General features: G+C 39.5%; 51 protein-coding genes and 1 other annotated feature (2 of these 52 cut by a window edge). Of the genes, 47 read left to right on the top strand and 4 right to left on the bottom strand.

Going from position 1 to position 57,671, the window contains the following annotated elements; all coding sequences use genetic code 11:
- From CEF19_RS02115 to CEF19_RS02035, 17 genes are all read left to right on the top strand, one after another.
- Positions 1 to 81, top strand: partial view of a YlmH family RNA-binding protein gene (locus CEF19_RS02115; RefSeq protein WP_100404548.1) — the 3' end only. It extends 696 nt beyond the left edge of the window; only the last 81 of its 777 coding nucleotides appear in the window; its start codon lies beyond the left edge, outside the window; it ends in the stop codon at positions 79 to 81.
- Positions 82 to 113: 32 nt separating this feature from the next.
- Entirely contained in the window at positions 114 to 605 is a 492-nt protein-coding gene (locus CEF19_RS02110) for a DivIVA domain-containing protein (RefSeq protein ID WP_100404547.1), read from the top strand.
- Positions 606 to 661: 56 nt separating this feature from the next.
- Positions 662 to 890 (top strand) — a binding site (T-box leader).
- Positions 891 to 968: 78 nt separating this feature from the next.
- Entirely contained in the window at positions 969 to 3,728 is a 2,760-nt protein-coding gene (ileS, locus tag CEF19_RS02105) for an isoleucine--tRNA ligase (RefSeq protein ID WP_100404546.1), read from the top strand.
- A gap of 157 nt (positions 3,729 to 3,885) precedes the next feature.
- The gene (locus CEF19_RS02100; RefSeq protein WP_100404545.1) at positions 3,886 to 4,542 is read left to right on the top strand and encodes a TraR/DksA C4-type zinc finger protein; all 657 of its coding nucleotides are present in this window, start codon (positions 3,886 to 3,888) and stop codon (positions 4,540 to 4,542) included.
- Positions 4,543 to 4,615: 73 nt separating this feature from the next.
- Positions 4,616 to 5,086, top strand: a complete 471-nt coding sequence (gene lspA / locus CEF19_RS02095) for a signal peptidase II (protein WP_100404544.1) — start codon at positions 4,616 to 4,618, stop codon at positions 5,084 to 5,086.
- Entirely contained in the window at positions 5,083 to 5,994 is a 912-nt protein-coding gene (locus CEF19_RS02090) for an RluA family pseudouridine synthase (protein ID WP_100404543.1), read from the top strand. Before lspA ends, CEF19_RS02090 begins: the two co-directional genes overlap by 4 nt.
- Before the next feature lie 204 nt (positions 5,995 to 6,198).
- Positions 6,199 to 6,744, top strand: coding sequence for a bifunctional pyr operon transcriptional regulator/uracil phosphoribosyltransferase PyrR (pyrR, locus tag CEF19_RS02085; RefSeq protein WP_100404542.1), 546 nt, complete (start codon positions 6,199 to 6,201; stop codon positions 6,742 to 6,744).
- A 57-nt stretch (positions 6,745 to 6,801) separates the two neighbouring features.
- Positions 6,802 to 8,100, top strand: coding sequence for a solute carrier family 23 protein (locus tag CEF19_RS02080; RefSeq protein WP_100404541.1), 1,299 nt, complete (start codon positions 6,802 to 6,804; stop codon positions 8,098 to 8,100).
- A 157-nt stretch (positions 8,101 to 8,257) separates the two neighbouring features.
- Complete coding sequence (locus CEF19_RS02075; protein WP_406565332.1) at positions 8,258 to 9,169, top strand: aspartate carbamoyltransferase catalytic subunit; 912 nt, start codon at positions 8,258 to 8,260, stop codon at positions 9,167 to 9,169.
- A gap of 21 nt (positions 9,170 to 9,190) precedes the next feature.
- The gene (locus CEF19_RS02070) at positions 9,191 to 10,471 is read left to right on the top strand and encodes a dihydroorotase (protein WP_100404540.1); all 1,281 of its coding nucleotides are present in this window, start codon (positions 9,191 to 9,193) and stop codon (positions 10,469 to 10,471) included.
- Entirely contained in the window at positions 10,468 to 11,556 is a 1,089-nt protein-coding gene (locus CEF19_RS02065) for a carbamoyl phosphate synthase small subunit (RefSeq protein ID WP_100408173.1), read from the top strand. The genes CEF19_RS02070 and CEF19_RS02065 overlap by 4 nt, the downstream gene beginning before the upstream one ends.
- A 19-nt stretch (positions 11,557 to 11,575) precedes the next feature.
- On the top strand, positions 11,576 to 14,767 hold the full coding sequence (gene carB, locus CEF19_RS02060) for a carbamoyl-phosphate synthase large subunit (protein ID WP_100404539.1): 3,192 nt from the start codon (positions 11,576 to 11,578) through the stop codon (positions 14,765 to 14,767).
- A gap of 15 nt (positions 14,768 to 14,782) precedes the next feature.
- The gene (locus tag CEF19_RS02055; protein ID WP_100404538.1) at positions 14,783 to 15,562 is read left to right on the top strand and encodes a dihydroorotate dehydrogenase electron transfer subunit; all 780 of its coding nucleotides are present in this window, start codon (positions 14,783 to 14,785) and stop codon (positions 15,560 to 15,562) included.
- A complete protein-coding gene (locus tag CEF19_RS02050) occupies positions 15,559 to 16,488 on the top strand; it encodes a dihydroorotate dehydrogenase (protein WP_100404537.1) in 930 nt (309 codons plus the stop codon). Before CEF19_RS02055 ends, CEF19_RS02050 begins: the two co-directional genes overlap by 4 nt.
- Positions 16,473 to 17,186, top strand: a complete 714-nt coding sequence (gene pyrF / locus CEF19_RS02045) for an orotidine-5'-phosphate decarboxylase (RefSeq protein WP_100404536.1) — start codon at positions 16,473 to 16,475, stop codon at positions 17,184 to 17,186. Before CEF19_RS02050 ends, pyrF begins: the two co-directional genes overlap by 16 nt.
- Positions 17,183 to 17,815 carry an orotate phosphoribosyltransferase gene (gene pyrE, locus CEF19_RS02040; protein ID WP_100404535.1) on the top strand — a complete coding sequence of 211 codons (633 nt, stop codon included), beginning with the start codon at positions 17,183 to 17,185 and terminating at the stop codon, positions 17,813 to 17,815. Before pyrF ends, pyrE begins: the two co-directional genes overlap by 4 nt.
- A gap of 1 nt (position 17,816) precedes the next feature.
- Entirely contained in the window at positions 17,817 to 18,485 is a 669-nt protein-coding gene (locus CEF19_RS02035; protein WP_227521894.1) for a class I SAM-dependent methyltransferase, read from the top strand.
- A 25-nt stretch (positions 18,486 to 18,510) separates the two neighbouring features.
- Here CEF19_RS02035 and CEF19_RS02030 read toward each other — a convergent pair whose 3' ends face one another.
- Positions 18,511 to 20,868 carry an FdhF/YdeP family oxidoreductase gene (locus CEF19_RS02030; RefSeq protein WP_100404534.1) on the bottom strand — a complete coding sequence of 786 codons (2,358 nt, stop codon included), beginning with the start codon at positions 20,866 to 20,868 and terminating at the stop codon, positions 18,511 to 18,513.
- A 383-nt stretch (positions 20,869 to 21,251) separates the two neighbouring features.
- Here CEF19_RS02030 and fdhD point away from each other — a divergent pair, with 383 nt between their 5' ends.
- Together fdhD and moaA are read left to right on the top strand one after the other, a co-directional pair.
- Entirely contained in the window at positions 21,252 to 21,989 is a 738-nt protein-coding gene (gene fdhD, locus CEF19_RS02025; RefSeq protein ID WP_227522071.1) for a formate dehydrogenase accessory sulfurtransferase FdhD, read from the top strand.
- Positions 21,990 to 22,015: 26 nt separating this feature from the next.
- On the top strand, positions 22,016 to 23,041 hold the full coding sequence (moaA, locus tag CEF19_RS02020) for a GTP 3',8-cyclase MoaA (RefSeq protein WP_100408171.1): 1,026 nt from the start codon (positions 22,016 to 22,018) through the stop codon (positions 23,039 to 23,041).
- A gap of 59 nt (positions 23,042 to 23,100) precedes the next feature.
- On the opposite strand, the gene CEF19_RS02015 is transcribed toward moaA, so the two are convergent.
- Entirely contained in the window at positions 23,101 to 24,816 is a 1,716-nt protein-coding gene (locus CEF19_RS02015) for an Rqc2 family fibronectin-binding protein (protein WP_100404532.1), read from the bottom strand.
- A gap of 133 nt (positions 24,817 to 24,949) precedes the next feature.
- Here CEF19_RS02015 and CEF19_RS02010 point away from each other — a divergent pair, with 133 nt between their 5' ends.
- From CEF19_RS02010 to spoVM, 15 genes are all read left to right on the top strand, one after another.
- Positions 24,950 to 27,652: a calcium-translocating P-type ATPase, SERCA-type gene (locus tag CEF19_RS02010; RefSeq protein WP_100408170.1), complete on the top strand. Its 2,703-nt coding sequence runs from the start codon at positions 24,950 to 24,952 to the stop codon at positions 27,650 to 27,652.
- A 173-nt stretch (positions 27,653 to 27,825) separates the two neighbouring features.
- Positions 27,826 to 28,707: a YicC/YloC family endoribonuclease gene (locus CEF19_RS02005; RefSeq protein WP_100404531.1), complete on the top strand. Its 882-nt coding sequence runs from the start codon at positions 27,826 to 27,828 to the stop codon at positions 28,705 to 28,707.
- Between the two features lie 94 nt (positions 28,708 to 28,801).
- Positions 28,802 to 29,065, top strand: a complete 264-nt coding sequence (remA, locus tag CEF19_RS02000) for an extracellular matrix/biofilm regulator RemA (RefSeq protein ID WP_088105041.1) — start codon at positions 28,802 to 28,804, stop codon at positions 29,063 to 29,065.
- 54 nt (positions 29,066 to 29,119) lie between these two features.
- Positions 29,120 to 29,734 carry a guanylate kinase gene (gmk, locus tag CEF19_RS01995; protein ID WP_100404530.1) on the top strand — a complete coding sequence of 205 codons (615 nt, stop codon included), beginning with the start codon at positions 29,120 to 29,122 and terminating at the stop codon, positions 29,732 to 29,734.
- Positions 29,734 to 29,955 carry a DNA-directed RNA polymerase subunit omega gene (gene rpoZ, locus CEF19_RS01990; RefSeq protein ID WP_100404529.1) on the top strand — a complete coding sequence of 74 codons (222 nt, stop codon included), beginning with the start codon at positions 29,734 to 29,736 and terminating at the stop codon, positions 29,953 to 29,955. Before gmk ends, rpoZ begins: the two co-directional genes overlap by 1 nt.
- A 74-nt stretch (positions 29,956 to 30,029) precedes the next feature.
- On the top strand, positions 30,030 to 31,241 hold the full coding sequence (gene coaBC / locus CEF19_RS01985) for a bifunctional phosphopantothenoylcysteine decarboxylase/phosphopantothenate--cysteine ligase CoaBC (protein ID WP_100404528.1): 1,212 nt from the start codon (positions 30,030 to 30,032) through the stop codon (positions 31,239 to 31,241).
- Positions 31,238 to 33,643, top strand: a complete 2,406-nt coding sequence (gene priA / locus CEF19_RS01980; protein WP_100404527.1) for a primosomal protein N' — start codon at positions 31,238 to 31,240, stop codon at positions 33,641 to 33,643. Before coaBC ends, priA begins: the two co-directional genes overlap by 4 nt.
- 26 nt (positions 33,644 to 33,669) lie before the next feature.
- Positions 33,670 to 34,617 (top strand): methionyl-tRNA formyltransferase, encoded by a 948-nt coding sequence (fmt, locus tag CEF19_RS01975; RefSeq protein WP_100404526.1) that lies wholly within the window; start codon positions 33,670 to 33,672, stop codon positions 34,615 to 34,617.
- A complete protein-coding gene (gene rsmB, locus CEF19_RS01970; RefSeq protein ID WP_100404525.1) occupies positions 34,610 to 35,959 on the top strand; it encodes a 16S rRNA (cytosine(967)-C(5))-methyltransferase RsmB in 1,350 nt (449 codons plus the stop codon). The genes fmt and rsmB overlap by 8 nt, the downstream gene beginning before the upstream one ends.
- Before the next feature lie 29 nt (positions 35,960 to 35,988).
- Positions 35,989 to 37,068 (top strand): dual-specificity RNA methyltransferase RlmN, encoded by a 1,080-nt coding sequence (gene rlmN / locus CEF19_RS01965; RefSeq protein ID WP_100408169.1) that lies wholly within the window; start codon positions 35,989 to 35,991, stop codon positions 37,066 to 37,068.
- Between the two features lie 7 nt (positions 37,069 to 37,075).
- Entirely contained in the window at positions 37,076 to 37,825 is a 750-nt protein-coding gene (locus CEF19_RS01960) for a Stp1/IreP family PP2C-type Ser/Thr phosphatase (protein WP_100404524.1), read from the top strand.
- 5 nt (positions 37,826 to 37,830) lie between these two features.
- The gene (pknB, locus tag CEF19_RS01955; protein WP_100404523.1) at positions 37,831 to 39,831 is read left to right on the top strand and encodes a Stk1 family PASTA domain-containing Ser/Thr kinase; all 2,001 of its coding nucleotides are present in this window, start codon (positions 37,831 to 37,833) and stop codon (positions 39,829 to 39,831) included.
- 63 nt (positions 39,832 to 39,894) lie between these two features.
- Positions 39,895 to 40,776 carry a ribosome small subunit-dependent GTPase A gene (gene rsgA / locus CEF19_RS01950; RefSeq protein WP_100404522.1) on the top strand — a complete coding sequence of 294 codons (882 nt, stop codon included), beginning with the start codon at positions 39,895 to 39,897 and terminating at the stop codon, positions 40,774 to 40,776.
- A 3-nt stretch (positions 40,777 to 40,779) separates the two neighbouring features.
- On the top strand, positions 40,780 to 41,424 hold the full coding sequence (gene rpe, locus CEF19_RS01945; protein WP_100404521.1) for a ribulose-phosphate 3-epimerase: 645 nt from the start codon (positions 40,780 to 40,782) through the stop codon (positions 41,422 to 41,424).
- Between the two features lie 303 nt (positions 41,425 to 41,727).
- Positions 41,728 to 41,808 carry a stage V sporulation protein SpoVM gene (spoVM, locus tag CEF19_RS01940; protein ID WP_017727263.1) on the top strand — a complete coding sequence of 27 codons (81 nt, stop codon included), beginning with the start codon at positions 41,728 to 41,730 and terminating at the stop codon, positions 41,806 to 41,808.
- Positions 41,809 to 41,860: 52 nt separating this feature from the next.
- Here spoVM and rpmB read toward each other — a convergent pair whose 3' ends face one another.
- Positions 41,861 to 42,049 carry a 50S ribosomal protein L28 gene (gene rpmB / locus CEF19_RS01935; RefSeq protein WP_100404520.1) on the bottom strand — a complete coding sequence of 63 codons (189 nt, stop codon included), beginning with the start codon at positions 42,047 to 42,049 and terminating at the stop codon, positions 41,861 to 41,863.
- 190 nt (positions 42,050 to 42,239) lie between these two features.
- On the opposite strand from rpmB, the gene CEF19_RS01930 reads away from it, so the two are divergent.
- From CEF19_RS01930 to rnc, 10 genes are all read left to right on the top strand, one after another.
- Positions 42,240 to 42,602: an Asp23/Gls24 family envelope stress response protein gene (locus CEF19_RS01930; RefSeq protein ID WP_100404519.1), complete on the top strand. Its 363-nt coding sequence runs from the start codon at positions 42,240 to 42,242 to the stop codon at positions 42,600 to 42,602.
- A gap of 36 nt (positions 42,603 to 42,638) precedes the next feature.
- Positions 42,639 to 44,312, top strand: a complete 1,674-nt coding sequence (locus CEF19_RS01925; RefSeq protein WP_100408168.1) for a DAK2 domain-containing protein — start codon at positions 42,639 to 42,641, stop codon at positions 44,310 to 44,312.
- A gap of 25 nt (positions 44,313 to 44,337) precedes the next feature.
- Entirely contained in the window at positions 44,338 to 45,198 is an 861-nt protein-coding gene (locus CEF19_RS01920; RefSeq protein WP_100404518.1) for a DegV family protein, read from the top strand.
- A gap of 66 nt (positions 45,199 to 45,264) precedes the next feature.
- Positions 45,265 to 47,313 (top strand): ATP-dependent DNA helicase RecG, encoded by a 2,049-nt coding sequence (gene recG / locus CEF19_RS01915; protein ID WP_100404517.1) that lies wholly within the window; start codon positions 45,265 to 45,267, stop codon positions 47,311 to 47,313.
- 217 nt (positions 47,314 to 47,530) lie between these two features.
- Entirely contained in the window at positions 47,531 to 48,103 is a 573-nt protein-coding gene (gene fapR / locus CEF19_RS01910) for a transcription factor FapR (protein ID WP_100404516.1), read from the top strand.
- On the top strand, positions 48,100 to 49,095 hold the full coding sequence (gene plsX, locus CEF19_RS01905) for a phosphate acyltransferase PlsX (RefSeq protein WP_100404515.1): 996 nt from the start codon (positions 48,100 to 48,102) through the stop codon (positions 49,093 to 49,095). Before fapR ends, plsX begins: the two co-directional genes overlap by 4 nt.
- A gap of 21 nt (positions 49,096 to 49,116) precedes the next feature.
- On the top strand, positions 49,117 to 50,064 hold the full coding sequence (gene fabD, locus CEF19_RS01900; RefSeq protein ID WP_100404514.1) for an ACP S-malonyltransferase: 948 nt from the start codon (positions 49,117 to 49,119) through the stop codon (positions 50,062 to 50,064).
- The gene (gene fabG / locus CEF19_RS01895) at positions 50,064 to 50,807 is read left to right on the top strand and encodes a 3-oxoacyl-[acyl-carrier-protein] reductase (protein WP_100404513.1); all 744 of its coding nucleotides are present in this window, start codon (positions 50,064 to 50,066) and stop codon (positions 50,805 to 50,807) included. Before fabD ends, fabG begins: the two co-directional genes overlap by 1 nt.
- 94 nt (positions 50,808 to 50,901) lie before the next feature.
- Positions 50,902 to 51,135, top strand: a complete 234-nt coding sequence (acpP, locus tag CEF19_RS01890) for an acyl carrier protein (RefSeq protein ID WP_100404512.1) — start codon at positions 50,902 to 50,904, stop codon at positions 51,133 to 51,135.
- Between the two features lie 126 nt (positions 51,136 to 51,261).
- Positions 51,262 to 52,053, top strand: coding sequence for a ribonuclease III (gene rnc, locus CEF19_RS01885; protein ID WP_100404511.1), 792 nt, complete (start codon positions 51,262 to 51,264; stop codon positions 52,051 to 52,053).
- A 143-nt stretch (positions 52,054 to 52,196) separates the two neighbouring features.
- On the opposite strand, the gene CEF19_RS01880 is transcribed toward rnc, so the two are convergent.
- Entirely contained in the window at positions 52,197 to 52,418 is a 222-nt protein-coding gene (locus CEF19_RS01880) for a DUF1128 domain-containing protein (RefSeq protein WP_100404510.1), read from the bottom strand.
- Positions 52,419 to 52,584: 166 nt separating this feature from the next.
- On the opposite strand from CEF19_RS01880, the gene smc reads away from it, so the two are divergent.
- The 3 genes from smc to CEF19_RS01865 form a co-directional block, all read left to right on the top strand.
- Positions 52,585 to 56,151 (top strand): chromosome segregation protein SMC, encoded by a 3,567-nt coding sequence (gene smc / locus CEF19_RS01875; RefSeq protein ID WP_100404509.1) that lies wholly within the window; start codon positions 52,585 to 52,587, stop codon positions 56,149 to 56,151.
- A gap of 11 nt (positions 56,152 to 56,162) precedes the next feature.
- On the top strand, positions 56,163 to 57,158 hold the full coding sequence (gene ftsY, locus CEF19_RS01870) for a signal recognition particle-docking protein FtsY (RefSeq protein WP_100404508.1): 996 nt from the start codon (positions 56,163 to 56,165) through the stop codon (positions 57,156 to 57,158).
- 214 nt (positions 57,159 to 57,372) lie between these two features.
- On the top strand, positions 57,373 to 57,671 hold the 5' portion of the coding sequence (locus CEF19_RS01865) for a putative DNA-binding protein (protein WP_406565377.1). The gene runs 10 nt beyond the window's last position; 299 of the gene's 309 nt are visible here — the first part of the coding sequence; the start codon lies at positions 57,373 to 57,375; its stop codon lies beyond the right edge, outside the window.

Here is a 57,671-nt window from a genome sequence, read left to right as displayed (position 1 = left end):
TATGGCCGAAGTAAGGTGATTGTAATTGAAGGAAAAACTAAAAAAGATAAGTTACGTATGCGTTTTGGTCGTATGCGTTAATAACTATACATAATTTGCCGGAGGTGGCCGAGTTGCCTTTAACCCCTTTAGATATTCATAACAAAGAATTTACACGTGGGTTTCGTGGATATGATGAAGATGAAGTAAATGAGTTTTTAGACCAGATCATTAAGGATTATGAAGCAATATTACGTGAGAAAAAAGAATTGTTTGAACGTGTCTCGTTACTTGATGAAAGACTTGAGCACTTTAATAATCTTGAAGGCACATTGAATAAGTCTATATTGATTGCACAGGAATCAGCAGAAGAGGTTCGTCGAAACGCTCAAAAGGAAGCACAGCTAATTGTGAAAGAAGCGGAGAAAAATGCGGATCGAATAATTAACGATTCATTGTCAAAATCACGAAAAATAATGATGGAAATGGAAGAACTTAAAAAGCAAGCATCTGTTTATAAAATGCGGTTTAAAATGTTGATTGAAGCACAGCTTGAGATGCTCCAAACAGATGATTGGGAAAAATTTACCGAAGAAGAGGAAAAATCAGTTTACGAAGAACGTTAGAATGACTTGCGTTTAAGTCAGTGCTATCATATAATAATTATCATTAATTCGATACGAAACAGACCATGAGAGGGACAGTATGATTATATGATTGTGAAAAGCGATTCAGGGTTTGGTGTGAGCCTGAACACAACGATAATCGGAATATCACCCTTTAGTTTTGCCCTGAACGAATTATTTTATTTAGTAGGCGGCAACGGTTCATTCGCGTTATGAATGCTAGAGTGGGTAGATGTAGTATCTATTCATTAGGGTGGTACCACGGGTAGTCTTCTCGTCCCTATTTGGGATGAGAAGGCTTTTTTTTTATGTATAAGTGACTGTTCAACTTGAACATGTCTATAATTTAGGAGGAGTTAAAACATGGAGTATAAAGAAACATTATTAATGCCTAAGACGGAATTCCCAATGCGAGGAAATCTTCCAAATCGTGAGCCAGAGCGACAACAGCAATGGAAAGACGTTAATATCTATGAAAAAGTTCAAAAGAGAACAGAGGGACGACCATTATTCGTCTTGCATGATGGACCTCCATATGCCAATGGAGACATTCATATGGGTCATGCGTTAAATAAAGTATTGAAAGACTTTATCGTTCGATATAAATCAATGTCAGGTTTTCATGCTCCTTATGTTCCTGGGTGGGATACGCATGGTTTACCAATTGAAACAGCGTTAACAAAAAATGGTAAGGTAAATCGTAAAGCAATGGCTGTTGCTGAGTTTCGTAAGCTTTGTGAGAAGTATGCTCTTGAACAAGTGGAACGTCAACGTGAGCAGTTTTTACGCTTAGGTGTGCGAGGCGACTGGTGGAACCCTTATATTACTCTTGATAAACAGTATGAAGCACAACAAATCAAAGTATTTGGTGACATGGCAAAAAAGGGTTATATCTATAAAGGGAAGAAGCCTGTCTATTGGTCTCCATCCTCTGAATCAGCTTTGGCAGAAGCTGAAATTGAGTATCATGATAAACGTTCTCCCTCTATTTATGTAGCATTTGATGTCAAGGATGGTAAAGGGATTCTTGAAGGGGATGAAAAGATTATCATCTGGACGACAACTCCTTGGACAATTCCAGCAAACCTGGGCATCTCTGTACATCCTGACCTCGAATACAGTGTTGTCTCTGTTCAAGAAAAGAAATATATTGTGGCTTCAGGACTTTTAGAATCACTTGTAACCGAATTTGAATGGGCAAACTATGAAGTAGTTAAGACTGTGAAAGGTGCAGAACTTGAATACGTTGTGGCCAAACATCCATTTTATGAAAGAGATTCACTTGTCATTTGTGGCGATCACGTAACACTTGATGCTGGAACTGGTTGTGTGCATACATCACCTGGTCATGGTGAAGAGGATTACATTGTCGGACAAAAATATGGACTTGATGTTTTATGTCCCGTTGATGATAGAGGGAATATGACGGAGGAAGCTCCTGGCTTTGAAGGATTGTTCTATGATAAGGCTAATAAACCGATAACAGAGAAACTTGATGAATTAGGTGCTTTATTAAAATTAACCTTTATCACACACTCCTATGCCCATGACTGGAGAACGAAAAAGCCTGTTATCTACCGTGCTACGGCCCAATGGTTTGCTTCAATTGAAAATTTCCGAACGGAATTATTAAAAGCAATTCAAGAAGTTGAATGGGTTCCGACATGGGGTGAAACCAGACTGTTTAACATGGTTCGTGATCGTGGAGACTGGTGTATTTCTAGACAGCGCGCATGGGGAGTTCCGATTCCTGTTTTCTACGGTGAGAACGGCGAACCAATTATTACGGATGAAACCATTGATCATGTATCATCACTATTTCGAGAGCATGGATCAAATATTTGGTTTGAGTGGGATACAGTTAAACTACTACCAGAAGGCTTCACCTCAAAGCATAGCCCAAATGGAAGCTTTACACGAGAAATGGATATTATGGATGTATGGTTCGACTCAGGATCTTCGCATCAAGCGGTCCTTGAAGAGCGTGATGACTTACAACGTCCAGCAGATTTATACTTAGAAGGTTCTGATCAATACCGAGGGTGGTTTAATTCATCTTTATCGACGAGTGTAGCTGTTACAGGAAAAGCGCCGTATAAAGGTGTCTTAAGTCATGGTTTTGTACTTGATGGTGAAGGACGTAAAATGAGTAAATCACTTGGTAATACGGTTATTCCAAACGATGTAATGAAGCAGCTAGGCGCAGACATTCTAAGACTCTGGGTTGCTTCTGTTGATTATCAAGCGGATGTTCGGGTATCAGATAAAATCTTAAAGCAAGTGTCTGAATCTTATCGAAAAATCCGGAATTCATTCCGATTCCTTCTTGGTAATTTGCATGACTTTAATCCAAGCCAGGACCGTGTAGAGGCAAGCGAGCTAAAAGGGGTAGATTTATTTATTCTCGTTAAGCTTCATGAGGTCATTGAAAAAGTAAAAACAGCTTATGAGCATTATCAATTTTCAACCGTGTATAATACGATTCATAACTTCTTTACAATTGAATTAAGCTCATTCTATATGGATTTAGCGAAGGATACATTATATATTGAGCATGAAAATCACTTAGCGAGAAGAGCCATTCAAACGGTTATGTATGAAGTATTAGTGGCGATGACGAAGCTTGTCTCACCAATTCTTTCTCATACTGCCGATGAAGTATGGGAGCATATTCCTGGTGAGAAAGAAGAGAACGTTCAGTTAACTGATATGCCAGAAGTCGAGTCGTTCGGTGATGTTGAGGAACTTAAGGCAACATGGAATCAATTTATGTCCATTCGTGATGATGTTCTAAAATCACTCGAGCAAGCACGTAACGAGAAAGTTATCGGTAAATCATTAACTGCTTCTATCACATTATATGCAAACGGAGAAATTCGAGATTTATTACAACGTGTGGAACAATTGGAAAAGTTATTTATTGTTTCCCATGTACAGCTTGCTGGAGATATTAGTGAAGCTCCTGAACAGGCCGTAACTTTTGAAAATCTTGCCATTGTCGTTCAAAAAGCAGAAGGGCAAACATGTGAACGTTGTTGGATTGTTTCACCAACTGTTGGTCAGAATGAAGAACACAAAGGTCTTTGTTTATCATGTGCTGAAACAGTTAAAACATATTATTAATTTCATGGAACATCACTGCCCTTGTGGCGGTGATGTTTTTTTGTTGGAAAGTTGACTGACAAATGTTGTGCAGTCTAGTGTTGTTTTAATCGGTAAAGATATAACTAAGCAACAACATCACTAACTTCATGACGTTGTTGTAAGGGGGAGAAAATAAATGGAACAGTATCTGAAGATGAAGGAAGAACTATTAGCGAGAAAAAAAGCTCTTGACACTTTTAATTTATCGGAGTTTGGTGAAGAAAAAGAACTAGCAAGAAGTGCGTCGGATTCAACAGGAGAGCTCTCGCAATATGATAATCATCCTGCGGACACGGCTACAGAGTTTTTTGAACGCGGGAAAGATATTGCAATTAATGAGCATTTAAGAAATGAGTACCATGATATTGAACACGCTTTGGAGAAAATGGCTAATGGAACATACGGAATTTGTGAAGTGACGGGTGAAAAAATTCCGTATCAGAGATTAGAAGCGTATCCTACAGCTCGAACTCTTATTCAGCAAAACAGTCAGGAGATATCTGAACACCGTCCAATTGAGGAGGATGTGTTAGATGGGTTTCGTAAATTCAACTTTGATGGAGATGATACTGAAACAGAGTTTGATGCTGAGGACGCCTATCAATCAGTAGCAGAATTTAATGAACTTCCAATGGTGTTTGAGGATTCTTCTTTAGATGAAAATGGTGAGTTAATTGGCTATGTGGAGGAGATTGAAGGCTTTTTATCAACAGGGATTGAAGGATTTACAGGAGCAGAAGATGTTGCGTTTCAACGAAATGTTCACTATGACCAATACTTGAACGGAAAGTAGGGGGGACATCCCCCTCTTTTTGTGCTACAATGCAAAATGTATGGAATTATGTGGACAGAGCGGAGGAAAGGCATTGTTATACTATCTCATTGCACTCTTAGTCATTATTTTTGATCAGATTACAAAATGGATGGTTGTTCAATCAATGGAGTTAGGGGAACGTATAACCATTATTGAGAATGTGTTGTATTTTACTTCTCACCGTAATACAGGTGCAGCTTTTGGAATATTAGAAGGACAAATGTGGTTCTTTTATATTGTTACAACTGTTGTGATAATCGGTATTATTTATTACATACAGAAGGAAGCTAATAAAAGTCGTTGGTTTGGCATTTCATTAGGCTTACTGCTTGGGGGAGCGATTGGTAATTTTATTGATCGTCTGTTTAGAGGAGAAGTCGTTGATTTTATTGACACATATATTTTCGGTTATGACTTTGCAATTTTTAATGTAGCAGATGCATCTCTTTGCATCGGAGTAGGTCTACTATTTTTGAAAATGATTAGAGATGAATTAAAAGCAAAAAAGGAGAGCAAGGCATGACATCATATGAATGGACTGTGAACTCTGAGCAAAAACAAGAACGTCTAGATAAATTTTTGACTCAGTTAGAAGAAGACTGGTCTCGAACGCAAGTACAAATTTGGATTAAGGAAGGTCATGTGCTTGTTAACGATAAACAGCCAAAAAGTAATTATAAGGTTGAAGAGGGCGATATCGTTATTTTAAATATTCCAGAACCTGAAACATTAGAGGTTGAACCTGAGAATATTCCGCTCGACATCGTCTATGAAGATGAAGATGTAATCGTTGTAAATAAACCAAGAGGGATGGTCGTTCATCCTGCCCCAGGTCATTACTCAGGAACACTTGTTAATGCATTAATGTATCATTGCAAAGACTTATCTGGGATTAACGGTATCATTCGTCCGGGGATTGTCCACCGGATTGATATGGATACGTCGGGTCTTTTAATGGTTGCTAAAAATGATAAAGCACATGAATCATTAGTCAACCAGTTAAAAGCAAAAACTACGAAACGATTGTATAAAGCAATTGTTCATGGTGTTATTCCACACCAACATGGCACGGTTGACGCTCCGATTGGTAGAGATAAGAAAGATCGTCAAAGCATGACGGTGACTGATGGGAATAGTCGAGATGCAGTGACTCATTTTACAGTGATTGAATGCTTTGAAAAATACACGTATGTACAGTGTGAACTTGAAACGGGAAGAACGCATCAAATTCGCGTTCATATGAAATATATTGGCTATCCTTTAGCGGGAGATCCGAAATACGGGCCAAAGAAAAAAACTTTGGATATAAATGGTCAAGCTCTTCATGCCTCTGTTTTAGGATTTAAACACCCACGTACGGATAAGTTTCTAGAATTTGAAGCACCTTTGCCTGAGGATATGAAGATTTTATTGGATCACCTTAGAAAATAATATTGACAGTGTTATCGAATTTTGTCATAATGTTAAAGAATATAACAGTCCTTTAAAGACAGTCCCGAGAGGCTGAGAAGGAAAGCGATCCAATGTTGATTAGCAACATTGTAATTATGGACACGCCACCCTTCTGCCCTTTTGGTAGAAGGGTTTTTTTTATCAATATACTATTTTTAAATTTGGATGTGGAAGGTGGAGCAAATGTCGAGAGTAATTCTAGATGAACAAGCAATTAGAAGAGCAACCACCCGCATTGCACATGAAATTATCGAGCGTAATAAAGGTGTGGATAATTGTATTCTTGTTGGAATTAAGACAAGAGGCATTTATTTGGCGAAACGCTTGGCTGAACGGATTGATCAGATTGAAGGAGTTTCGATTTCAGTTGGTGAAGTTGATATTACGCTATATCGGGATGACTTAACTGAGAAGTCAAAAACAAGAGGTCCTATTATTCAAGGTACTGACATTCCTGTGGATATAAGTAATCGCAAGGTTATCCTTGTAGATGATGTCCTATTTACTGGTAGAACCGTACGTGCTGCTCTTGATGCTTTGATTGACTTAGGTCGGCCTGAACAAATTCAACTTGCTGTGCTCATCGATAGAGGACATCGAGAATTACCGATTCGCCCAGATTATGTTGGGAAAAACGTCCCGACGTCAAAGAGTGAAAAGATTGTTGCGAAATTAATAGAGGCTGATCTTGAGGACGAAGTAATCATTGAACATATTCATAAGAATTGAGGAAAAACTAAGATAAATATTATCACTACGTGAAATTCATCAGAGAGAGGTTTAAATATGGCAAAACAATCGAAAGACATTGGAATTAAAGAAGTTCCACGAATAGATAAATGGCTCCTCCTTAGTATACAGCATTTATTTGCAATGTTCGGGGCAACGATATTAGTTCCTTATCTTGTTGACTTAAGCCCAGCTGTGGCACTCCTTTCAAGTGGCTTAGGAACCCTAGCGTATCTACTTGTAACACGTGGACAAATTCCAGCATATTTAGGCTCATCTTTCGCATTTATTGCTCCGATTATAGCAGCAACTTCTGTAGGAGGACCAGAAGGCGCAATGTTAGGAAGCTTTTTAGCAGGGTTAGTATATGGGATAGTCGCCCTGTTAATAAAGCTAGTAGGCGTGAACTGGATTATGTACGTGCTTCCACCCATTGTTGTCGGGCCGGTAATTATGGTTATCGGACTCGGGCTTGCGAGTGTAGCGATTAATATGGCGATGTATATACCTGGTACAGACCAATACAGTACGACACACTTTATTGTCGCATTAGTTACACTTGCTATTACTGTTTTAGTGTCGATGTTTGCGAAAGGTTTCTTTAGCCTCGTACCAATTATGTTCGGGATTATCGGTGGCTATGTCTTTGCTTTAACTCAAGGATTGATTGACTTTCAACCGGTAAGAGAAGCCAAATGGTTTGTCGCACCAGATGTACTCGTTCCATTTGTGACCTACACTCCTCAATTTTCTCTGGCGATTGCGGTTATTATGGTGCCAGTTGCAGTTGTGACAATTGCGGAGCATATTGGTGACCAAATGGTTTTAAGTAAAATTGTTGGAAAGAACTTTATTCAAAAACCTGGTTTGCATCGGTCAATACTAGGTGATGGAGTTGCAACCATTATTGCCTCTTTCATCGGTGGACCTCCGAATACCACTTATGGTGAAAACATTGGTGTTTTAGCGATTACGCGCGTGTTCAGTGTATTTGTAATCGGGGGCGCAGCTGTACTTGCCATTGTGTTCGCCTTTATTGGTAAAGTTTCTGCATTGATTTCTACGATTCCTGCAGCAGTTATGGGTGGTGTCTCAATTTTGCTATTCGGTATAATTGCTTCTTCCGGTTTGCGGATGCTGATTGATAATGAAATTAAGTTGGGTGTGAAACGAAACTTGATTATTTCATCTGTTATCCTTGTGATTGGTATTGGCGGAGCATTTATTCAACTGACACCTGATGTTCAAATGGCGGGAATGGCTCTTGCTACAATCATCGGTATTATTCTCCATCTTCTTCTTCCTGAAAAAGAAGAAAGCTATGGGAAAAAACAATTATTTGAAGAGCAAAGTTAATCCTTTAAGGAAGTACAGAGAGACTTCGAAGGGAATGTACTAAGAAGAGAAAGGATTATTCCTTGCTTCTTGCATGCCCTGAGAGTCACTCTCAGGGCTTTTATATAGCTGAAAAAGGTTGGCGCATTTTATCGGGATAAAATGAGGGGGAAGCAAAATGATGGATATCACGTTACCGAAAAATTTTACAAAAGGGTTACACACTGTAACCGAGCTATCTAATCATGAAGTAGAAGAGTTGCTTCTAGAAGCTGCAACATTTGCAAATGGCCGAAAATGGCGCATGAATGAGGAATTGTTTGTGGCAAATTTATTTTTTGAGCCAAGCACAAGAACACGTTTTAGTTTTGAAGTAGCCGAAAAAAAACTTGGTCTACATGTGTTAAACTTTGATGGGAGTACATCAAGTGTCCAAAAAGGTGAAACCCTCTATGACACCGTGAAAACATTAGAGGCTATTGGAGCTAACGCGTTAGTCATTCGCCACCCTGAGGACCAATTTTATGAACAAATTGCTAATAACCTTAAAATTCCGATTATTAATGCAGGGGACGGATGTGGTCAACATCCAACTCAGTCTTTACTCGACTTACTAACTATTAAACAGGACTTCTCTTCCTTTCAAGGTTTGAAGATTGTCATTGCAGGTGATTTACATCATAGTCGGGTCGCTCGCTCAAGTGCTGAGGTTCTTACAAGACTTGGTGCGAATGTGATGATAACAGGACCGAGAGTATGGATGCATGGTTATGAGAAGCAATACACTTATGTGACGATGGATGAAGCAATTGAGCAAGCTGATGTACTGATGCTGCTCCGCATTCAGCATGAACGTCACGACGGGGCAATGAACTTGACAAAGGAAGCGTATCACGGAGAATACGGGTTAACGGTTGAACGAGAAAAACGAATGAAACCTCAAGCAATTATTTTGCATCCAGCTCCGGTAAATCGAGATGTTGAAATTGCGAGTGTGCTTGTTGAATGTGAACGTTCGAGAATTTTTAAACAAATGGCAAATGGTGTTTCGATTCGTATGGCAGTTTTAAAACGAGCACTTGGAGTCTAATAAAATGTGGGGGGAATAAATATGGTGACAAAACTTCAAGGTGGATTTGTAGTCGGCGATAGTGGAGAGCTAGAGCAGAAAGATATTTTCATGAGAGAGGGGCGTATCTCTTATGAAGTAACATCAGAGGATGAAATCGAAGTTATTGATGTAACGGGTAAACTCGTTTCAGCGGGGTTTGTTGATGTTCATGTACATTTACGTGAGCCTGGTGGTGAAAAGAAGGAAACCATTGAAACAGGTTCGCTTGCAGCAGCAAGAGGTGGGTATACGACAATCTGCCCAATGCCGAATACAAGACCAGTGCCTGACACGGTGGAACAAATGGAATGGTTACAAAAACGGATTAAAGACACAGCCCATGTTCGTGTTTTACCGTATGCGTCAATTACGACAAGGCAACTAGGAAAAGAACTAACTGATTTTGAAGCGATAAAAGCGGCGGGAGCCTTTGCTTTTACTGACGATGGTGTTGGTGTTCAGTCGGCTGGTATGATGCTTGAAGCAATGAAACAAGCAGCTAAAGTAGATGTGGCCATCGTCGCGCATTGTGAGGAGAATACGCTGATTCAAGGAGGGGCAGTTCACGAGGGAACTTTCTCAGCAAAACATGACTTACCGGGAATACCTTCCGTATGTGAATCGGTCCATATTGCAAGGGATGTGCTGTTAGCTGAGGCGGCTGGGGCTCATTATCATGTGTGCCATGTAAGCACGAAAGAATCAGTTAGAGTAATTCGTGATGCTAAGCGTGCTGGCATTCGTGTAACAGCTGAAGTATCTCCGCATCATTTGTTACTTTGTGATGAAGATATCCCTGGTCTTGATACCAATTTTAAAATGAATCCGCCTCTTCGTGGAAAAGAAGACCGAGAGGCGTTATTTGAAGGATTACTTGATGGAACAATTGATTTTATTGCTACAGACCATGCGCCTCATACTGAAGAGGAAAAAGCACAGGCTATGGAACTCGCTCCTCTGGGGATTGTTGGATTAGAAACTGCCTTTCCTTTACTATATACAAACTTCGTAAAAACGAATAAAGTAACGTTGAAGCAATTAATTGATTGGATGACTGTGATTCCTGCTAAGCGTTTTGGCCTTGAGTTTGGGACGTTACAAGAAGGGGCATATGCAGATATTACGGTTGTTGATTTAGAGCTTGAAGAATCAATAGATAATGAAAACTTTTTATCTAAAGGAAAAAACACACCATTTAATGGCTGGACTTGCCAAGGATGGCCACTTTATACATTCGTAAATGGAGAAAAAGCTTGGGAGAAGGGAAGGGTAACACAATGAAACGACAATTAATCTTAGAAGATGGACAAGTATATGTAGGTGAAGGATTTGGCGCTGATATCGTTATGAGCGGGGAAGTTGTATTTAATACAGGAATGACTGGTTATCAAGAAATTTTATCGGATCCTTCTTATTGCGGTCAGATTGTCATGTTGACGTATCCACTTATTGGAAACTACGGAATTAACCGCGATGATTTTGAGTCTATTAGCCCGGCAATCCACGGTTTAATTGTTAAAGAAGTTGAGCTAGAGCCAAGCCATTGGCGTAGTGAAGAGTCACTTCACAGTCTTTTAGAAGCGAAAGGAATTCCAGGTCTTGCAGGAATTGATACCCGTAAATTAACAAGATCCATTCGTGAACAGGGAACACTGAGAGGACGGATTTGCTCATTAGATGTGAACGTCGATGAGGTTATTGCTGAGCTAAAGGCTTCAACTTGGATGGTTGACCAAGTGGCAAAAGTGTCAACAAAGGACCCGTATCATGCACCTGGAAAAGGACATCGTGTCGTACTTGTGGATTTTGGAATGAAGCACGGTATTTTACAAGAATTGATTGAACGTCATTGTGATGTCGTTGTGGTGCCGTATAATACCCCTGCGGAAGAAGTTATCCGTTTAGGGGCAGATGGGGTAATGTTAAGCAACGGCCCTGGGAACCCAGTCGATGTACCAGAAGCGATTCAAATGATTCAGGATTTACTTGGGAAGGTTCCGGTTTTTGGAATTTGTTTAGGTCATCAACTGCTTGCTTTAGCTTGTGGTGCGAAAACTGACCGTCTTCGTTTTGGTCATCGGGGTTCCAATCATCCTGTCCGTGAGTTAGCTACTGGAAAAATCGATATAACAGCGCAAAACCATGGTTATACAGTTGTGACAGAATCTTTAGAGAATACTCGTTTGGAAGCAACTCATGTAGCCGTTAACGATAGTACGGTTGAAGGGATTAAACATTTGGATTATCCTGCGTTTAGTGTTCAATATCATCCTGAAGCATCACCAGGACCACATGATGCGAACCATTTATTTGATGAATTTATTGAAATGATGGAGATTAAAATAAAGTCTAAAGTACAGGTTTAAAACGATAGGAGAGAGAATGATGGGAAAACGTACAGATATAAACAAAATATTAGTTATTGGGTCTGGACCAATTGTTATCGGACAAGCAGCAGAGTTTGATTATGCGGGTACTCAAGCATGTCAAGCGTTAAAAGAAGAAGGCTATGAAGTCATCCTTATCAACTCAAATCCAGCGACGATTATGACCGATACGACAATGGCCGATCGTGTTTACATTGAGCCAATCACTCTTGAGTTTGTAAGTCGGATTATTCGTCAAGAACGTCCCGATGGAATTCTAGCTACTTTAGGTGGTCAAACAGGCTTAAATATGGCTATGGAATTAGAGGAGTCCGGAATTCTTGATTTATATGAAATTGAACTATTAGGAACAAAATTAGATGCAATTAAACAAGCAGAGGATCGTGAACAATTCCGTTCACTGATGAATGAACTAAATGAGCCTGTCCCCGAAAGTGAAATCGTGCATACCGTAGCAGAAGCTGAAGCGTTTGTAAAAGAGATAGGCTTTCCGGTTATCATTCGTCCTGCCTACACGTTAGGTGGTACGGGTGGTGGAATTGTCCATAACCATGAAGACCTCGTTGAAATCGTCTCAAGCGGTTTGAAATACAGCCCTGTAACTCAATGTCTGGTCGAAAAAAGTATTGCTGGTTTTAAAGAAGTTGAGTACGAGGTTATGCGTGATGGGAAAGACCAAGCGATCGTTGTTTGTAATATGGAAAACTTTGACCCTGTAGGTGTTCATACTGGTGACTCGATTGTGTTTGCTCCGAGTCAAACATTAACAGACCGTGATTATCAAATGCTTCGAAATTCATCACTGAAAATTATTCGGGCACTAGGAATCGAAGGGGGCTGTAACGTACAGTTTGCTCTTGATGCCGATAGCAATGATTACTATATTATAGAGGTGAACCCTCGCGTAAGTCGTTCATCAGCGCTTGCTTCAAAAGCAACAGGCTACCCTATTGCAAAGATTGCTGCGAAAATTGCTGTTGGATATAGTCTAGATGAGTTAAAAAATCCAGTAACCGAAACAACTTATGCAAGTTTTGAACCAGCACTTGATTATGTTGTTTCAAAAATTCCTCGTTGGCCATTTGATAAATTTGAGGCTGCAAATCGCTCATTAGGTACACAAATGAAAGCGACAGGGGAAGTTATGGCGATTGGTCGTAATGCTGAAGAGTCCCTTTTAAAAGCGGTTCGTTCACTTGAGGCAGGATACGATCATGTGTATGATGCAGACGTTTCACTTTTATCAACCGAAGAACTTCATGCAAAAGTTGTGAAGCCAGATGATCAGCGCCTATTTGCGGTCACTGAATTGATTCGTCGAGGTGTAACACCAAAAGAAATTAATGAAACTACAAAGATTGATCGGTTTTTCCTACAAAAGATTGAGCGCATTGTTGCAATCGAAAATGAATTACGCGATGCTCCTAATAATCTTGAAGTCTTAAAAAAGGCGAAGGAACGCGGCTTTTCAGATATTGCAATTGCAGGGTTCTGGAATACAGAGGAATTTAACGTATATGAGCTTCGAATGAATAACGGCATGAGTCCAGTTTACAAAATGGTTGATACTTGTGCAGCTGAATTTGAGTCTGCAACACCATACTTTTATGGCACGTACGAAGATGAAACAGAATCAATTGTCACAGATAAAAAGAGTATTCTCGTACTTGGCTCAGGACCAATTCGAATTGGTCAAGGAATTGAGTTTGACTATGCGACTGTTCATACGGTTTGGGCTATTAAAGAGGCAGGCTATGAAGCAATTATTATGAACAATAACCCTGAAACAGTTTCAACAGATTTCAGCACGTCAGATAAGCTTTATTTTGAACCACTAACGATTGAAGACGTAATGCATGTAGTAAATCATGAACAGCCGGAAGGTGTTATTGTTCAGTTCGGTGGCCAAACAGCGATAAACTTAGCTGCGGATTTAGAGTCACGTGGTGTGAAAATCATCGGTACATCACTTGAAGATATGGATCGTGCCGAAAACCGTGATAAATTTGAGCAAACGTTAATGTCATTAGATATCCCACAACCACTTGGTAAAACGGCCACATCGGTTGAAGAAGCGGTTGTTATCGCGACAAATATTGGTTATCCAGTCCTTGTACGTCCTTCATATGTTTTAGGTGGACGTGCAATGGAAATTGTTTATAAAGAAGAAGAATTGCTAAACTATATGGCAAATGCCGTAAAAGTAAATCCAAAGCATCCGGTTTTAATTGACCGTTATTTGATTGGGAAAGAGCTTGAGGTTGACGCGATTTCTGATGGAGAAAATGTGTACATTCCTGGGATGATGGAACATATCGAGCGGGCAGGTGTTCACTCCGGTGATTCAATCGCGGTCTATCCACCACAAACTGTTCCTGAGCACTTAAAGCAAAAGCTTGTTGAACGGACGATTGCCATCGCAAGAGGATTGAATATTGTCGGCTTACTAAACATCCAATTTGTTTGGCACAAAGAGGAAGTATATGTACTAGAAGTGAATCCACGTTCAAGTCGTACAGTTCCATTTCTAAGCAAAATTACCGGTGTACCGATGGCAAACCTTGCAACAAAAGTTATGCTAGGTAAAACCTTACCGGAGCTTGGCTACGAGACAGGCTATCACCCTGAAGGGAAAGAAGTTTCTGTCAAGGTTCCAGTATTCTCATTTGCAAAATTACGTCGTGTCGACATTACGCTTGGCCCTGAAATGAAATCAACAGGTGAGGTTATGGGACGCGATCGTACACTTGAAAAAGCTCTTTATAAAGGATTAATTGGGGCAGGTATGAACATTCCGAAGCACGGAGCTGTTTTATTTACGATTGCAAATAAAGATAAAGAAGAGGCGATGAGCTTAGTTGAACGGTTCCACCGTATTGGCTATGATATTTTAGCGACATCGGGAACAGCAAGTATTATTAAGGAAGCTAATATTCCTGTTACAGTTGTGAATAAAATTGGTGAAGAGAGTCCTCATCTATTAGATGTTATTCGACAAGGGAAGGCTCAATTTGTAATAAATACACTTACGAGAGGAAAGCAACCCGCTCGTGATGGATTCCGAATTCGAAGAGAATCTGTAGAAAATGGCGTTGTTTGTTTAACGTCAATTGATACTGCAGCTGCTTTGCTTTCAGTGCTAGAGCTGATTACATTTTCATCTGAAAGCATGCCAGCAATGCAATCCTAAGAGGAGGAAGAACCAGTGAAGAAAAAGGGACGTTTAACAATTACAAGCCAGCGTCAAATTGCAGACCGTATTTTTGAACTGAGGTGTACGGGTGAACTAGTTCAAACGATGTCGTCACCTGGGCAATTTGTTCATATTAAAGTAGATGAGTATGATGACCTTTTGTTACGACGTCCGATTAGTATTTGCGATGTGAATATCAAAAAGAATGAGTTAACCATGCTTTACCGCTCTGAAGGCGAAGGAACGGCGCGATTGGCCAAGCGTCTCGTTGATCAAAGTATTGATGTACTCGGTCCACTTGGTCATGGATTTCCGCTTGAGGAGACAAAGCAAGGAGAAGTTGCCATATTAGTAGGTGGGGGTATTGGAGTTCCCCCTCTCTACTATCTTTCTAAGCAATTAAAAGCACGAGGAGTAACCGTTATTCATGTTCTCGGCTTTCAGTCCAAGAAAGATGTATTTTATGAGGACGAATTCTCTGATCTAGGTGATACGTATGTGACTACGGTAGATGGAACCCATGGTATACAGGGGTTTGTTACAGATGCGATTGAGAAGGAAGGGCTTTTGTTTGATACTCTGTATGCCTGTGGACCAAATGCGATGTTAAAAGCATTAACAGAACGTTTCAGAGAAAAGCGTGCTTTTCTTTCATTAGAGGAACGAATGGGTTGCGGGATAGGTGCATGCTTTGCCTGTGTCTGCCATCTCGAAGCGGACCCTGATGGATCAAGCTATCGCAAGGTTTGTACAGATGGCCCAGTATTTCCAATTGGGGAGGTTATACTATGAGCAGATTAGCGATTAAACTTCCAGGTCTTAACATGAAAAACCCAATTATGCCTGCCTCGGGGTGTTTTGGTTTTGGAAAAGAGTATGCAGAATTTTTTGATTTAAATGAGCTAGGTGCTATAGCAATTAAAGCAACAACTTCAGAACCTCGTTATGGAAACCCCACACCACGTGTGGCAGAAACGAAAGCTGGTATGCTAAATGCGATTGGCTTGCAAAACCCAGGTCTTCAAAATATTATGAATAATGAATTACCCTGGCTTGAACAGTTTGATGTTCCAATTGTTGCGAATGTTGCTGGTTCTGAAATGGAAGACTATATTGAGGTAGCTGAAGCCATTTCAAAAGCAAACAATGTCCATGCACTTGAGTTAAATATTTCATGCCCAAATGTGAAAAAGGGTGGAATTGCATTTGGAACAATCCCTGAAGTTGCTGCGGAGTTAACCCGAGAGGTAAAGAGGGTATCGACTGTACCTGTTTATGTGAAACTTTCACCGAATGTAGCTGACATCATTGGGATGGCTAAAGCCGTTGAAAAGGCAGGTGCCGATGGGATTTCGATGATTAACACTCTTCTTGGGATGAGAATTGACTTGAGAACTCGTAGGCCTATTTTAGCCAATCAATATGGTGGTTTGTCTGGTCCGGCTATTAAGCCTGTAGCCATTCGAATGATTCATCAAGTTAGTCAAGTCGTGGATATTCCGATTATTGGAATGGGTGGAATTCAAACAGTTGAAGATGTGATTGAATTTTTCTTAGCGGGTGCAAGTGCTGTTGCGGTTGGCACAGCCAATTTTGTTGACCCTTATGTTTGTCCAACCCTAATTGAAAAGCTACCAGCTATGCTTGATGAAATGGGTGTGGATCATATTCGGGATTTAATCGGAGGGAGCTGGAATACTACATGCAACGTCCGCTAATTATTGCTCTTGATATTGAAAGTCAAAAAAAGCGTCAAGCTTTTCTTGACGTTTTTTCTGGCCAATCATTATATGTAAAAGTGGGGATGGAGTTATTTTATCGTGAAGGAAGACCGGTAATTGAAGAATTAAAGGAAGCAGGACATCAAATTTTCCTTGATTTGAAATTGCATGATATTCCTAACACGGTTAAGCGTTCCATGACAGCTTTAGCTCAACTAGGTGTAGATATTGTAAATGTTCATGCAGCCGGTGGTCAAAAAATGATGGAAGCTGCAAGAGAAGGGTTAGAAGTCGGTACAAAGCTTGGAGAAATTCGTCCAAAGTTAATTGCAGTAACGCAATTAACAAGTACAGATGAAGCAATGATGCAAAATCAGCTTCTAATTAATCGGGCTTTACCAGAAGTTGTTGCCTCATATGCTAGACTTTCGAAGTTGAGTGGACTTGATGGTGTCGTTTGCTCTGCACAAGAGGTTCCATTAATACATGATGCATGTGGAGAAGAGTTCTTAACGGTAACTCCTGGCATTCGCAGGGAATCAGATTCCTTAGGAGATCAAAAACGTGTCGTCACTCCAGCCCAAGCAAGTGAACTAGGAAGTTGGGGTATTGTTGTGGGACGAAGCATTACATCATCAGCAACACCGCTAGAAACGTATCTAGAAATGAAAACAGATTGGGAGGGAACAGCATGAAAGAAAAGATAGCTACACATTTATTAAATATTAATGCAGTAGGCTTAAGTCCAAATGAACCGTTCACTTGGACATCTGGGATGAAATCTCCAATTTATTGTGATAATCGGATGACACTTTCCTTTCCTGAAGTTCGTCGTGATATTGCTCAAGGATTATCAACGATTATTCAAGAGAAGTTTGGTCATGTTGATGTAATCGCAGGAACAGCTACTGCAGGAATTCCTCATGCAGCTTGGGTAAGTGAAATCCTTGACTTACCTATGGCTTACATTCGTGGTTCTGCTAAGGGACACGGTAAGCAAAATCAAATTGAAGGTAAAATTGAAAAAGGACAAAAAGTTGTGATTGTAGAAGATCTTATTTCAACAGGTGGTAGTGTGATAACATCTGCTGAAGCTGTACGTGCAGTTGGTGCAGAGGTTGTCGGCGTTGTAGCCATCTTTACATATGAACTTGAAAAAGCAACTAAAAACTTTGTTGATGCTGAGTTAACAACTCATGTCTTAACAAATTATTCAACACTTATTGACGTGGCGAGATCGAAGGGATCGATTAACCAAGAAGAATGGAATAAGCTTATTGCGTGGCGCAAAGATCCTTCTTCTGAAGCCTGGATGAGGGTGTAAGATGAAGATGAAAAAGATGGAAGCGAGTGATTTTGATTCACTCGTTCCTTTTTTTGATGCAATGGCTCAAACTTCCTGGCTTTCGGATATTCATCATAAATTAATGAGGTTCACTGGTGCTTGGACAGGTAAAGATGTTATTGATATTGGTTGTGGGACAGGACGTCTGCTTGCACGAGGTGTGGAAGACGCTAAAACAGTAACGGGCGTCGATTTATCTAAAGAGATGGTCGATGCGAGTCTTTCTTTACTAGTGGCAAAAGGAGCTAAGGATAAAAGTAGTAGCATGGTAGCCGATGCGTACAAGCTGCCCTTTTCCGATAATAGCTTTGATATTAGTCTATCAACATGTGTGATGTTTTTATTGCCAGAACCTGAAAAAGGGATTAAAGAGATGATTCGGGTGACTCGACCTAATGGAGTAATAGGAATGTTAAATCCATCTAAGAACATGAATCCAACGGAAGCGCGACGCTTTGCTGAAAAGCATAATATTACAGGATTCGAACAAACCGCCTTGGTACGTTGGTCGAATGTATCAACGGCAAGACATCGATACGCGGAAGAGGAGTTAACATCATTACTTGAACAACTAGGAACAAAATCAATAAAACATCAGCAAGTACTAGATGGTTTAGCTGTGATAACTGTTGCAGAGATTGTTTTTTAGCTGGATGGAAGCTAAATGTCCACTATTAGTTCACGGAGGACTCTAAATCGTCAATTTGCTTTTCCAGATAAAGAGTATCTTTTCTCGCATTAAAGTGGTCTGCTTTTTCTACTTTAACTGCGATACTGTAGTCTGGAATACCAGCAAACTTTTCATAGCGACCTTTTGGTAGAAGAAAGTTTCCTTCAGGGAAGTGGACACCTAGGTTACCACGTGCAATCGAGGCAAATTTTGCACGTCCTTGAAAGACTCCAAATTGATTGTAAATAACAATGCCTTCGCTTTCGTGAATACTGAGTTCTGTTGCATCTTCTTCACTAATTAATACATCGTATCGTTCTGAGTGATTAAATGGATCGGTCTCGCTATAAATCATTGAATTAAATTGCTTCCCTCGTCTGGTTGTAAGGTAGAAATCGCCTGGCTTTTTATTTAAATCGGGAATGTCGACAGCGATTAAATGTCCTTTACCATCTGAAGTGGGGCAAATTCCGTCCTCACATAACCAAGCCCCACCCCATTGGAACACGTCTCCTTGTTTCTTTAAGTGTTGAACTCCGTTGTAACTTGGGTTGGCTAATGCCATTTCACCGCGGATTTCTTGCCCGTCTTTAAAGTCGACGAGATAAGCAGTTTCTGGTTTAATACGATTGGCCAAGTCAATATAGATTTTCCATTCAGAGCGTGCCTCTTCAATTTTATTTTTATTTCCTTTTATTTCTGGAGAGTAGTAGACCATACGCTCTGTCGATGTAGAAGTACCCCCTCCATCTTGTTCATAACGAGTTTTGGCTGGCAAGACAATGACGGCTTCTTTGGCATCAACAAGTGTAGATGTATTTAAAATAATATCCTGATGAACGCGAATTTCCAATTGAGATAAGGCTTTTTCAATAAATTCCGGTTCTGGCATGGTCTCTAGGAAGTTTCCGCCAGATAAATAATACAGTTTAACTTTACGGTCATGATCATCTGGTAAAACAATATTCTCTAGCGTGACCCCTACAATATCTCCTTGCCATGTCGGAATGTCAAATCCCCAAAGCTTTTCGATACGCGCAATGTTTTCTCCTTTAAAATCGCCACCAGGGAGAACAAATGGATCCGCACCCATTTCACCACTCCCTTGCACAGAAGAGTGACCACGAAATGGCATTAAGCCACTATGTTTCCGTCCTAGATATCCTCGAAGTAGAGCTAGGTTTGCAACTTGAGATATATTATCTGTGGCAAAAGAGTGCATTGTTAAACCTAAAGCCCAAGCGAAAACAGCATTTTTACTATTGGCTAGCAGTTTTGCAAGCTCTCTTATTCTATCTTTGCTGACCCCAGAAGAAGAGATTATTTCATTCCATGTTTGATTAAGTACCGTAGCCCTAAGTTCCTCGTAGCCATTTACGTGGTTTTTGACAAAGGTATGATTAATGGCAGAACCATGTTCCTGCTCTTCCATATTAAACCAGTGCCTCATGATTCCGTGCATGAAGGCAATGTCTCCTCCAATATTTACTTGATAAAAATCATCGGCAATTTTCGTCCCAAATAGTGCAGATTCAGGAACGGAAGGAACCCAATATTTTTCCATTGAGGGCTCTCGATAAGGGTTAATAACAATAATTTTCGTTCCTTTTTTCTTGGCCTCTAACATATATTTAGTTGATACAGGTGATGCATTCGAAGCGACACTTCCCCAGAAAACTAACACGTCTGTACCAATCCAATCCTGATAATTAACAGTGGAGGCTCCAACACCAATGGAACGTTTTAATGCTGTTTTACTTGGCGAGTGACAAATACGTGATGCATTATCAATATTATTTGTTCCCAAGAAACGAGCCACTTTTGCGGCTACATAATAGGATTCATTTGTAATACCTCGTGATGTCAGATAGAACGCATATTGTTTAGGATTTAATAATTTCATTTTCGCTGAGATTAAATCCATAGCTTCATTCCAAGAAAGTCGTGAAAACTTTCTTTCCCCCTGCCTGCGAATAAGAGGGTATGGAATGCGACCTAATTTCCGAAGTTCTGTACTTGAGTATTTTCTTAATTCATCGATATCTGCATGAAGTATGGATTCATTAATTGCTGGCATTGTATTCAAACGAAGCACATTAAACCGTGTTGTGCAGACATGAGGACCCGTAAGAGTTTGATCATACAACCCCGAAACTCCTAAAGCACATCCATCACAAACGCCTTTTGTAATTATGTTTGCTGCGTAACCTAAATTATCTTTATTTTCCCACATCGTTTTAATTGAGTCGCGGATATGTTTCGGTTTCACTTTTCCAAGTCCAAATGGAATCGGGCTAACCCAATGTTCTGGAGCCAGCTTTTTTGATTTTTTCATTGGACCAGTGTGTTTTGTTTTACCCAATGTTGAATCACCTCTTTCTAGAAACGTATATAGTAATGGAGCTGGAATAGAATCATTCTTTTTTACTTCCTTTTTAACCTTCTGAATAAAGACCACCCTAAATTTTTCGGTTAGAAAAGATTACGGTAATTTTAGTTCTTAGCAGATTGTTAAGAAGTGCCAAATCTATTTAGAGAGAATCAACCTTTTTTTCGTTATCTTACCGTGATTTGGTCATTAATTCAATAACTTTTCCTTTCTAGTAAGATTCAGAAATCACATGAAAAAACTTGTAAATTTTCTAATTTTGTGCTTACATAAAACATAAACTTCGTGAGTAGGTGGGTTTAGTGAGAGGGTTAACTAGTAAGCGTTTAATACAGCGATATCACGAAAATAAGTGGATGGAAGAAATGGACGATATTGTCAGAGAATATCCTTTAACTATTTATGTGAATGAAAAAGAGTTTGCAACCATCGTTTGTTCACCAGAAGATATAGAAGAAATGGTTATTGGTTTTTTGGGTTCTGAGGGAATGATTCGAATGTACGAACAGGATGTCAAAAAAATCATGGTCGACTATGAAAAAGGAGTAGCGTACGTCAAATTAACAAAGGAGTTTGTCGAGAGTCGGGATTTTTATTCCAAGCGGTTTATTGGTTCCTGTTGTGGAAAAAGCCGACAATCGTTTTATTTTAAAAATGATGTGAAAACTGCAAAAACATCAATGACAAAAATGACGATAAAGGCTGAGCAATGTATATCATTGATGAAACAAGTACAAGAGCAAAGTGATGTTTTTTTAGCTACAGGAGGAGTTCACAATGCTGCAATTGCCACACAGAATGGTATACTTGTAACAAGAGCTGACATTGGTCGCCATAATGCACTTGATAAGCTTTATGGGTACTGTTTGCTACATCGCCTACCGGTCCGTGATAAAATATTATTGTTTAGTGGACGTATTTCTTCGGAGGTGTTACTAAAGGCGGCCAAAATGGGTGTGGGTATTATGCTTTCAAAATCAGCACCGACGGAACTAGCTTTAGCGATGGCTGATGAATTAAACATTACCACAGTAGGATTTATTCGTCAGGATCGCATGAATGTGTATACTCATGGGAAACGAATTGAAAAATAATATAAATGGAAGGAGGAACGGAGATGATGGAACCAACTGAAGCGAAAATGTATGATATGTTAAAGAGACCTCTTCGGGACTTACGCATTTCCGTCACCGACCGTTGTAATTTCCGTTGTCATTATTGTATGCCAGCCGAGTTATTTGGACCAGATTACTCTTTCTTAAAAAAGGCCGATCTTCTTAGCTTTGAAGAATTAAATCGACTTGTTGTTCTATTTCATCAGGCAGCAAATCTTGAGAAATTAAGAATTACGGGTGGCGAGCCGCTCATGCGTAAAGACTTAGATAAGTTAATTCAGATGCTCTCTGAATCGACAGGTATAGAGGATATTGCGATGACGACAAATGGTGTCTTGCTTCCAAAATTCGCAGCAAGCCTCAAGAAGGCGGGCTTAAAAAGAGTGACCGTGAGTCTCGATAGCTTAGATAGCATACGTTTCGGGGAGATAAATGGTCGAGGAGTTGGAATTGAACCAGTTCTTGAAGGCATGGAGGCCGCGAAAGAGGTTGGTCTTGATATTAAAGTGAATATGGTTGTTCAAAAAGGGATGAACGATGAGGATATTATTCCTATGGCTCGTTTTTTTAGAGAAAAAGGCTATATTTTACGTTTTATAGAATATATGGATGTTGGGACAACAAATGGTTGGCGCTTTGATGAAGTTCTCACTAAAAAAGAAATTATTGCGAGAATTGATGAGGAGATGCCACTCGAGGTAATTGAGCCCAATTACTCTGGGGAAGTAGCGACTAGATTTCGTTATAAAGGTTCGAAAGACGAAATTGGCGTAATATCATCAGTGTCGGATGCATTTTGTGGGACTTGTAATCGGGCGCGCTTGTCAGTGGAAGGAAAGCTTTATACATGTCTTTTTGCAGAGAAAGGGTTTGATTTTAGAGAACTTCTTCGCTCAGGTGCTACAGATGAAGAAATAAAGAGTGCTCTTTTCGGTTATTGGCAGAAACGTGATGATCGTTATTCTGAAGAACGCTCGGAGAAACCGTCAAAAAATCGACCGAAAATTGAAATGTCACATATCGGCGGGTAAGTGCAACCCCAAAGGTTAGATACCTTTGGGGTTGTTTTTGTTTTAAGTTAAGGACCATTCTATGTTCGACTCCGCAAGGCTAATACTAAATCTTCACTCGGAGTTACAAATAGCGTTGTCTGATTATCATAAATAACAAATCCTGGCTTTGAACCATTTGGTTTTTTTACATGACGTATTTTTGTGAAGTCAACTGGAACTGAACTTGATAGCTTCGCTTTACTAAAGTAAGCAGCAACGCTTGCTGCTTCTTTCAATGTTGTTTCATCAGGTTCAATACTTCGAATGAGTACATGCGAACCAGGAATATCCTTTGTATGTAACCAGATTTCGTCCTGTCTCGCAAACCGAGTTGTTAAATATTCATTTTGTTTATTGTTTTTCCCCGCATAGAAATCAATTCCTGTGGAGGAGGTATATCTGTCAAGCTGAGGTTTTTCTTCTTTTTTCTTCTTCTTTTGTTGTTTTTGGCGTCGACGAATATAGCCTTCCTCTATAAGTTCCTCACGAATTTCTGTAATATCCTTCGGTGAAGCACTCTCCATTTGCTGTAAAAGTTGTTCTAGGTATTGAATTTCCTCTTTTGCTTTAACAATTTGTACTTCTACAATAGCAACAGCATTTTTTGCTTTATTGTATCTTTTAAAATAGGCTTGGGCATTGTCTGAAGGCGACTTGGAAGGATCAAGTGCGATTTCAATAAAAGGTGCTTCTTCATCATAATAATCGATTACTTCAATAGCTTTTTGTCCCCGTTGAATGGCGTGAAGATTTGCTGTTAGCAATTCTCCCTGCTTTTGATAAAGTTTTGCCTTTTCTGATTCTACTAAAGTTTGTGTTAGTTTTTTTATTTTCTTTTTGTTTTTTTGGAGCTCATTCCGTAAAAAGCGGTCTAAATCAAATGCTTGTTGCTTAACACGGTCACGCTCCGCTTTACCGTAATAAAACCGGTCTAGTAATTCGCTTACTGTTCCAAAGTCCTTGCGATCCCCCTTAATATGAGTAAGTGGCACAACCGAGAAATATTCTTTGGATTGACTTACGACCATTTCAGGTTGGTACTCATGGTTACGAATTGGTTGAAAGACTTCGTCAAAGGCCGCAGGAAGAGACGTGCGGTTTATCATCCCTGCACGGCTAACAATTTCTTTTGCGAGTAGGGGTGAGAGACCGGCAAAGTGTTCAACTAACTGCCTATCAAGCTTACCTGAATTGAAATCAACCTGCTTTAAGATTTCATCGGATTGAGCAAAAATTGGATTGACTTTGTCTTGCTCTGGTGGTGATTTATAGGTTTGACCAGGATAGACACTCCGGTAACTACTTTGAGCAAGACTAATGTGTTTAATACTATCAAGAACCATTCCTGTACTACGGTCTATTAAAATAATGTTGCTGTGACGGCCCATAATTTCGACGATGAGTCGTTTGTAGGTTACATCGCCAAGCTCATCCTTGTTTTTAACATCGAACGTTATGATTCTTTCCATCTCTTCTTGTTGAATTTGCTCAATTACACTTCCTTCAAGATGCTTCCGCAAAAGCATACAAAACATTGGAGGTATGGATGGATTATCATATTTTTCTTTCGTTAAATGTGCTCTAGCAAAATTTGCATTGGCAGAAAGGAGGAGTTGGTGATTTTTTCCGTTCGCTCGAATTGTCAAAACAAGCTCGGTTTTATAAGGCTGATAGATTTTAGAAATTCGTCCTGTTGTTAACGCGTTAGCTAATTCAGTGACCATTGCTCGCGTCATAATTCCATCAAATGACATTGTTTTTTCACCTCTCGTATAGCAGTATAGCATGTTTTTGGAAGTGACTGAATAAGATGGCTTGTATAAGAGGGAAGAAGGAAGCTGTTCTTGCTTTTTCGAACCAAATTGATAGGAGATGTGGGGTGGAGATATGAAGTGGTTTGAGATGGATGCATTGGAAGTTGAATCATCGATTGGGACAAACAAGGAAAAGGGACTAAATGAAAAAGAGGTTCAAAAACGATTAAGGACTTACGGTGCCAATAAATTAAACGAAGGAGAAAAACCGTCTGCTTTATTTGTTTTTCTTGGGCAATTTAAAGATTTCATGGTGCTTGTCCTATTAGTAGCGACGTTAATATCAGGGTTGCTGGGTGAATTTATTGACGCTATTACCATTATGTTTATTGTTCTAATAAACGGAATTCTTGGATTTGTTCAAGAAAGAAAAGCAGAAAAGTCACTAGATGCCCTTAAAGAGTTATCTGCACCGCAAATGAATGTGTTAAGAGATGGAGTTTGGCAGAAAGTTCTATCAATACAAATTGTTCCGGGAGATATCGTTAAATTATCGAGTGGGGATCGAATAGGTGCGGATGTTCGTCTCATTAAAACGAGCGAACTAAGAGTTGAAGAGTCGTCACTAACAGGTGAGTCTGTACCTGTACAAAAGCATGAGCGACCAATATCAGGAACTTTACCGGAGCTTGGTGACCAAGAAAATATGGTTTTTATGGGTACAATGGTTACACAAGGTAATGGGATTGGAATTGTCGTTAGTACAGGAATGAAAACAGAAATGGGGAAAATTGCTCATTTGTTGCAATCAACAGAGAGTCTAGTTACCCCACTTCAACGAAAATTGGAGCAATTAGGAAAAATTTTAATTGCAGTGGCTCTGCTGTTAACGGCACTTGTGGTCTTGTTTGGAGTGCTTCGGGGTCATGATCTGTATACGATGTTTTTATCAGGTGTTTCTCTAGCTGTTGCAGCAATCCCTGAGGGGTTACCGGCAATTGTAACCGTTGCTCTAGCCCTGGGTGTTCAACGAATGATTAAACGAAAAGCCATCGTCCGAAAGCTACCCGCAGTAGAGACATTGGGTTGCGCCTCTGTCATTTGTTCTGACAAAACGGGAACATTAACACAAAATAAAATGACAGTCACTCAGTTATGGAGTGGTGGTCGTGCATGGAATGTATCTGGCACTGGTTTTGACTCTAAAGGGAATTTCACATCGGACGGTAAAGAAATTGCTCCTGATCGGGACCCGACGCTTCAACAATTACTAAGCTATGGTTTGTTATGTAATAACTCGACGATTCAAACAAAAATAAAGAAGCAAGGGATGCTTAGAAAAACATCAACAGAATATATTTTAGATGGAGACCCAACTGAAGGTGCGTTAGTTGTTTCAGCACAAAAAGCTGGCTACAGTTCTGATGGTCTAAAACAACAGTTTAAGAGAGTAAAGGAATTTCCATTTGACTCAGTCAGAAAGATGATGAGCGTGGTTGTCAAGGATAAACAAGGTCGTTCCTTCATCATTACAAAAGGGGCACCAGATGTTGTTTTGAATCAATGTAAAAAAATTATATATGACAATTCAGTCGAGTCCATGACACCAAAATACAGAGATGAAGTGAATAAGGTTATTAGCTTACTAGGCAGTCAAGCTTTAAGAACCATTGCGATTGCTTATCGTCCTCTAAATACAACGGAAACGTGCTCTAGCGCCTTTGATGCAGAAAGTCAGTTAACGTTTGTTGGTTTACAAGGCATGATCGATCCTCCTCGTCCTGAAGTGAAAAGAGCGATACAAGAGTGCCGTGAAGCTGGAATAAAAACGGTTATGATAACAGGAGACCATCGTATTACTGCCTCAGCAATAGCTAAACAGCTTGATATTCTGCCAAGTGGAGGCAAAGTTTTAGACGGTCAAGCTCTAACAACAATGAGTGTAGCTGAGTTAGAAGAAGTCGTTGACGATGTATATGTTTACGCTCGGGTATCGCCTGAACACAAACTGAAAATTGTTAAAGCACTTCAGGCCAAAGGCCATATTGTGGCAATGACAGGAGATGGAGTAAATGATGCTCCTGCAATAAAAGCCGCGAACATTGGAATTGCGATGGGGATAACAGGCACAGATGTTGCTAAAGAAGCATCGTCTTTAATCTTGAGTGATGATAATTTTTCAACGATTAAAGCAGCAATAAAAGAAGGTCGCAATATATATGAAAACATTCGAAAGTTCATTCGATATATGATGGCCTCTAACGTCGGAGAAATTCTTGTTATGCTATTTGCAATGATGCTCGGGATGCCATTACCGCTCGTCGCCATCCAAATATTATGGATTAATTTGGTGACGGATGGATTACCTGCTATGGCCCTTGGTTTAGACCAAGCCGAAGGTGATGTAATGAAACGTGCACCAAGGAACCCAAATGAAGGAGTCTTTGCCAGGGGATTAACATGGAAAATACTGAGTCGGGGTTTTATGATTGGCGTTGTCACATTAGCAGCGTTTTGGATTACTTTACAAACTAATCTTGACGACTTAACGCGAGCTCAAACAGTGGCCTTTGTTACACTCGTAATGGCCCAATTAATTCATGTGTTTGACTGTCGCAGTGAGTATTCTGTTTATCATCGAAATCCGTTTGAAAATCGTTACTTAGTGGGTGCTGTTATTATTTCAACAGTGTTAATGCTAGCAGTTATTTATTACCCCCCACTGCAACCTGTTTTCCACACGGTCGCACTTACAGGACGTGAATGGTTACTCATTCTTGGTTTGGCCTCAATTCCAACAGTGGTATTAGGAGGTTACCAATTATTTAAAAAATAGGAGTAGGTTAGTAGCCTTTCTCTGGGTTGTTCCACGGGTTGTTTAATTACTCTGTGGGACACCTTTTCTTTAGTTAGGAGGTCATGTTACTAATGTAATTTACTAGTTTCTTATGTTTCCTACTTGTTGGGGAGTTAAAAGTTGGGTAGAATAGATAAGTGGATGTGATATGAATGAATAGTATGACTGGATACGGGATGGCAAGATTCGAAAACGAAAACATAAAAATAATGGTTGAGGCAAAGTCTGTCAATCATCGCTTTTTAGAATGCTCAATTCGACTTCCGCATTCTTTTTTGTATTTGGAGGAGTCGATTCGTAAAGAAGTCCAACAAACTCTTTCGCGTGGTAAAATTGACATATTCATAAAAATAGAAGGTGAAGGATTAACTTCTCGAAGACTAGAAGTAGATGTCGGTCTATTGGAGCAATATGTAAATAAGGCTGAAGAAATTGAGTCGATTATCGGTAAAACATCAGCGCTTGATATGAATGCTTTATTATTCAATGACCAAATTGTACAAGTGGTTGAGGAAGAATCCGAACAAACTCAAGTAGCAAAGCGAATGGTTATGCAGGCAATGAAGGATTGTTTAACTAGACTTTCTGAAATGAGAAAAGCAGAGGGAGTCTATATACTTACAAACTTTAATCATTGGCTTGAGGAAATGAGCGAATTCATTAAAAAAATTGAACGGATTGCTCCAACAATGACTCTTCTCTATCAAGAACGCTTAGAAAAAAGAATGAGAGCTATTCTTGAAAAAGATGTGGACCTTGACGAAGAAAGAGTTTTAACCGAGGTTGCTGTTTTTGCTGAAAGAATCGATATTTCAGAAGAGATTGTTCGCTTACATTCGCATATCGACCATTTCCGTCAAATTTGTCAACAGGAACAAGGGATTGGAAGGAAGTTGGATTTTCTCGTTCAAGAAATGAACCGTGAAGCAAATACAATTGGTTCTAAGGCAAATCATACAGAAATAAGAAGATATGTCGTGGAACTTAAGAGTTTTATTGAAAAACTAAAAGAACAAGTACAAAATGTAGAGTAGAGAGTAGAATTCGACTGCATTTTCGTATATAGTAGGATTAGTTTGGTTAAAAATGATGAGAGTGGTAAGTGGCACTCTAGGTGGGGGAAATCGGATGAATATTAAACTTATTAATATTGGTTTCGGAAATATTGTTTCAGCAAATCGAATTATCTCGATTGTGAGTCCGGAATCTGCACCAATAAAGCGAATTATTCAAGATGCCAGGGATCGAAACATGCTCATCGATGCTACATACGGTCGCCGTACTAGAGCAGTCATTATAGCTGATAGCGATCATGTTATTCTAAGTGCTGTTCAGCCAGAAACGGTTGCACAACGTCTGACAAACAAAGATGATTCGAACGAGGATGCGTAAGTTTATTTACATATATGCTGATAAGTTGGTTTTATAAAGGATTAGGAGGTCTACATGAACAAAGAGAAAGGTTTGTTAGTCGTGTTGTCAGGTCCAGCTGGTGTCGGAAAAGGGACCGTTTGTGGAGCACTTCGAAATGAAGATACGTCAATTCAATACTCCGTCTCTGCAACAACACGTGTTCCTAGGGCAGGTGAGGTAAACGGTGTCAATTATTTCTTTAAAAGTCGAGATGAATTCGAAGATATGATTGAACATGATTTGTTGCTAGAGTGGGCTGAATACGTGGGTAATTACTATGGTACGCCAATTGACTATGTTCGCGAAACGATCAATAATGGTCAAGACATCATTCTTGAAATTGAAGTTCAAGGTGCATTAAAAGTGCGTGAGCGTTTCCCAGAGGGTGTCTTTATATTCTTAATGCCACCGAGCATCGCTGAGCTTAGAAATCGGATTGTTGGTCGGGGAACTGAAACGGCAGAGGTTATAGACAAACGAATGACCATTGCTCGTGATGAAATTGAGATGATGAAGAAATATGATTATGTTGTTGAAAATGATGAAGTTCAACTCGCTGTTGAACGAATTAAAGCGATAGTGAAAGCAGAACATTGTAAACGTGAACGTCTTATTGAAAAATATAAGCAATTAGTGGAGGTCGAATAATGCTATACCCATCAATTGATTCCTTAATGGATAAGCTAGATTCAAAATATACGTTGGTCACGGTTTCCTCAAAACGAGCACGTGAGATTAAGGAAGATACAAAGCGCGGTCCACTTGTTGAACGCCCGGCTTCTTATAAACCAGTCGGCATGGCATTAGAAGAAATAGTTGAAAACCATCTCCGCTTTGAACGCTTTAGCGTTCCGGATGAAAAAGAATAATACGTCAAACAACCTATTTTATGAAAAATAGGTTGTTTTCTTATCAACATACCCTTGAAAAGGTGGGAGAGATCGTGCTTCAGGAGAAGAATTTATTGCTATGTGTGAGCGGAGGAATTGCTGCATTTAAGGCCGCAGCTTTAACGAGTAAGCTTGTTCAAGAAGGAGCCAATGTTCGGGTTATTATGACCGAGTCAGCAAAGGAGTTTATTACACCGTTAACGTTTCAAGCGTTATCTCGACAACCAGTCTATGATTGTACATTTGTTGAACCGAACCCCGAGAAAATTGCTCATATAGATTTAGCTGACTGGGCTGATGTCGTGGTTGTTGTCCCAGCTACAGCAAATATTATGGCTAAACTAGCAAGCGGTATCGCTGATGATATGTTAACAACGACGCTACTCGCTACAAAAGCCCCGATTTTTATTGCTCCAGCTATGAATGTTAACATGTACAATCACCCAGCGGTCCAAAAAAATATGAAAATATTGCAAGAGTATGGGTATGTATTTATTGATAGTGAAGATGGGTTTTTGGCATGTGGATGGACCGGAAAAGGACGTCTAGCTGAACCAGAACAGATAATTCATGCACTTAACGAACTTTTTATCCCAATTGATAACGTGTTCGAGGGGAAACATATAGTCATCACGGCAGGTCCGACACAAGAGAATATTGACCCTGTCCGGTTTTTTACAAATTATTCATCAGGTAAAATGGGTTATGCACTTGCAAATGCAGCTAAGAAAAAAGGAGCTAAGGTAACACTCATTTCTGGCCCTGTTCAACTACCGCCTCCTGTTGGGGTCAATGTAATATCTATTTTAACAGCGCAAGAGATGTATGAAGCGGTTTTAAAAATTTATGACGAAGCTGATGTTGTTATTAAGTCTGCGGCAGTAGCTGATTATCGACCGAAAGAAATATTTGACCAAAAACGAAAAAAACAACCGGGTGTTTGGAAGATAGAGATGGAGAGAACGATTGATATCCTAAAGACACTTGGTGAGAAGAAGAACAAACAAATTCTTGTTGGCTTTGCAGCAGAATCAGAACATCTTGAACGCTATGCGTTAGAGAAACTAGAGAAGAAAAATCTTGATTTAATCGTAGCTAATAATATCTCTGTTGAAGGTGCTGGATTTAAAGGGGACACTAATATCGTGACAATATTTACAAAAGATAAGCAAAAATATGAATATCCTCAACTTTCAAAAGAGGAGGTTGCTATTAAGATATTAGAAGAAATACAGGCATTTATAGAGAGGAATAAGTTGGTATGATTGCGAAGGTAGTTGTTGATGTACCTACCTCGCAAACCGACCGGATGTTTGACTATTTAATTCCAAATAGATGGGAAGGATTTATTCGAGAAGGGATGAGAGTGATTGTCCCATTTGGACCGAGAAAAATTCAAGGATTTGTCGTGGCTCTTGAACAAGCAACCGCAGTAGAAAAGTTAAAATCAATTGATGATGTTCTTGACGTCATCCCCGTTTTAACAAAAGAACTACTATCCGTCGGTGAATGGTTAACTGAAAAAACGCTTTGCTTTAAAGTTTCGGCATATCAAGTCATGCTACCAGCAGCTTTAAAGACGAAAGTGAAAAAAGAAATTCATTTAGTTGCTAATCACTCGGAACTAGCAACTGAATTGCAATCTTTTTTTTCGGACCAGCAAGTTGTTAGTTGGGAAATGTTTTCTCAGACCCATCTGGTAAAGACCGTACAAAAAGATATTGAAAAAGGGTTATTGGAAATCATGTACCAAGTAACAGAAAAGGGACGAAAGAAAACGGAAAAAGTTATTCAGCTGTCTAATAAAGACGGAGATTTAGTAAGTATACTCGAGCAAGTGTCTGAACGTGCTATGAAGCAACGTGAAGTTCTTTCGTTTTTGTATAAACAGAACCATCCCATTAAATCGATGGAATTACTTGAGCAACTGGGAACCACTAGGGCGACATTAAAACCATTGTTAGCGACAGGACTTCTAATAGAAAGTGATGAGGAGGTCTATCGCGATCCTCTCCAAGGGAAAAAGCACCCCCAAACCGAACCGCTTGTCTTAACAGAAAAACAACAGGCGGTAATTGATCCAATTCTGGGCTCACTCGCGAGTAAGCATCATGAAGCTTTTCTATTACATGGGGTAACAGGAAGTGGGAAAACTGAAATCTATTTACAAGCAATAGCAGAATCCTTAAAAAATGGACGAGAGGCAATTGTTCTCGTTCCAGAAATCTCCTTAACACCCCAAATGGTCGAGCGCTTTAAAGGGCGATTCGGTTCAATGGTAGCTGTACTCCATTCTGGATTATCGATGGGAGAAAAGTATGATGAGTGGCGAAAAATACGACGTGGCGAAGTAAAAGTGGTCGTTGGCGCTCGATCAGCGATTTTTGCTCCATTTACGAATCTTGGTATTATCATCATTGATGAGGAGCATGAAGCGAGTTATAAGCAGGAAGAAAATCCACGCTATCATGCACGAGAAGTAGCAATTTATCGAGGAGCCCATCATGATTGTCCGGTCATCTTAGGAAGTGCTACACCTTCTTTAGAATCCTTTGCCAGGGCCCAGAAAAATGTATATACACTTTTACCATTGTCTGAAAGAGTAAATAATCGACCAATGCCTGAGGTCGAAATTGTTGATATGCGAGAAGAACTTCGTTTAGGAAATCGCTCGATGTTCTCAAGGTCATTACTTGATAAACTTAAAGAGCGGCTAGAACGAGGTGAACAAAGTGTTTTGTTTTTAAATCGACGGGGGTATTCCACCTTTGTTATGTGCCGAGACTGTGGCTATGTCGCAACATGTGACCATTGTGATATTTCTTACACATATCATCGTAGCCATCATTCGTTAAAATGTCATTATTGCGGTCATGAAGAGCCTATGCCAAAAACGTGTCAGTCATGTGAAAGTGAGCATATCCGTTTTTTTGGGTCGGGTACACAAAAGGTCGAGGAGGAGCTAACTCGTATTCTTCCAGAAGCGCGAGTCATACGAATGGATGTCGATACGACGAGACGTAAAGGTTCTCATGAAAAATTGTTAACTGCCTTTGGAAATGGCGAGGCTGATATTTTACTCGGGACTCAAATGATCGCAAAGGGATTAGATTTTCCAAAAATTACACTTGTAGGAGTGCTGGCAGCAGATTCAATGTTACATTTACCTGATTTTCGTTCAGCAGAGCGAACATTTCAGCTTTTGGAACAAGTGAGTGGACGAGCGGGGCGTCATGAGTTACTTGGTGAGGTGGTCATTCAAACATACACACCAGAGCACTATAGCATTGACTTAGTTAAATCACATGATTATCAACATTATTTTCAATTGGAAATGTCACAAAGAAAAAAGGCGGGATATCCTCCTTATTTTTATATGAGTCTCATCAATGTCAGTCATCCTGAGTTAACAAAGGTTATTACAGTCACCGAGAAAATCGTTTCTTTTTTAAAGGCTGAGCTCTCCGAAAATACGATGATTTTAGGCCCGGTTGTCTCCCCAATTGCCCGGATAAAAGATAGATATCGCTATCAATGCATGATAAAATACAAAAATGAACCAAGGTTAACGAAGGTTTTACGTGACATTCAACAACATTATATCCGTGAAATGAACCAAGGAGACCTTCAAATAGGCATAGATTTAAATCCATATTTGTTTATGTAAGATCGTGATAGAAAGGCAGGAATCTAATGAAAATTGTTTTTATGGGAACACCTGATTTTTCAGTTCCAGTGTTAGAGAAATTAATTGAAACATATGAGGTCGTTGCAGTGGTGACTCAGCCTGATCGCCCTGTAGGACGTAAAAAAATCTTAACTCCTCCACCTGTGAAGGTTGAGGCTACTAGACATGCTATTCCTGTCTTGCAGCCAGAGAGAATTCGAAATAAAGAAGAAATTGCTCGTGTATTAGCATTTAAACCAGATTTAATTGTGACCGCAGCCTTTGGTCAAATTTTACCAAAAGAAATTCTTGATTTTCCGAAGCTTGGATGTATTAATGTGCATGCATCATTGTTACCGAAATACCGTGGAGGAGCACCGATTCATCAGTCGATTATTGATGGAGAAAAAGAAACTGGTGTGACAATTATGTATATGGTCGAAAAGCTCGATGCAGGGGATATAATTAGCCAAGTAAAGGTACCAATTGAAGAGACCGATCATGTTGGTTCTCTTCACGATAAATTAAGTCAAGTAGGCTCCACTCTCTTAATGGAAACAATTCCAGCATTAATAAATGGAACGGTGGTTGTTCAGAAACAAAATGAAACTGAAGTGACATTCGCTAAAAACATATCTCGTGAAATGGAACTCATCGATTGGACGAATCCTGGCGATGCATTATACAACCAAATTAGAGGTCTTCACCCATGGCCAGTGGCTTACAGCATTTTAGATGGAAAGCCTCTCAAAGTTTGGTGGGCGACTAAAGTCGTTCTTTCCGAAGAAAAAGAGCCAGGTATGGTTTTAAATGTTGAAGAAGATGGTTTTGTTGTTGCAACCGGTAATAAAACCGCTCTTAAAATCGTCGATATTCAACCATCTGGGAAAAAAAGAATGAGTGTTGAATCGTTTCTTAGAGGTTCAGGATCGTATCTTAAAGCTGGAATTAAACTAGGAGTGACCAATGGATAAACTAGTACGTGATGTCGCAGTTGATGTATTATTACAAATTGAAAAGAATCAAGCATATAGTAACCTTCTTTTGAATCAAACAGTAAGAAAGTCGAAATTGGATCGAAGAGATGTTGGGCTTTTAACTGAGCTTGTTTATGGAACGATTCAACGTCGTGATACACTTGATTATTATCTATCGCCATTTATAAAAAAAGGACTTCATTCATTGGAAGACTGGGTGAAAGTTCTATTACGTCTTTCAGTGTATCAGCTTGTTTATTTGGATAGGGTCCCAGACCGAGCCATTGTTCATGAAGCGGTTAATATTGCTAAAAAGAGAGGACACAAGGGGATTAGTGGAATGGTTAATGGAGTACTGCGTTCCATCCAACGTCAAGGTCTTCCTTCTATAGAAGATGAAAAGGATCCGATACGCTATCTTGCACTTAAAACGAGTCACCCTGAGTGGCTTGTTAAGCGATGGATCGAACAGTATGGATTCGATGATGCGGAAGCTATGTGTGAGGCAAGTCTTGTTCCTCCTTCAATAACTGTCCGTGTCAATCGTACGAAAGCAACTGCAGAGCAAGTCCTTAATTTATTACAAGATGAAGAGGTCAAAGCAAAACATGGTGATCTTTCACTAGATGCGCTAATTATTGAAGAAGGGAATCTTTTTGAGACAAATGTTTTTAAAGAAGGATTTGTCACCCCACAAGATGAAAGCTCAATGTTAGTAGGAAGAGCGTTAGGTGCAAAAACAGGGATGGTAGTCTTAGATGCATGTGCTGCTCCTGGTGGAAAGTCTACTCATATCGCTGAACAAATGGATAATCAAGGTCAACTTATTTCTGTTGATTTACATGAGCACAAAGTCAAACTAATCAAAGAATCAGCTAATAGACTTGGACTATCGATAATTGAAACCGTTGTTTCCGACTCCAGAAAGCTTGATTCGGTATTAAATGAAAACAAATTTGATCGAATATTAATTGACGCCCCGTGTACTGGGTTTGGTGTAATTAGAAGAAAGCCAGATATTAAATGGTCTAAATCTGAAAATGATGTTCAGGCAATTAGACGAATTCAACAAGAAATTCTTCACGCGGTTGCACCTTATTTAAAAAAAGGTGGTATTCTTGTTTATAGTACGTGTACGGTGGATAAAGATGAAAATGAAGAAACGGTAAAGACATTTGTTCGTGAAAATTCTCATTTTAGTTATGATGAGTCTTTAATAAATCGTCTGCCTCAAAGGGTTGCACAATCAAATCGTTACCAAGATGGTATGTTAACCATTCTACCTCAAGATTATGGCACAGATGGTTTCTTTATCGCTTGCCTAAAGAAAAATGATTAGACGTACGAAAGGTGTGTCAATGTGGAAGAATTAAACATAAATGTAAATTCGCAAAAACTGACCCACGTCGTTCAATTTACTCTTTGCAATTAATAGAATTGCAACAATGGCTGAAAGAAAAAGGCGAGACGAAATTTCGAGCCACTCAAATTTTTGACTGGCTCTACCAAAAACGTGTGACTAATTTTGAGGACATGTCTAATTTATCAAAGGATTTACGTATAAAGTTAGCGAAGAATTTTTTTATAAATACGCTAAAAACAGCTGCAAAACAAATATCCTCAGATGGTACGGTCAAATTTTTATTCGAATTAATAGATGGCTATTCGATTGAAACGGTCGTGATGCGTCATGATTATGGTAATAGTGTATGCGTTACGACCCAAGTAGGATGTCGCTTAGGATGTACGTTTTGCGCTTCGACGCTTGGTGGATTGAAGCGAAACTTAGAAGCAGGTGAAATCGTAGCACAAGTGCTCGAAGCACAGCGAGCAATGGATGAGACAAATGAGAGAGTCAGCTCTGTAGTCGTGATGGGAATTGGTGAACCTTTTGATAATTACCCAGAAATGTTATCATTCCTAAAAACGATTAACCATCAAAAAGGACTCAATATTGGTGCTCGTCATATAACCGTATCAACAAGTGGAGTTGTTCCGAAAATTTACGAATTTGCGGATGAAAAAATGCAAATTAATTTTGCTGTATCATTACATGCTCCAAATTCAGTAATTCGAAGTAAGCTAATGCCAGTAAACCGTGCCTGGCCATTACCGACTTTAATGGAGGCGCTAAAGTATTATATTGAGACTACAGGTAGGCGTGTTTCCTTTGAATATGGATTGTTTGGCGGTGTCAATGACCAAGTGGAACATGCTGATGAGTTAGCAGATTTAATTAAAGGCATTAAGTGTCATGTGAATTTAATCCCAGTCAATTATGTCTTAGAGCGTGACTATGTTCGTACACCTAAAGAACAAATCTTCGCCTTTGAGAAAACATTAAAAAAACGGGATGTTAATGTAACGATTCGTCGTGAACAGGGGCATGATATCGATGCTGCTTGTGGACAGCTTCGTGCCAAGGAACGAATAGAAGAGACGAGGTGAAATGTGAGTGGAAAAACATTTTTCGTTTAAAACAGATGTAGGGCTTGTCCGTTCGCATAATGAAGACAACGGTGGAGTCTTTACTAATAAATTTGGTCTATTAGCCGTTGTGGCAGATGGAATGGGTGGACACTTAGCTGGTGATGTAGCCAGTTCAATGACGGTCAAACATTTAAAAGAAGCATGGTATCAAGCTACAAGTCTTCAATCTGTCAAGGAAGCAGAGGAATGGATAGTTCAACAGTTTGAACATGTTAATCAATCTCTTTTTGAACATGCTTTAAGCAACCCTGAGTGTCAGGGGATGGGGACAACCATTGTAGGTGCCATTTGCACAGATGACTTTGTGACAATTGGACATGTTGGAGATAGTCGAGCTTATTTAGTAAATGAATATGGCTTTTCTTTAAAAACTGATGACCATTCACTTGTTCATGAACTCGTACGTACAGGTCAAATTTCTAAAGAAGAGGCTGAGCATCATCCACGTAAAAATGTACTTTTACGTGCCCTTGGAACAGAGAAACAAATTAAAATAGACGTCGTCTCCCTTCAGGCAGAGGAGCAACAAACACTTCTGCTTTGTTCTGATGGGTTATCAAATAAGCTAAACAATGAAGAAATGAATCACCTTCTTCTAGAAGAAGGTTCGCTTGAGGATAAAGCAGATTCCTTTATTAGGCTAGCCAACGAGCGCGGTGGAGAGGATAATATTACTGTCGCACTCATTCAATATCAAGACGAGAGTAAAAGGTGAAGCCTATGATTGGAGAAAGAATTAGTGGACGTTACCAAATTCTTGAGACTATCGGTGGCGGGGGAATGGCTAATGTGTATAAAGCACTTGATGTCATCTTGGACCGCCATGTTGCTGTTAAAGTGTTACAGCCACAGTTTTCTGATGACGAGCAATTTATTAAAAGATTTCGCCGTGAAGCGCAAGCGGCAACAAGTTTAGCGCATCCAAACGTTGTCAACATATACGATGTCGGAGAGGAAGGAAATACATACTATATTGTTATGGAGTATGTACAAGGACAGACATTAAAAGAACTGATTCAAAGCCAAGGTCCACTTCCTGTTCCGCAAACGTTAGATTATTTGCAACAAATGATGTCAGCACTTGCACACGCGCATGCTAATCAAATCGTTCATCGTGACATTAAACCTCATAATATTTTAATCTCAGAAGAAGGGGTTGCAAAAGTTACCGATTTTGGTATAGCTAGAGCGATGTCTTCTGCTACGATAACGCACACAAATTCAGTTATGGGTTCGGTGCACTATTTATCTCCTGAACAAGCTCGGGGAGGACATGTTACGTATAAGTCAGATATCTACTCATTGGGAATTGTTTTATTTGAAATGGTTACGGGTTCGTTACCTTTTTCAGGAGATACAGCTGTTTCAATAGCGATTAAACATTTACAAAATGAGATTCCTTCCGCTAAGGCAATGGTGCCAATGTTGCCTCAGAGCATTGAAAATATCATTCGACGAGCGACTGTTAAAGACCCATTGCGACGTTATGAAACCATTCAGGATATGGAAGAAGATGTTGAGACTGCACTAGAACCTGAAAGATTGCATGAGAAACCGTTTGCGATAATCGATGACAATGAAGAAGCGACCAAAGCAATTCCGATTATTAAACATATTCCTGAAAATAACGACATTGAAAAAACAATTGCAGCTCAGCCATCACAAAATCAAAGAGAAGAAAATTTTGATGAAAAAGGTAATTTTAAAAAACCAAAAAAGAAACGAAAGAAATGGTTGGTTATTCCGCTCCTTGTTTTCCTAATACTAGCTGTTTCAAGTGTTGTTGCTCTAACGGTTTTTCCGAATTTCTTTAAAGTTGCTGAAGTTGAAGTTCCTGATGTGCTAGAATTGTCCTTTGAAGAGGCACAAGCGCAAATGAGAGAACAGAGACTTGTCGTTGTACGACAAGATGTCAAAAGTGAAGAAGTACCTGCTGACCACGTGGTACGTCAATATCCACAATCAGGGTTAAAGGTAAAAGAAAATACAGAAGTGACTTTGTATGTTAGTACTGGACAAGAACAAGTTAAAGTAGATAATTACATTGGTTTACCGGTTGACCGGGCCGAGAGAATGTTAAAATCATTAGATTTCGCGGTTGAATTAATTGAACATGAAACGGAAGACCAAGCTCCAGGACTTGTATTATCACAAAATCCTAAAGAAGGAACGATGGTTATTGCAGATGAAACAACGATTTATTTAACATATAGTATTGAACCTCAAATTCGTCTCCGTAATTTAGAAGGGGAAGAAGAAGCAAGTGCAAAAAATTATTTGAATGAGGTTGGTTTAAGAGGTGAATTCCAAACAGAGAATCACGATTCTATAGCAAAAGGACGAGTCATTCGTCAATCTCCTGAAGCATTTACGATGTTAGAAAAAGGAGAAGACGTGAAAGTCATTATATCTGACGGTCCAAAAAATGAGCCGCCTGCTGAAGAGCCTCCACCAGAAGAGGAGCCTACAACACTTTTTCAAGTGAATCAGCCAGTTGAAGTAAAGCCTGAAGACCGGGAAGCAGGAAAAACTTATAATATCCTCATTGTTTATCGAGATGTAACAACCGATGGCGAGGAAAGTATATTTATTGAAGAAACTATCGATGAGTCTAAAGTTTACTCCATTCCACTTCACGTTAGCAAAAGCCAAAATGGTTCATTCGAAGTGTATGTAAATAATGAATTAGCTCATCAATCAAAAGAATACCAGTATGAATAGAAGGAAGGATCTTGGTTTAACCAAGATCCTTCTAGATGGAAGAGAAAATACAGGAGGTCATGCATGGCAACTGGACTAATTATAAAAGCTTTAAGTGGTTTTTATTATGTGCAAAATGAAAATGGAATTTTTCAATGTCGAGGACGAGGCAATTTTAGAAATAGAAACATTAAACCACTTGTTGGTGACGAAGTTGAGTTTGAAGCAGAAAATCGAACGGACGGTTATATTTTAGAGGTATTTGAACGGAAAAATGAACTCATTCGCCCGCCAATTTCCAATGTTGACCAAGCATTGCTTGTTTTTTCTGCTCAGGAACCTGATTTTAGTACGTTATTATTGGATAAGTTTCTTGTACATATTGAAGCAAACAACATTGTTCCGATAATTGTTATAAGTAAAACCGACCTATTAAATGAAAAGCAATTTGAAGAAATGCAACAGTACAAGCACGATTACGAAGGAATTGGCTATCATGTTTTGTTTACATCAACAGTAGATGAACATGGGATTGAGTTAGTTTTTCCTCATTTAAAGAAGAAAGTTTCTGTTATTGCTGGGCAGTCTGGTGTGGGGAAATCGTCTTTATTAAATACGTTAAAGCCTACTTTGGACATTGAAACTAATGCAATTTCTACACATTTAGGTCGAGGAAAGCATACAACAAGGCACGTCGAGCTCCTAGCAGTCGGTGAAGGGTTAATAGCAGACACCCCTGGTTTTAGTTCCTTAGAATTTCATGAAATGGGTGTGGAGGAGTTATCTTACTTTTTTCCAGAAATGGCTAAGCTTATTCCTACTTGTAAATTTCGGGGTTGTACTCATACTTCCGAACCAAAATGTGCGGTAAAGGATGCGCTTGGTACAGGTGAAATTCTCCCTTACCGTTATCAGCACTACTTGCAATTTTTAGAAGAAGTAAAAAATCAAAAGCGGAGGTATTAATTCATGATAAAAATAGCACCTTCAATTTTATCTGCTGATTTTTCTAACTTAGCAGCAGATATTCGTGAAGTAGAGCAAGGAGGGGCTGATTATATCCATGTAGATGTTATGGACGGTCATTTCGTTCCGAATATCACTATCGGCCCATTAGTTGTTTCTTCAATAAGACCAATTACAACCTTGCCCCTAGATGTCCATTTAATGATTGAACATCCTGAGAATTATGTAGTTGACTTCGCAAGAGCAGGGGCAGATATAATTTCTGTCCATGTTGAAGCATGCGTACATCTTCATAGAACGATTCATTTAATTAAGGAGCAAGGCGTGAAGGTAGGCGTTGTAATAAATCCTGCAACTCCTGTTCAGATGATTGAACCGATTATTGATGAGGTAGACCTTGTCTTATTGATGACTGTAAACCCAGGTTTTGGTGGTCAATCTTTTATCGAATCTGTTTTACCTAAAATCTCAGCAGTAGCCGAGATGGCTAGACAGCGAGGGCTATCGATTGATATTGAGGTCGATGGTGGTGTCAATCCGTCTACTGCAAAACGTTGTATCGAAGCCGGAGCGAATGTTTTAGTTGCTGGATCGGCAATTTATAAAGAGAAAAATAGAGCAAAAGCTATCTCAGATATTCGCGGCTAGTATGATAAAGTAAATCTCAAATGAATACGAACTTTCTTCTTCAACAGACATATATTAAAGGGAAATGCATATGTATAGTGGTAGAGAGACAAGGTTGCAACCAGGTTCTAAAAAAAAAAGGAATAGTTTGTCGCCTCTGAATATACTAGTAGAAATGAGCATTTGTTTTTATCCTTTTTATTATTCCGATTCTTGTTTCTGGAAAGAAAGGATGGAGACGACTTCGCTTAAACCAACTATGATGGTGAGCTAAGTTTCTTTATCATTATTCCCCGTGTCCATTCACGTTGAGGAGGAGGAGTTATGAAATTCTACACTATCAAGCTGCCAAAATTCCTAGGTGGGTTTGTGAGAGCAGTCTTAAACTCATTCAAAAAAGGCTAACGCAAAAAAGCACCGTATCTAACGGTGCTTTTTTGCAAAATTACAAATAAACTTATACGCGCTCAACTTTACCAGACTTAAGGGCGCGAGTAGATACGTATACACGCTTTGGTTTACCATCTACAAGGATACGTACCTTTTGTACGTTAACTCCCCATTTACGTTTTGATTTATTTAGCGCGTGCGAACGTTTGTTACCTGTGCGCGCTTGTTTTCCAGTAATGTGACATTTACGTGCCATGCCATGCACCTCCTTATTTCTTTACGGATGAATCTCGAACATACTTGAATATAGTAGCATAGCGCCCATTAGAATGCAATAGGTACGGTAAAAGATTATCAAGTATTATTGCTTGACAGTTTGTAACTTTTAAAATGGTATGGAGTATAGTAAAATAGTGATAACCTGTTTTGAAAGGGAGGAATTACGAATGTCAATCGAAATGAAAACACAACTTGGAACGGTCGATGTATCAAGAGAGGTTGTAGCGACCATTGCTGGTGGCGCAGCTGTCGATTGTTACGGGATCGTTGGTATGGCATCACAGAAACAAATTAAGGATGGAATAACAGATTTATTAGGAAAAGAGAATTTTCGCCGAGGCGTTGTCATTCGTGAAGAAAATGATGACATTCATATAGATATGTATATTATTGTGAGCTATGGCACTAAAATCTCAGAAGTTGCTTACAATGTCCAAACGAAAGTGAAATACCAATTAGAACAAATGTTAGGCTTAGAGGTTGATTCAGTGAACATTTTCGTTCAAGGAGTACGAGTCACAAACCCTTAATCCTTTTAGTTAGGAGGAACTTTCTTGGTAACAGTTATGAAACAAATTGAAGGTCAAAAGCTTGCTCAAATGTTTATTGAAGGGGCCGCTAATTTATCCACTCATGTGAAGATTGTTGATGCGCTTAATGTGTTTCCTGTTCCTGATGGGGATACGGGCACGAATATGAACTTATCGATTACCTCTGGGGTAAATGAAGTAAAGCAAAACATACACGATGAAGCAAGCAAGGTTGCCGCTTCCTTTGCAAAGGGATTGCTTATGGGGGCACGTGGCAATTCTGGTGTCATCCTTTCCCAGCTTTTTCGTGGCTTCTCAAAAGAAATTGAAATGAAGAAAAAAATCACAACCATTGATTTTGCACAAGCCCTTGATAAAGGTGTAGAAACGGCTTATAAGGCTGTTATGAAGCCTGTTGAAGGAACGATTTTAACTGTAGCAAAGGATACTGCAAAGCACGCGTTAAAAGCTGCAAAAAAACAAAGTGACTTTGTTACATTTATGGAAGATGTCTTAAAAGAAGCACGTCGTTCTTTAAAAAGGACCCCCGAACTTCTCCCAATTTTAAAAGAGGTTGGTGTGGTTGATTCTGGTGGACAAGGTCTCGTTTATATTTATGAAGGCTTTCTTGCGAATTTAAAAGGGGAAACGTTAACAGGATCGATACCCGAGCAACCGAATATGGAGGAGCTTGTTAAAATAGAGCATCACCATGTACAAAGTCAAATGTCTACAGAAGATATAGAGTTTGGTTATTGTACTGAGGTAATGGTTCGTTTTGAACAAGACAAGTTGGCAAAGAAATCATTTGAAGAGCGTTTATTTCGTGAGGAATTAAGCGAATGGGGAGATTCATTACTAGTTGTGTCTGATGATGATTTATTAAAAATACATATTCATGCAGAACAACCTGGAGAAGTTATTACAAAGGCACAACAATACGGCAACTTAATTAACGTTAAGATAGAGAATATGCGTGAACAACACACCCATTTATTGGAAGAAACGAAAGCGTTCTACGGAGAAAAAGATGAAAACGCTTCAAAGGAAAAGAGTGAGTATGGGATTGTCACAGTCTCGATGGGTGATGGAATTGAAAAGCTCTTTAAAGGCATGGGGGCAGGGGTCGTTATTCAAGGTGGACAAACAATGAATCCGAGTACCGAAGATATTGTTAAAGCCATTGAAGAAGTTCATGCAAAAAAAGTTTTCATTTTACCGAATAATGGGAATGTTATTATGGCAGCTGAACAGGCAGCCAAGGTCGTTGATGCCGAAGCGGTTGTTATCCCTTCAAAAACCGTACCACAAGGACTAGCAGCTTTATTAGCATTTAATCCCTCCCAAAGTATGAATGAGAATATTGATGCAATGGCAGAGACAATGGCCGGAGTAAAAACAGGACAAATTACGTTTGCTGTTCGGGATACGACCATTGATGGTATTGAGATTAAAAAAGATGATTATATGGGGATTGCCGAGAAAAAAATTATCAGCTCAGGAGCTGTGATGGTTGATGTTGCAAAAGATTTGTTGAAGTCGATGCTAGATGAAGATAGTGAAATTATAACCATACTTCAAGGTGAGGATGCAAGCGATGAGCAAACAGAAGAGTTGAGTGCATATCTTGAAGAGGAATTTGCGGATTTAGAAGTGGATAGCCACAAGGGAAATCAGCCGCTTTACTCTTATATTTTCTCAGTGGAATAATGAAACGAGTAAAGGAGAGGTGAAAATGGCAAACGTGAAGATTGTAACTGATAGTACTGCGGATATTCCAAAGGCACTTGCAGAACAATTAAATATTAAGGTGGTCCCATTAAAAGTTATTTTCTCGGAAGCTGAAACCTATGAAGATGGGGTTGATTTATCAGCATCCGAGTTTTACAAGAAGCTTTCGGCCTCTGAGACAATTCCAACAACATCCCAGCCAACACCTTTTCAATTTGAAGAAACGTACCGTAACTTAATGGAACAAGGTGATACAGAGATTATTTCGATTCATCTCTCTTCGCAGTTAAGCGGTACGTATCAAGCTGCTACAATAGCGAAGCAATCACTCGAGGGAGAAGTGAAGATCCACGTCGTTGATTCAAAAAGAGCCTCCTATGGAATTGGCCTTATTGTTATTGAACTTGCTCGGATGGCTGAGCAAGGTAAATCAATGGAAGAATGTCTTGCTAGGCTTGATGATCTACTTGTTAATACAAAAATATATTTTATGGTTGATACACTTGAATACCTTCAAAAGAATGGTCGTATAGGACGCGCCTCCGCACTACTTGGATCCCTTTTAAAAATAAAGCCTATTCTTTCTCTAAATGAAGAGGGAGTTGTTTTCCCATTTGAAAAAGTGCGTGGTCAGAAAAAAGCGTTAAACCGTATCATTGAAATTTTAAAAGAAGATTTTGGAGATGAACCTATACATATTGGCTCTTCTCATGCTATAAATGAAGCATTATCAAATGAATTGCTTGTAAGAATGAAGAACGAGTTTAATGTTAAATCGGAGGTTCTTACTGAAATTGGTTCGGTTATTGGAGCTCATGTGGGACCAGGAGCGATCGCGTTAATGGTAACAAAAGCAAAACCGTAAAATTGCCATATTCCTGCCGCTATAGTGGTGGGAATATTTTTGTCTTAGATGAGAGGAGGAGTGTTCATGAATGATGTTATGCGATTGCCTGTGACGGAGGTTAAAGGAGTCGGTGAAGAGACGGCAAAGCAACTTAAAAACTTAGGGATTCATGATGTTGGTGAATTAATTGAACATTTTCCTTTTCGCTATGAAGATTATAAATTAAAAGATTTACACGAGGTCAAACATGAAGAAAGAGTAACGGTTATCGGGGTTGTTCAAAGTGAACCTTCAGTCCGTTATTATGGAAAAAAGAAAAACCGTCTCTCTGTTCGTTTACTAGTTAACCAAATTCTTATTACTGTCACCTTTTTCAATAGAGCTTTTTTGAAAAGTCAACTCACTGTTGGAAGTGAAGTTACCATTACTGGGAAATGGGATCAACATCGAATGACAATTGCGGGTAGTGAGTTCCGAAAAGGTAAAGAAGAACGTGAGCAATCAATTGAACCAATCTACTCCGTTTCAGGTAAATTAACTTCAAAGTCTTTAAAGAAGTATATTTATCAGGCATTAAAGCAGTACAGTTCTTATATACCAGACCCTTTGCCTTCTGACATATTAGAGGAATATAAACTACCTGGCAAAAAGGAAGCCATTCATCGGCTTCATTATCCTCCGAATGCGGTTTCTGTTAAGCATGCTAGACGAAGAATGGTGTATGAGGAGTTCTTGTTTTTTCAGTTAAAGATGCAAGCGTTTAGAAGGTCGAATAGGGAGCAACAAGTTGGTCAAGCGTTGAATCTTTCTCAAGCAGATATTGATGCCTTTATTAATAGTCTATCCTTTTCACTAACGTCTGCTCAGCAAAGAGTAGTCAGTGAAATTCAAAATGATTTAAGAGCCGCTTATCGTATGAATCGACTGCTTCAAGGAGATGTAGGATCCGGAAAAACGATTGTGGCAGCTGTTAGCATGTATGCTGTTGCAAAAGCTGGCTATCAATCAGCTCTCATGGTCCCTACAGAGATTCTTGCTGAACAACATGTTGCTTCCCTAAAGCAAGTTTTTGAGCCGATTGGGATACGCGTGGAACTTCTTTCGGGTTCTGTAAAAGGAAAGAAAAGAAAGGAAAAACTTGAGGCGTTAGAAAACGGGGATATTCATGTTGTAGTAGGAACGCATGCGCTTATTCAAGAGGACGTAAATTTCTATAAATTAGGGTTCGTTATTACTGATGAACAGCATCGTTTTGGTGTTGAGCAACGTCGTATCCTCCGTGATAAAGGCGAACATGCCGATGTTCTGTTTATGACGGCGACACCTATTCCCCGAACTCTAGCAATCTCCGTCTTCGGTGACATGGATGTGTCAATCATTGATGAAATGCCTGCGGGACGAAAAGCTATTGAAACATATTGGGCAAAGCCAGATATGCTGGAACGAGTGCTTGCTTTTACAGAGAAAGAGCTTGTTGCAGGAAGACAAGCCTATGTCATATGTCCGTTAATTGAGGAATCAGAAAAACTTGATGTTCAAAACGCAATTGATGTTCATATGATTCTGCAACAGCATTTTAAAGGGCATTTTAAAGTGGGTTTGATGCATGGAAGGCTAACTTCGTCTGAAAAAGAAACGGTAATGGAAGAGTTTAGCCAAAACCATTCGCAAATACTCGTTTCAACAACTGTTGTGGAAGTTGGAGTTAATGTGCCAAATGCGACAGTAATGATTATCTATGATGCAGAACGTTTTGGACTCGCGCAATTGCATCAACTTCGAGGACGTGTAGGTCGAGGAGAAGATCAGTCTTACTGTATCTTGCTAGCTGATCCGAAGTCAGAGGTAGGAAAGGAACGAATGAGGATAATGACTGAAACAAATGATGGTTTTGTCTTATCGGAACGAGATTTAGAGCTACGGGGTCCAGGAGATTTTTTTGGAGCCAAACAGAGCGGGTTACCAAATTTTAAAATAGCAGATGTTGTCCATGATTACCGGGCTTTAGAAGTGGCGCGTCAAGACGCGGCCAAACTTATCTCCTCGAATGCATTTTGGTCAAGTCCAGTATACGATCACATGAGAAATTATTTAGAAACTCAAGGAGTTTTTAGTGGAGACAAGTTGGATTAACTATTGAAATCAATAAGATCCAATTATATACTACTCTTAGTACCTAGTCATAGAAAAAGGTATTCGTATTAAAAGTAACATGTTAAACACCTAGAGATAGATGGATTAAGATCGGCAGGAATGTGTTCTCGTATGACGAACTAGTAGTAAAGTATTTCTAACAAGGTCGTTCATTCATGTCTTTATGCCGGCGATTTTGAATGAAAGGGTGCATAAAATGAGACAACGAAAAAAAGAAAGACAGACTCAATTACAGGAAACGTTAAAAGACGACCCTTTCATGACAGATGAAGCTTTGGCAGAACGATTTTCAGTAAGCATTCAGACCATTAGACTCGATAGAATGGAACTCGCGATTCCTGAACTGCGGGAGCGTATAAAAGATGTAGCTAAGCAGCAATTAGATGATATAAAAGCTCTTTCTCATGATGAAGTGATTGGAGAAATTGTTGATCTACAACTGGATGAACGAGCAATTTCCATCTTGGATATAAAGACGGACCATGTATTTGCACGTTCCGGTATTGCTCGAGGGCATCATCTTTTTGCGCAAGCAAATTCTTTAGCTGTTGCAATTATTAACGATGAATTAGCGCTGACTGCCAAAGCAACAATACGATTTAAGCGTCAAGTTAAGGCGGGAGAACGAGTCATTGCCAAAGCGAGTGTGATAAGTCTTGAAAAAGAACGTACGATTGTAGAGGTAAAGAGCTTTGTAGAGCAAGAGCTCGTCTTTACAGGAGAATTTGTCATGTTCCGGACAAATCAAAAAGGAGCGGTGAAACGATGAAAATAGCTCTTGACGCGATGGGCGGAGATCATGCTCCGAAAGCTCAGGTTTTAGCTGCCCAAGAGGCGATACATACATTTGATGATTTAGAAATCATCCTTGTGGGTCATGAGGAGGAAATTAAGAAGTTCATTACTAATGACAAAGGTTTAACGATTTTACATACAACGGAAAAAATTGAAGATACAGATCAACCAACTACAGCTGTTCGACGTAAAAAAGATTCCTCTATGGTACTAGCAATGCGGGAGGTGAAGGAAGGTCGAGCGGATGCTGCGATATCGGCTGGGAATACAGGAGCTCTTATGACTGCAGGCTTGCTTTATGTAGGCAGGATTTCAGGAATTGACCGTCCTGCTCTATCTCCAATGCTACCGACGATGAACGGAAATGGGTTTCTCTTGCTAGATGTGGGGGCTAATATGGATGCAAAGCCTGAACAACTTCTTCAATATGCGATAATGGGCGAGACTTATATGGAAATGGTTATGAAAAGAAAACGGCCGCGTGTCGGTCTATTAAATGTTGGGACAGAGAGTGGGAAAGGGAATGAATTAACGAAACATGCTTTTCCACTTCTCGAATCAGCAAGTTTTAATTTTATCGGAAATGTCGAAGCTCGAGATTTATTAAACGGTGTGGCAGATGTTGTTGTCTGTGATGGGTTTGCTGGAAACATTGTTTTAAAATCAATTGAAGGAACTGCAGGCTCCTTGTTTTCCTTGCTTAAAAAAGAATTTACGAAGTCATTAAAAAATAAACTTGCGGCAGGGGTCTTAAAATCAGATTTACAAGGTTTAAAAAGTAAAATGAGTTATTCAGAATACGGTGGGGCTGGTCTATTTGGATTAAAGTCCCCTATTATTAAAGCTCATGGATCTTCGGACGACACTGCTGTTTTTCATGCCATTCGTCAAGCGAGAGAAATGGTCGAACAACAGGTTGTAACCATAATTAAAAGTGAAGTTTCCAGAAATAAAAAAGAACAATAATAATAAGAGGGGGATGTAAGAGTGGGGAAAATAGCATTTTTGTTTCCAGGTCAAGGATCTCAATTTGTTGGGATGGGTCAATCATTACTCGAAAATGAGTCTGTTTGTCAGGAGATTTTTAAAAGAGCAGATGAAAAATTAGGATATTCATTATCAACCATAATGGTAGAAGGTCCTGAGGAAACATTGAAACGAACTGAACATACGCAACCGGCACTGGTGACGATGAGTATAGCTGTATTACAGCTTTTAAGTGAACAAGGAATTCAACCAGACTTCGTAGCAGGGCATAGCTTAGGTGAATATAGTGCTTTAACCTGTGCTGGTGCGTTAAGCTTTGAAGATGCAGTCTACGCTGTAAGAAATCGTGGGTTGTTTATGGAGGAAGCAGTGCCTTACGGAGAAGGAGCAATGGCAGCAGTTCTAGGGATAGACAAGGAAGCACTGGAGGTTGTTTGTCAACAGATTAAAAATGATGGTGAAGTTGCTGAGCTTGCTAATTTGAATTGTCCTGGGCAAATTGTCATTTCTGGTTCCGCAGAGGGAGTTAGCGTTGCATCGGAAAAAGCGAAAGTGGCTGGCGCGAAACGAGTTATTCCTCTTCAAGTAAGTGGTCCATTTCATTCATCTTTAATGAAACCGGCAGCGGAAAAACTTGAAAAGGTCTTAACGGAGCTAAACATCCAAGATGCGAGAGTACCCGTTATTGCGAATGTGACCGCTGATAAAGTAGAGCAGAAGGAAGAGATCAAGGAACGATTAATAGAACAAGTGTATTCTCCTGTTCTTTGGGAAGATAGTATCCGGAAGCTACTAGATGAAGGTGTTGATACCTTTGTTGAAATTGGATCGGGCAATGTCCTAACAGGGCTTGTAAAAAAGGTGAATAGACGCGTTCATGCTTATGCAATTAATGATAGGGAAAGTTTAATGAAAATGGTTAAGCAATTGGAAGGAGTGATAGAATAATGTTACAAGGAAAAGTAGCGATCGTAACTGGCGCTTCACGTGGGATTGGTCGTTCTATAGCTTTGGAGTTAGCACGCCATGGAGCAAATATTGTTGTCAACTATGCGGGAAGCAAAGAGCGTGCAGAGCAAGTAGTGGTTGAAATAAAGCAATTAGGTAGTGATGCGATTGCAATCCAAGCGGATGTTGCAAGTAGCGACCAAGTTCAGACACTAGTAAAAGAAACGATGGATGCATTTAATCGTATTGATATCCTCATCAATAATGCTGGAATTACAAGAGATAATTTAATCATGCGTATGAAAGAAGAGGAATGGGATGATGTCATTAACACCAACTTAAAGGGCGTATTCAATTGTTCAAAAGCTGTCACTCGTCAAATGATGAAGCAGCGGTATGGGAGAATTATTAATATTGCTTCGGTTGTTGGTGTTTTGGGAAATGCGGGACAGGCTAATTATGTTGCAGCAAAAGCAGGTGTGATAGGATTAACTAAAACAATGGCTCGCGAGTTAGCAAACCGCAATATTCACGTTAATGCTGTTGCACCAGGGTTTATTGAAACAGATATGACAGATGAACTTAATGATGACATGAAGGTTCAACTTCTTGGTCAAATTCCACTTGCTACATTGGGGAAACCGGAGAATATCGCCACTGTTGTACGTTTTCTAGTGAGTTCTGATGCAGATTATATGACAGGACAAACTTTGCATGTTGATGGTGGGATGGTAATGCCATAAGGTAAAGTATGGTTAAAATTTGCTTGACAGATGTCATTCATGTCGGTAAAATTCTTCTAGCCAAACCCATTCTTTGAGAGGAGGTGAACGGAACATGTCAGATACACTTTCACGTGTAGCGAAAATCGTTGTAGATCGTCTTGGTGTTGAAGAAGCAGAGGTTAAGCCAGAAGCTTCATTTAAAGATGATCTTGGTGCGGATTCATTAGACGTTGTAGAACTTGTTATGGAGCTTGAGGATGAGTTTGATTTAGAAATCTCGGATGAAGATGCAGAAAAAATTGCAACTGTCACTGATGTTGTTGAGTACATAAACAGTCGTCAGTAATTGTTTCAAGTCCCATATGAATACATGTGGGACTTGTTTCTCAAGCAGCGTTAGAAGTGATAGGCAAATTAAGATAGTCTTAATCCTTAAGGCTTAAGGCTAATTTTCTTTCTGTGGGAGGTCACAATGCCGCAATCTTCTAAAAATCAACGAAAACCTAGAACTAATTATTACGACCGAAGACGTGGACAAAGACGTCTAATATTAACTGAAAATCAAAAGCAGCAATTCAGTGATTTGCTTACTCAAATTGGATTGACTTTTGAAAATCGGAAGCTTTTCATTCAAGCTTTTACTCATTCATCCTATGTGAATGAGCACCGTATTTACTCGTTTCAGGATAACGAGCGTTTGGAGTTTTTGGGAGATGCCGTTCTTGAGCTTGCAGTTTCACAATTTCTTTATAAGAAATTTGGGACAATGAGTGAGGGAGACATGACAAAACTACGCGCATCAATTGTTTGTGAGCCTTCTTTAGCTAAATTTGCTGAAGAATTAGATTTTGGGAAGCTTGTCTTACTTGGAAAAGGGGAAGAAATGACCGGGGGACGTTCAAGACCTGCATTACTTGCAGATGTTTTTGAATCGTTTATTGGTGCTCTTTACTTAGATCAAGGTTTAGAAGCGGTTTACCAATTTTTAGACCAAACCATGTATCCAAAAATAAATGATGGTGCTTTTTCTCATATGATGGATTTTAAAAGTCAGCTACAAGAATTTATTCAACGAGATAATTTAGGACAAATTCATTACGTTATTGTTCAAGAGAGAGGCCCTGCTCATAATCGGGAGTTCGTATCTGAAGTGAAATTAAACGAACTCGCGCTAGGTGTTGGGACAGGACGTTCAAAAAAAGAAGCAGAACAACATGCGGCACAGCAAGCGTTAAGTAAACTTAGTGAAGAGTCGCAACTATAAGGTATAGAAAAAACGTGCTCCTCATAAGAGAGCACGTTTTTTTAAAGATAAGTAGAAATGAATTTTTGGAACGCTTTAAAGAAGTGTGGTAAATAGGTGCATTGCTTATAAGAAAGGCTTTTACGTAGCTTTTCTAAAAATTATTACTTTCGCAAGCGTCCTAGTTCGGAAACGATCGCATCAAGTTCGCTTACGGAGAAATTTGGCTTCTTTTGAATCATTTCATAGATATCCCGAAGGTCTTCGTACTGATCTGTGTCGAAGCTTTTTGCGTTTAATGCACCTGCATTTACAATGTGAAGCTTATCTTTAATACCTTCAATCATAAATTCAATATTGTCACGGCTTTTTACGGATAAATCCATGTCGCCACCCTTTCTACTTGTTGTAATTTAATCCTATCATAGCATAAAGGGTTTGTCTCTTTTGAATCAATGATAGAATGAGGGACATCTTCCTTTGGCGGATTTATTTGCTTGATGTAGTATGGTAAAATAGGACAGTTGTTATAAAAGGATAGGGGGAAGGGATATGTTCCTCAAACGACTCGAAGTCGTAGGATTTAAATCCTTTGCAGAACAAATCAATATTGAATTTGTTCCAGGGGTGACTGCAGTAGTTGGTCCGAATGGAAGTGGAAAAAGTAACATTTCAGATAGTATTCGCTGGGTTTTAGGGGAACAATCGGCTAAATCACTACGCGGGTCAAAGATGGAGGATATTATTTTTGCTGGAAGTGATACAAGAAAGCCTCTTAACTTTGCTGAAGTTAGTTTGATTCTTGATAACGAGGACCAGCATATTGCGATCGATTATAGTGAAGTAAGTGTCACACGTCGTGTCTATCGTTCGGGTGATAGTGAATATTTTATTAATAAACAATCCTGTCGCTTAAAAGATATTGTCGATTTGTTTCTTGATTCAGGTATGGGGCGCGAAGCATATTCAATTATTGGACAAGGAAAAGTTGAGGAAATCTTAAGCAGTAAGGCCGAGGATCGTCGTATTATTTTCGAGGAAGCAGCAGGTGTTTTAAAATATAAGACTCGAAAAATTCAAGCCGAAAAAAGATTAAATGAAACACAGGAGAATTTATTTCGTGTGGAAGATATCCTTCATGAACTAGAGTCTCAGATAGAGCCATTAAAGGTTCAAGCATCAATTGCTAAAGATTTTTTAGAGAAGAAAGAACAATTAAAGCAAGTAGAGATTGCCCTCATGGTTCATGAGATAGAAGAAATCCACGGAAAATGGACAAATGAAAAAGAAAAATTAGCTGACTTACGAAGTCAATTCTCAGAACGTACAAATAAACTTGTGGAAATGGAAGAAAATTTACAACAATTGCGAAAGCGATCCTTTGAACTTACTGAGAATGTTAATCGAGCACAAGATGACCTTTTGTTAGCGAGTGAGAAATTAGAAAAGAATGAAGGTAAACGTGAGGTATTAAAAGAGCGAAAGAAACATGCAACACAAAATAAAGAACAGCTCACAAAAGCCATCAACGATCGAATGGAAAAACAAGTTGAATTTGTGCGTGAGCACAAGGAACAAGAAGATCGTCTTTCTGTAGCACGTAACAAATTAAATAAACTTCAACGTGTTATCAAGGAACAAGAACAGCTTCTTAACACCTCTGAGGCGGATGTAGAGCAAGAGCTAGAACGCTTAAAATCAGACTATATCGAAGTGTTAAATGAGCAAGCTTCGATTCGAAATGAACGTAGATATTTAGAAGAACAACAGCGTCAACACGAAATGAAGCAGGAACGTCTCCTATCTGAAAATGAAGGTTTACTTTCTAGTCGAAAGGAAATGCAAGATAGCCAAGCGTCTGCACTTAAGGAATTGAAAGAAAAGGAAGCGATATTGAATTCAGCTGGGGAGCGTTATCGAGATCTTCAACGAACGCTTGAACAACAACGAGCAAGTTATCAGAAAAAAGAATCTCAGCTTTATGAAGCGTACCAACTTATTCAAAAGCTTCAATCACGAGCTGAAGTTCTTGAAGAAATGCAAGCCGATTTTTCAGGCTTCTTTCATGGGGTTAAAGAAGTTCTAAAGGCTAGAAGAAATCAGCTGCAAGGAATTATAGGTGCGGTCGCGGAGTTAATTCAGGTGCCTAAAGAATATGAGACAGCTCTAGAAGTAGCTCTGGGAGGAGCATCGCAACATATCGTTGTTGAAAAGGAAGCAGATGCAAGGCAGGCAATTCAGTTTCTAAAGAAGAATAGAATGGGAAGAGCAACATTTTTACCTCTACCTGTGATGAAACCTCGTTCAATACCTGATATGCAACGTCAGGCCATTGAGCAGCATCATGCGTACGTGGGAATTGCCTCAACACTTTTAAAGTATGACGATCGCTATCAGCCTGTATTATCTTATTTGCTTGGACATGTTATTATCGCGAATGATTTACAGGGAGCAAATGAATTGGCAAGGATTGTCCAGCACCGCTTTCGGATCGTCACGTTGGAAGGGGATGTTGTGAATCCTGGCGGCTCTATGACAGGAGGCAGTGTAAAACAGTCTCAAGCCCCTTTGCTTGGTAGAAAGCGTGAATTGGAAGAGCTAACGAATAAACTTCAAAAAATGAATGAATCCGCAAGTCAACTTGAACAAAGTGTCAAAAAATTGAAAGAAGAAGTTCGTGTATCTGAGCTACAGTTAGAAGAGTCAAGGAATGTTGGAGAGAATGCTAGAAGTGATTTTCAAGATACTAAAACTAAACTTCGTGAACTCGAATTAGCAGCGAAAAATATAGAAGAGCGCTTTGTACGATTCGATAGAGAGCAAAAGAGCTTTTCTGGTGAATTCGAGCAAAACACCTCACGCCTCCAACAATTAGAGGGAAATCACAAAATTGCTCTGAAGCAAATTTCAAAGTTAGAAAAAGAAGTTAAGCTCTTAGAGGAAAAGCAAAAGCAACAACGAACCTCAAAAGAAACAAACCAACAGCAATTGACGTCCGATAGGATTGAACTTGCAACAGCCCAAGAGCGCTATCATTCACTACGTGAGCAAGCGAGCAGTCTTAATTCAAGAAAAGAACAAAATGAAAGTGAGCTTGATGAACTTAAGGAGCAACTGACGTTGCTCGTATCTGAGCTCTCTGATGGGTCAAATGGTGAACTTTCTTTGGCCGACCGCATTGAACTATACCGTGAAAAGAAGAGAGAGCTAACAGAAGCCCTTCAGTTTGCACGAAGAGAACGTGAACAATTAGATGAAGCTTATTTAGAGCTAGAAAAAACGCTGAAGGTTCAACAAGGTGAAGCTAGTCTTATGGCCGATGAATGTCGACAAATTGAGGTTAGAGTGAATCGGCTTGATGTTGAATTAGACAACCGTCTCACCCATCTTCGTGAGGAATATCAACTTACTTTTGAAGCGGCGAAGAATGAATTTATCTTAATGTTAGATCCCGATGAAGCTAGAACAAAAGTGAAATTAATTAAGCTCGCTATTGGAGAACTTGGTCATGTGAATCTTGGAGCAATCGAAGAATACGAGAGAGTTCGTGAGCGTTTTGAATTTCTTAATGGGCAACAGCAAGATTTACTTTTAGCAAAAGCGACTCTACATGAAGTGATTGCAGAAATGGATGAAGAAATGACGAAACGATTCCATGAAACGTATCGTCAAATACGACAGCATTTCCAAGTTGTGTTTCGTGAGTTGTTTGGAGGAGGAGAGGCTGATTTAGTATTAACAAATCCTGATGACCTTCTTCATACCGGAGTTGAAATCGTGGCAAGACCTTTAGGGAAGAAGCTGCAAAACCTTGCTCTTTTATCTGGTGGAGAGCGGGCGTTAACAGCCATTGCTTTACTTTTTGCTATTTTAAAAGTTCGACCAGTCCCATTTTGTGTATTGGATGAGGTGGAAGCTGCACTTGATGAGGCCAATGTTAGTCGGTTTGCTCACTTCCTAAAGGATTTTAGTGAGGCTACACAATTTATTGTCATCACACATCGAAAAGGGACGATGGAGGAAGCTGATGTATTGTACGGAATAACGATGCAAGAATCTGGAGTTTCTCGACTTGTCTCGGTAAGACTTGAAGAAACAAGAGAATTAATCGAAACATAGGAGTGAGAATGATGAGTTTTTTTAAAAAGCTAAAGGAAAAAATTACAAACCAAACTACCGATGTCACTGAAAAATTCAAAACAGGATTAGAAAAAACTAGAGACTCCTTTGTCGGACGAATGAATGAGTTGGTCTACAAATATCGCACGGTCGACGAAGACTTTTTCGAAGAATTAGAAGAAATCTTAATAAGCGCCGATGTTGGTGTGACAACCGTGATGGAGTTAATCGATGACTTGAAGGATGAGGTGCGCCTCCGCAATATTAAAGACACAAAAGTAATTCAGCCTGTGATTTCAGAAAAACTTGCTGAGCTTTTACAAAAAAAGGGCGATGATGTTTCATTAAATATTCAAGCTGAGGGCATGACAGTTATCTTATTTGTTGGAGTAAATGGTGTAGGGAAAACGACGACAATTGGAAAGCTTGCTCATAAGTTAAAGCAAGAAGGAAAATCGGTATTGCTCGCTGCTGGAGATACATTCAGGGCTGGGGCGATTGAGCAGCTAGAAGTTTGGGGAGAGCGAGTCGGTGTTGATGTAATCAAGCATCAAGCCGGGTCAGATCCAGCTGCGGTAATGTTTGATGCACTTCAGGCCGCGAAGTCGAGACAAGTCGATGTCTTATTATGTGATACGGCAGGAAGATTGCAGAATAAAGTGAATTTAATGAACGAGTTGGAAAAGGTTAAACGGGTAATTGAAAGAGAAGTGCCTACTGCTCCCCACGAAGTATTACTAGTTCTTGACGCAACCACTGGTCAAAATGCGATGTCTCAGGCCAAGACATTCGGTCAATCTACCGATGTCACAGGAATTGTTTTGACAAAGCTAGATGGAACAGCTAAAGGTGGAATTGTTTTAGCAATTCGTCATGAACTAGATATTCCAGTTAAGTTTGTCGGACTTGGAGAGAAAATGGACGACCTTCAAGAGTTTGATGCTGAGCAATTTGTATATGGATTGTTTAAAGATGTACTTGAAGCAAGCGAAGAAGAAGAAGAGTAAAAGTGGACCGAACTTGGCAGTGGAAAAATGTTTTATAAGAAATTAACAACTTTATCGCTACCATTTCCTCATTGCAAATAGGCGACCTCGTTAACTAAAAAGTGTATGTTAAGAAAAAAACTTGACAGCAGTTTTCTGTTGTTGTAAGATATGAACTTGTAAAGGGAATTCACTTAACAAGGAGTTGGATTTCGTGTTAGATAAGACGTTACGAATGAATTATTTATTCGATTTTTATCAATCCTTGCTAACACCGAAGCAACGTAAATATATGTCGTTGTATTACCTTGATGATTTCTCTTTAGGTGAAATTGCCGAAGAATTTGAAGTTAGTCGCCAAGCTGTTTATGATAATATTAAACGAACAGAAGCGATGCTTGAAGAGTATGAACAAAAGCTACAGCTACTCGATAAATTTGAACTTCGGTTAGGACTTTTATCAAAGCTAAGAGCAGTAGCCGAGAGCAACGCGACTCCTGAAGAGATGAAGGTGCTTATTGATTCTCTTGAGAA

This window comes from Bacillus solitudinis (assembly GCF_002797395.1).
GTDB lineage: Bacteria > Bacillota > Bacilli > Bacillales > Bacillaceae_D > Halalkalibacter_A > Halalkalibacter_A solitudinis.
The sequence above is the reverse complement of the archived record's forward strand: the minus strand, read 5'-3'. Positions and strand labels throughout refer to the sequence as shown.

Excerpts from the sequence above, each read along its gene's own strand:
- ftsY (WP_100404508.1), top strand. The coding sequence starts at position 56,163 with ATGAGTTTTTTTAAAAAGCTAAAGGAAAAAATTACAAACCAAACTACC.
- rsmB (WP_100404525.1), top strand. The coding sequence starts at position 34,610 with ATGGATAAACTAGTACGTGATGTCGCAGTTGATGTATTATTACAAATT.
- plsX (WP_100404515.1), top strand. The coding sequence starts at position 48,100 with ATGAAAATAGCTCTTGACGCGATGGGCGGAGATCATGCTCCGAAAGCT.
- smc (WP_100404509.1), top strand. The coding sequence starts at position 52,585 with ATGTTCCTCAAACGACTCGAAGTCGTAGGATTTAAATCCTTTGCAGAA.
- CEF19_RS02035 (WP_227521894.1), top strand. The coding sequence starts at position 17,817 with ATGAAGATGAAAAAGATGGAAGCGAGTGATTTTGATTCACTCGTTCCT.
- CEF19_RS01920 (WP_100404518.1), top strand. The coding sequence starts at position 44,338 with ATGGCAAACGTGAAGATTGTAACTGATAGTACTGCGGATATTCCAAAG.
- CEF19_RS02065 (WP_100408173.1), top strand. The coding sequence starts at position 10,468 with ATGAAACGACAATTAATCTTAGAAGATGGACAAGTATATGTAGGTGAA.
- acpP (WP_100404512.1), top strand. The coding sequence starts at position 50,902 with ATGTCAGATACACTTTCACGTGTAGCGAAAATCGTTGTAGATCGTCTT.
- remA (WP_088105041.1), top strand. The coding sequence starts at position 28,802 with ATGAATATTAAACTTATTAATATTGGTTTCGGAAATATTGTTTCAGCA.
- rpmB (WP_100404520.1), bottom strand. The coding sequence starts at position 42,049 with ATGGCACGTAAATGTCACATTACTGGAAAACAAGCGCGCACAGGTAAC.
- CEF19_RS02090 (WP_100404543.1), top strand. The coding sequence starts at position 5,083 with ATGACATCATATGAATGGACTGTGAACTCTGAGCAAAAACAAGAACGT.
- pyrF (WP_100404536.1), top strand. The coding sequence starts at position 16,473 with ATGCAACGTCCGCTAATTATTGCTCTTGATATTGAAAGTCAAAAAAAG.
- CEF19_RS02080 (WP_100404541.1), top strand. The coding sequence starts at position 6,802 with ATGGCAAAACAATCGAAAGACATTGGAATTAAAGAAGTTCCACGAATA.
- CEF19_RS02100 (WP_100404545.1), top strand. The coding sequence starts at position 3,886 with ATGGAACAGTATCTGAAGATGAAGGAAGAACTATTAGCGAGAAAAAAA.
- fdhD (WP_227522071.1), top strand. The coding sequence starts at position 21,252 with ATGGAAGAAATGGACGATATTGTCAGAGAATATCCTTTAACTATTTAT.
- CEF19_RS02010 (WP_100408170.1), top strand. The coding sequence starts at position 24,950 with ATGAAGTGGTTTGAGATGGATGCATTGGAAGTTGAATCATCGATTGGG.
- CEF19_RS02050 (WP_100404537.1), top strand. The coding sequence starts at position 15,559 with ATGAGCAGATTAGCGATTAAACTTCCAGGTCTTAACATGAAAAACCCA.
- rpe (WP_100404521.1), top strand. The coding sequence starts at position 40,780 with ATGATAAAAATAGCACCTTCAATTTTATCTGCTGATTTTTCTAACTTA.
- CEF19_RS01880 (WP_100404510.1), bottom strand. The coding sequence starts at position 52,418 with ATGGATTTATCCGTAAAAAGCCGTGACAATATTGAATTTATGATTGAA.
- pyrE (WP_100404535.1), top strand. The coding sequence starts at position 17,183 with ATGAAAGAAAAGATAGCTACACATTTATTAAATATTAATGCAGTAGGC.
- pknB (WP_100404523.1), top strand. The coding sequence starts at position 37,831 with ATGATTGGAGAAAGAATTAGTGGACGTTACCAAATTCTTGAGACTATC.
- CEF19_RS02005 (WP_100404531.1), top strand. The coding sequence starts at position 27,826 with ATGAATAGTATGACTGGATACGGGATGGCAAGATTCGAAAACGAAAAC.
- recG (WP_100404517.1), top strand. The coding sequence starts at position 45,265 with ATGAATGATGTTATGCGATTGCCTGTGACGGAGGTTAAAGGAGTCGGT.
- gmk (WP_100404530.1), top strand. The coding sequence starts at position 29,120 with ATGAACAAAGAGAAAGGTTTGTTAGTCGTGTTGTCAGGTCCAGCTGGT.
- carB (WP_100404539.1), top strand. The coding sequence starts at position 11,576 with ATGGGAAAACGTACAGATATAAACAAAATATTAGTTATTGGGTCTGGA.
- CEF19_RS02015 (WP_100404532.1), bottom strand. The coding sequence starts at position 24,816 with ATGTCATTTGATGGAATTATGACGCGAGCAATGGTCACTGAATTAGCT.
- rpoZ (WP_100404529.1), top strand. The coding sequence starts at position 29,734 with ATGCTATACCCATCAATTGATTCCTTAATGGATAAGCTAGATTCAAAA.
- ileS (WP_100404546.1), top strand. The coding sequence starts at position 969 with ATGGAGTATAAAGAAACATTATTAATGCCTAAGACGGAATTCCCAATG.
- fmt (WP_100404526.1), top strand. The coding sequence starts at position 33,670 with ATGAAAATTGTTTTTATGGGAACACCTGATTTTTCAGTTCCAGTGTTA.
- fapR (WP_100404516.1), top strand. The coding sequence starts at position 47,531 with ATGAGACAACGAAAAAAAGAAAGACAGACTCAATTACAGGAAACGTTA.
- moaA (WP_100408171.1), top strand. The coding sequence starts at position 22,016 with ATGGAACCAACTGAAGCGAAAATGTATGATATGTTAAAGAGACCTCTT.
- spoVM (WP_017727263.1), top strand. The coding sequence starts at position 41,728 with ATGAAATTCTACACTATCAAGCTGCCAAAATTCCTAGGTGGGTTTGTG.
- fabG (WP_100404513.1), top strand. The coding sequence starts at position 50,064 with ATGTTACAAGGAAAAGTAGCGATCGTAACTGGCGCTTCACGTGGGATT.
- CEF19_RS02070 (WP_100404540.1), top strand. The coding sequence starts at position 9,191 with ATGGTGACAAAACTTCAAGGTGGATTTGTAGTCGGCGATAGTGGAGAG.
- CEF19_RS02075 (WP_406565332.1), top strand. The coding sequence starts at position 8,258 with ATGATGGATATCACGTTACCGAAAAATTTTACAAAAGGGTTACACACT.
- CEF19_RS01925 (WP_100408168.1), top strand. The coding sequence starts at position 42,639 with ATGAAACAAATTGAAGGTCAAAAGCTTGCTCAAATGTTTATTGAAGGG.
- rnc (WP_100404511.1), top strand. The coding sequence starts at position 51,262 with ATGCCGCAATCTTCTAAAAATCAACGAAAACCTAGAACTAATTATTAC.
- pyrR (WP_100404542.1), top strand. The coding sequence starts at position 6,199 with ATGTCGAGAGTAATTCTAGATGAACAAGCAATTAGAAGAGCAACCACC.
- CEF19_RS01930 (WP_100404519.1), top strand. The coding sequence starts at position 42,240 with ATGTCAATCGAAATGAAAACACAACTTGGAACGGTCGATGTATCAAGA.
- priA (WP_100404527.1), top strand. The coding sequence starts at position 31,238 with ATGATTGCGAAGGTAGTTGTTGATGTACCTACCTCGCAAACCGACCGG.
- rsgA (WP_100404522.1), top strand. The coding sequence starts at position 39,895 with ATGGCAACTGGACTAATTATAAAAGCTTTAAGTGGTTTTTATTATGTG.